We start from the raw sequence: 55667 nt of genomic DNA on the forward strand, positions 1-55667 counted from the left end.
GGCGATCCCGGTGATCCCGGCCAGCGCCATTGCCGCCTACCTGAAAGAAGGTCTGGTGGTGAGCCGCCAGGAAATCCAGGAAGCCCCCTACATTATCGGTGGCCGTGACCGTCGCGTGGTATTTGGCGAAGGTGACACGGTGTATGTCCGTGATACCCGCACCCAGTGGGAAGAGCTGGAACGGGGCTACGGGGTATACCGCACCGGTGAGCAGTATGTGGACCCTGAAACCAACGAAGTACTGGGCTATGAAGCCCGCCAGGTGGGCCTGGGCCGGGTGTCCAACCAGGAAGGCGAAATTGTCAGCCTGCGCCTGAGTGATTCCACGGAAGATGTTCGCATTGATGACCGTATCTTCTCCACCGAAGACCGTCGCGTGCGCGGGGTGCTGTATCCCAGTGCCCCGGATACCAAGATCGAAGCCCAGGTGATGCGCTTCTTTGATCGCCTCAACAGTGTGGCCCGCAACGATGTGGTGGTGCTCAACAAGGGTATCCGTGACGGCCTCAAGGAAGGCAACGTGCTGGATATCTTCGGCAAGGGTGAAGTGGTCCGCGATCGCCAGCTGGGCGACAACGTGGAGCTGCCTTCGGAAAAAACCGGCTCCCTTGTGGTGTTCCGGGTTTTCGACAAGGTCAGTTATGGCTTGATTATGGAGTCCACCCGGCCTATTTATATGAACGATATTGCCAAGAGTCCGGCGGGCAGCTACTGATCTGAACATGCGGTAGCGCTCACCGCCGGCGCTCAGGCGCCCCATTCACCGTCAACGCACACAAGGAGGTGGGCGATGGACGGACAATTCAAACGCCTGTTGTTACAGGCGTTGTTTTCTCCCTCATCAGCGGCCCTGGGCCGCGCCTTGCAGCATCACCGGATCAACGCCGACCCGGTATCCAATTTTCTGCCCATGTTGCCGGCGGGGCTGAAAGACCGTGCCCGGATGCTGGATAACACCGGTAATCTCACCGCCTATTACGAGCAGCTGCAAGAGCAGGGCTGGCGCTGGATCGCCCTGGGCGACAAGGACTATCCGGAACTACTGTCACGCATCAGCGATCCGCCGGGGGTGTTGGCGGTGCGCGGGGACGCGACCGTACTGAATGCGCCTTCCATTGCCATCGTGGGGGCCCGCAATGCCTCCGCCGATGGCCTGGATAACAGCCGCCGCTTTTCCCGGCAGCTGGCGGCGGCCGGGTTTGTGGTCACCAGTGGTTTGGCGCTGGGGGTAGATGCCGCTGCCCACCGCGGTGCTCTAACAGCAGGGCGGACCGTGGCGGTACTGGGAAGCGGCCCGGACCGGTTATACCCGCCCCGCAATGCCACCCTGGCCAATCAGATTGCCGACCAGGGGGGCGCGCTGGTGTCCGAGTTTGCACCGGGTTCACCGCCGTTACCGTCCCAGTTCCCACAGCGTAACCGGATCATCAGCGGGCTCAGCCTGGGCACCGTGGTGGTGGAAGCCGCCATTCGCAGTGGCTCGCTGATCACTGCCCGTACCGCGCTGTCCCAGGGGCGCGAGGTGTTCGCGATTCCCGGCAGTATCCACAATCCGCTCAGCAAGGGCTGTCACCATCTGCTTCGGGACGGGGCCACCTGGCTGGAGTCCATGGAGGATATCTTCGATGCGTTCGGGGATTTCCGCCGCACCGTGGAAAGCTGCAAGCTGAATGGGGAAGGGGGCCGGCCCGCGCTGTTGCAGCACCTTACCAGCGGTATCAATTCCCTGGACATGCTGCACACCCGAACTGGCCTGCCCATGAGTGATCTGGCCGGCCAGCTGGCCGATCTGGAGATGGAGGGCTGGGTGGAGCGAGTGGCCGGTGGCTACCTGAAACGCAGCCGAACATCGCGGGCGTCGTGAGTTGACGCCGCAAGCCCGACGCTAAAACCCAATGAGGATGGCTGCCTCTGGCTTTGAGTGCATGACAAGCCGTGATGGAGGGTTGAGCAACATCCCGGCCCGCGGGTTTCACTCTGTTGGCTGAGGGGCCTACCATGAAGGTGTGACTTGCCAACCGGCTTGATCTGGGAGGGCTGTCGACATGTTTGAGATCCTGGTGCCTTATCGTGAGGACCCGTCCCGCTGGTTTGCGGTGGATGCGGTCTCTCTGGGCGGTGACCTGTACCGTATTGCTGGTGTGGGGGAGGACGCTCCGCCGCTGCGCTTTGGTGAGGGAGACCGGGTGGAGTGTGAGCAACAAGCCGACCATGACGGGCATGTTCGCCTGTTGGCCCGCCGGGTTGCAGCACCGGACTGGTAGCGCTCACTTGTCGGGCATCAGAAGGCAGGGTATGTTCCCCGTTTTTGTGGCCGGGCAGCCTTCATGAAACAGCATCTTCAATCTGCAGCAGAGATTATTCAGGCCGGCGGTGTGGTGGCCTATCCCACCGAGTCCGTTTACGGGCTGGGGTGTGATCCGTTCAATCAGCAGGCGGTCATGCGTCTGCTGGCCATCAAACAGCGCCCGGTGGAGAAGGGGCTGATCCTGATCGGGGCCGATCTTGAACAGCTGCTGCCCTATGTGCAGCTGACCCAGGCCCAGCAGCAACAGCTGGCCGCAGGCTGGCCGGCGCCGCTGACCTGGCTGGTGCCGGTCACCGGGGCGGTCCCCGCCTGGGTGCGCGGTAGCCATCCCAAGGTGGCTATCCGGGTGCCGGACCACCCACTGGCCCGGGAGCTCTGCCGCCGGGTAGGCCATCCGATCATTTCCACCAGTGCCAACCTGTCCGGCCGCCCTTCGGCCCGAAACACCTTTCAGGTCGCCCGTCAGCTGGGTGAGCAGCTCGATTTTATCGTGACCGGAGCCTGTGACCGGGCCAGCAAACCCTCTACCATTATCGATCTGGAAAGCGGGCGCACCGTGCGCGCCTGAAAAGACGCCGCCAATAGAACGCGGCAACACGCATTCCCCGGGGAGAGAACCATGTCAGACGTTTCACTGCAGGCGGTAAAAGACTACCTGCTGGGCCTGCAGGATCGTATCTGTGAACAACTGGCCGCAGAAGATGGCAGTGCCGACTTCCGCGAAGACAGCTGGGAGCGTGAACAGGGTGGCGGTGGGCGCAGCCGGGTGCTGGAAAACGGTGCCGTGATCGAAAAGGGCGGGGTGAACTTCTCCCATGTGTTTGGTGCCCAGCTGCCGCCGTCGGCCACCGCCGCCCGCCCTGAACTGGCCGGACGCAGTTTTCAGGCCATGGGCGTGTCCCTGGTGATTCACCCGAAGAATCCCTATGTGCCCACCAGCCATGCCAATGTGCGTTTCTTCGTGGCAGAAAAAGAAGGCGAAGACCCGGTGTGGTGGTTCGGCGGAGGCTTTGACCTGACCCCCTACTACGGTTTTGAAGAGGATGTGGTGAGCTGGCACCGCACCGCCAAGGCGGCCTGTGATCCCTTCGGTGATGACATCTATCCCGAGTTCAAGAACTGGTGCGATGACTACTTCCACCTCAAGCATCGCGATGAACCCCGTGGGGTCGGCGGGCTGTTCTTCGATGATCTCAACCGCTTTGACTTTGATACCAGCTTTGCGCTGATGCGCAGTATCGGTGATGCCTACATCGAGGCCTATCGGCCCATTATCGCCCGCCGCAAGGATCACGACTACGGTGAGCGCGAGCGCAATTTCCAGCTCTATCGCCGTGGCCGTTACGTGGAGTTCAATCTGGTTTACGACCGCGGCACCATTTTTGGCCTGCAATCCGGTGGGCGTACCGAATCCATCCTCATGTCCCTGCCGCCCCTGGTGCGCTGGGATTATGACTGGCAGCCGGAGCCGGGTAGCCCCGAGAGCGAGTTGTATGACAAGTTCCTGATCAAGCGGGAGTGGGTATGAGTGCCTTGTATTGTGTGTTCGGCAACCCGGTAGCGCATTCCCGCTCGCCGGATATCCATCACGCCTTTGCCAAACAGAAAGGCGATGAAGTCCAGTATGAAAAGCGCGAGGCGCCGCTGGACGATTTCGCCGGTGCCCTGCAGGCGTTTCACGCTGATGGGGGACTGGGTGCCAATGTGACCGTGCCCTTCAAGGAGCAGGCGTTTGCCCTTTGCAGCGCGGTCACCGAGCGGGCCAATCAGGCGGGGGCTGTGAATACCCTGTGGTGGGAAGGCGATCAGCTCAACGGAGACAATACCGACGGGGCCGGTATGGTCACTGACATTCGCGACAACCTTGGCTGGCAGATTCAGGGCAAACGGGTGTTGGTGCTGGGCGCCGGTGGCGCTGTGCGTGGTGTCATGGGGCCGCTGCTGGCGGAAAAACCGACCCTGGTGCGGGTGGCCAACCGCACCGCGGAAAAAGCCGAAATTCTTGCGCGCCGCTTCATGGATGGCAGCAATTCGCCGGTACTGGGCAGTGGGCTTGAGGGCCTGGCGGGCCAATTCGATGTGGTGATCAATGCCATCTCTGCCGGTTTGCATGGCGAGATGCCGACGCTGCCGGATGGCCTGCTGGCGGACGGTGCCGTGGCCTATGACATGGTCTATGGCAAGGAGCCCACGCCCTTCATGCGCTGGGCCGGGGAACAGGGTGCCCATGCGGTGTCGGATGGTCTGGGTATGCTGGTGGAGCAGGCGGCGGAAGCCTTTGAAATCTGGCGCGGCTGGCGACCGGATACGGCTCCGGTCATGGCCATGCTGAGGTAGCGGTGGAAAACGAAATGGTCCTGTATGAGGTCGTTTATGCCTCACTGGTGAGTCTGGGCATGGTGCTGGTCACCGTGACGCTGCACTACTGGACCCTCTACGGCCTGTCGGAATTTCTCAAGCGTTACAAGCAGCGTGTGCGGGGCGAAATCCTGTTGGTTGTCATCGCCATGTTTGCCGCCCACATGATCGAGATTACCCTTTATGGCTGGGTGTACCTGTTGCTGGACAACAGTGATACCGCCATGAACATTGGTGGCGCCGTGGATGGCAGCTTCCTTGATCATCTTTATTTTTCTGCAGCTTGTTACACCTCATTGGGACTGGGCGACCTTTTCCCCATGGGCACCCTGCGATTGATTGCCGGGGTAGAAGCACTCAATGGACTGATATTGATTACCTGGTCTGCGTCGTTTGCCTTCCTGGTGATGCAGCGTCGCTGGCGGTTTTAGTTGAAAGTTCAAAGTTTAAAGTTGAAAAGGCGCGAGATAGGTATTCGTATTTTCTGATTCGTGCCCGCGCCATTACCAGGGAGCGCGGGCAGGGCATGGAAAACCCCTCCTGGCTGATTCGCGTTTCAACTTTAAACTTTGAACTTTCAACTGCTTTTAGGGGGCAACCGATTTTTTTACAGGATTATCCAATGCGTGCTGTTGTTGTTCTCTTATTGCTTGCCGGTACCAGCTCTTTTGCCTCCGCCTCCACCCTGGGTTTTGCCTGGGACAATGATCTGTTCGTTGGTGAGGATGGTGGTTACACCAATGGCGTTCGCTTCAGTTGGGTGGGTAATGCCCATGATGAATGTGATGGGCAAAGCGATCACGGCCTGACCTGCGGCCTGGCCCGTGTGATCAATCCACTGCCGGGCGTACGGCTGGAAGGGCAGAATCATGCCCTGGCGGTGGGGCTGGAACAGACCATGGTCACGCCTTCGGACATTACCCGCACGACACCGGATTATGATGATGTGCCCTATGTGGGCTACAGCAATATCGAGCTGGGCATGTTCAGCTGGAGTGAAGAATATCTGGTGGGGTACGGCGTGCGCCTGGGTGTTACCGGTCCGGACTCCGGTGCCGAACAGAGCCAGAAAGTGATTCACAAAATCACCGGTTCCGAAGCGCCGAAAGGCTGGGATAACCAGCTGGGGCCGGATGTGATTGGCGGTTTGATTGCGGTGTTTGCGGACCGGATTTTCCGGCTCGATCACAGCAATGGGTTGCAAACGGACATGGGCTACAGCGCGATGCTGGACGCGAATAATTTCCTGGGTACCGCCGGGATCAGCAGCTTCGTGCGTTTCGGCAGAAACCTGCCAGGCAACTTCACGCCGGATTATGCCGGGGTGGGTTCCTCCAGTTCCCAGGTGGGCCTGTTTGATCACGATGGCACGGGCTGGGAAATCTTCCTTGGCGCGTCGGCGGAATACATCGGCTACTTTTACCTGGAAGAGAAAACCGATCGCTACAACCTGGAAACCCGTGACGGCACCCTGGGTGTAGTGGTGGGCAGCGGCGTGCACCTGGATAACTTCTCTTTCACCCTCACCCTGCAGGGCTCCCAGTCTCCGCTACGCAACAGCGACGACCTGCTGAGCTTCGGCAACATGTCGTTCATGTGGAAAATATAAATCGCTACGAGCTACGAGCTACGCTCGATTGATAGAGAAACCTCGAAAAGTTCCCGGGTTTTTCAGCTTTTCTACGAAGCCGCTGTAGGAGTTCCCTTCCAGGGGACGAACCGAGCGACAGCGAGGAACTGAGATGCAGCTGGCACATGTCCTTGTTAGAACCCGTAGGAGCGAGCCTGCTCGCGATCCGAGCCTAAGCGAGGTAAGGATTCCAGAAACCTGACTGAAACTGTAGGCGCGGCGTTTGCTATGCCCTCCAGGAGCGATCGGGAACCGTGCGCAGACGGAATCGGCCGCAGGGCGATCAGGCCTTTCGGGGCTCGACAGGTCCTTGAAGAATGATCTGCCCGGGGGCAGCCTCGCTACGCTCGATTCGCCCAGGCGAGCTGGGTTCCTACAAATAACCATCCCCCTTCGTTCCAGTCTGGGGCTGTTATCTCCGTTGCACTCCGAGATCCCGCCACAGCTCCCCGGTAAGTGCAGAGAGGGCGTTAGGTGTGCCCCCCATCCGCCATATAGCGATCCTTCAACCGCACATAGTTTCCTGCCACATAGGTGAGAAACTGCCGTTCCTCATCGGTGAGCGGGCGTGCCTGCCGTGCCGGCTGGCCCCGGTACAGGTAACCGCTTTCCAGTCGTTTTCCCGGGCCCACCAGAGAGCCCGCGGCCACGATCACCTCGTCTTCCACTACGGCGCCATCCATGATGATGGCCTGCATGCCCACCATCACCCGGCTGCCCAGGGTGCAGCCATGGAGCATGGCCTGATGGGCAATGGTCACGTCGTCGCCAATCTCCAGACCATAGCCGCCCGGGTTGAAGGTAGAGTCATGGGTGATATGCAGCACCGCATTGTCCTGGATGCTGACCCGGGCACCGATACGGATGGAGTGCATGTCACCGCGGATCACTGCCTTGGGCCACACTGAGCAGTCATCGCCCAGGGTGACCTCACCCAGCACGGTGGCATCCCGGTCCACAAATACCCGTTCCCCCAACTGCGGGGCCTTGTCTTCAAAGCGGCGAATCCCCATCACTGATACACTCGATAGATGAATTTCATGCCCAGGCAGGGCCTGGTGCACTCTCTGGCCATTATACTGAGGCAAAGGCGCCGTCGGGTGCCAGTCTTCAGGTGGAGATGAGTTTAAAGTTCAAAGTTTAAAGTTGAAAAGGCGCGAGATGGTCTTTCGTGTTTTACCCCTTGCTGCCCGCGCCGTTACCGGGGAGCGCGGGCAGGGCATGGCAAACCCCACTGATCTGGTTCGCGTTTCAACTTTAAACTTTGAACTTTCAACTGATTACGACGCCGTACCAGAACAGGACCGATACCGAATGAGCAACGACAATCCGCTGATTGATTACCCCGATCTGCCGCCGTTTTCGGCGATCAAACCCGAACATGTCCTGCCCGCCGTGGAGCAGCTGGTGGCCGACGGCCGTGCCCGTATCGAGCAGGTGCTAGCGGCTGGCAAGTTTGATTATGCTCACCTGGTGCAAGCCCTGGACGAAGAAGACGATCGCTTGGGCAAGGCCTTCGGCCCGGCCGGGCACCTGAATGCGGTGGCCCAGAACGAGGAATTGCGTAACGCCTATAACAGCTGCCTGCCACTGCTCAGCGAGTACGGCACCGAAGTGGGCCAGAATGCGGCCCTGTGCGCGGCCTTTCAGGCGGTGCGCGACAGTGCCGAGTGGGACACGCTCAGCGAAGCCCAGCAGAAAGATCTGGAAAACACCCTGCGTGATTTCCGTCTCTCCGGTGTCGACCTGCCGGACGACAAGAAGGCAGAGTACATGGCCAATTCCAAGCGCCTGTCTGAACTCACCAGCAAATTTTCCGATAACGTGCTGGATGCCACCCAGGCCTGGACCAAGCACATCACCGATGAAGCGGAGCTGGATGGCCTGCCGGACAGTGCCAAGGCCGGTGCGGCTGATCGGGCAAAAGCCGATGGCAAGGATGGCTGGGTGCTGACCCTGGATGCGCCGGTGTTTATCGCCGTGATGAGCCACTGCAAGAACGCCGAGCTGCGCAAGGAGATGTACACGGCCTGGACCACCAAGGCGTCCGATCAGGGCCCGAATGCCGGCGAATTCGATAACGCCGAGATCATGAACGAAATCCTCGCCATCCGGCACCAACAGTCAGCCTTGCTGGGCTTTGAAAATTACGGCGAGAAATCCCTGGCCACCAAAATGGCCCGTGATGTTCAGGAAGTGATGGTCTTTCTGGAAGATCTCGCCAAACGTGCCAAGCCCCAGGCGGAGGAAGAGCTGGCGGCACTCAAGGCCTTTGCGGCCGAACAGGGTGCCGGGGATCTGCAGCCCTGGGACATTGGTTTCTGGAGCGAGCGTCTGCGCGAAGAGCGCTACAGCATCTCCGAGGAAGAACTGCGCCCCTGGTTCCCGGCGGACACGGTGATCAACGGCATGTTCGGCATTGTCGGCAAGCTGTTCGGCATCAAGTTCGAGAAGCGGGACGACGTGGATGTCTGGCACGACGACGTTCGCTTTTACGAACTGGTGGACGATGACGGTTCCGTGCGTGCTGCCTTCTACCTGGACATGTATGCCCGCACCGGCAAGCGTGGTGGCGCCTGGATGGACGACGCCCGCATTCGCCGTCGTCGCGCCGATGGCAGCCTGCAGACACCGGTGGCCTACCTGACCTGCAACTTCGCCCCGCCGGCCGGCGGCAAGCCCGGCCTGCTCACCCACGATGAAGTGGTTACCCTGTTCCACGAGTTTGGTCATGGCCTGCATCACATGCTCACCGAGCAGGATGTGCCCGGCATTTCCGGTATCAACGGTGTGGCCTGGGATGCCGTAGAGCTGCCCAGCCAGTTCCTGGAAAACTGGTGCTGGACCGAAGAAGGTATCGCGCTGATTTCCGGCCATTACGAAACCGGTGAACCCTTGCCGAAAGACAAGCTGGAAAAAATGCTGGCAGCGAAGAATTTCCAGAGCGCCATGCAGATGGTTCGGCAGATCGAATTCTCCCTGTTCGACATGCGTATTCATGCCGAGTACCAGGATGGCCTGAGCATTCAGGCGGTGCTGGATGAAGTGCGTGAGCAGGTGTCGGTGATTCAGCCGCCGGCGTTCAATCGTTTCCCCAACAGCTTTGGTCATATCTTCGCTGGCGGGTATGCGGCGGGTTACTACAGCTACAAGTGGGCGGAGGTGCTGTCCTCCGATGCGTTCTCCCGCTTCGAGGAAGAAGGCGAGTTCAACGAGTCCACCGGCCGTGAATTCCGCAGCGCCATCCTCGCCATGGGCGGCAGCCGCGAACCCATGGACCTGTTCAAGGCCTTCCGCGGCCGCGAACCCAGCGTGGAACCGCTGCTGCGCCATTCGGGAATCAACGGCTAAAACGCTGGACGCATGATGCCTGATGCCCGACGCCAAACCGCGTCAGGCATCGGGCGTCCAGCGTCAGGCATGGAGTACTCATGAAACGTCAGTTTATTGCCGGGGCCACTTGTCCGGAGTGCGGGCAGATGGACAAGATCCAGCGCATCATCGACGGTGATCGTCAGTGGATGCAATGTGTCAGTTGCGGAGCCACAAAGGATCTCGACGAAAAGCCACCAGAAACCACCGACGCCCTGGCCCAGCCGGTCAGCCTGCAACCGCCGAAGAAATAGATAATAGCTACAAGCTACAAGCTACAAGCTACAAGCTACAAGCTACAAGCTACAAGCTACAAGCTACAAGCTACAAGCTACAAGCTACAAGCTACAAGCTAGCGCTTGGATAAGAAAAACCCGAAAAGTTCCCGGCGCTTCGGCCTTTCTACGAAGCCGCTGTAGGAGCACCGCTTGAGGTGCGAACCGAGCGACAGCGAGGAACTGAGATGCTGCTGGCACAGGTCTTTGTTAGAACCTGTAGGAACGTAGCGAATAACGGTCGTTCGACCGCGATCCGAGCCTAAGCGAGGTAAGGGTTCCAGAAACGCTTTTCGATCTGTCGACGAACCTTGCGAAGAACGAAATCGAAAGCAGATCTGTCAGGCGTTTTAGGCTAGACAGGACTTAAAGAATGGGGTCCCTTCGGCCAACAAGATGGCTCTCCTACGGAAAGGGCTCTCGTACCTAAGCCGCCTTCCCCTCAACAAAATCCTTCCACACCCCAAACGGTGTCCAGATCTTTTCCATGTCCCGGCGGGCGATGTCTTCGTCCACGCCCAGCTTTTCCACGCGGTAGCGGTACACGAACGCGGATACCCGCATGTTGGCCGCACAGTGAACCCATACCGGGGTGTTGCCGGCCTCTTTCATGGAGTGGCAGAAGCGTTTGTAGTCCCAGTCCGTGGGCTGCTTGAAGTCCACCGGGATGTGCATGTAATGCAGCCCCAGTTCCTTGAGCACCAGCGCCTCATCCTCCAGGGCGTTTTCGGCGCCGTGAGGCGCCAGGTTGATCACGGTGCAGAATCCGGCCTTGGCAATGCGCTTGAACTGCTCTTCGGTGGGCTGGCCGGAGCAGGCCAGGGTAGGGGTGAGCAGCTGGAAATTGAAGATCTGGTCCAAGTTGTCTGCAGCGCGCCTGGGCATGAACAGGCTGCGGGTAAAGCCCATGCTGCTGCGAATACTGTTCCAGCCATTCAGGTAGCGCAGGTCAAAAAGCTGGATAAGGGTTTTCAGTTTTCCGGGGCGTGCCATGGGTCGGGTCTCTGCCGTAACCGGGGGAGACCTAGTGTTGTCCCGGAGGCCGTGGGGTTCAATGGCTGAGTTGGCATGGGGTATACCGAAAGCACCACGGTCTGACATTTCAGACCAGTGATGGGCTCAACCCTGCTGCCAGTGGAACGACAGTGTCTGCTCTTTGGCAAAACGCTGCAGATGGTCCGCCACCACTTTTTGAAGCGGCTCCAGTCGGGATGCATCCGGCGTGTGAATCTGGACAGCGAGGGCGTGGGGCTGCACCGCCATGGTGGCGAGGGTGTCAGCGTCAAACGGGACGGTGAGGTGGTTGTCTTCCAGGTCTACGGCAAACTTGTGGCCCCAGTGGCGTCCCAGGCGGGTAATCAGGCGTTGGCCATGTTCGGTGGTGATGCTGGCTGAAGAGGTGAACATGATGTCTGCTCCTGCAGGGGTTGCTGTTTAACTGGGCATATTGTCTGTGCCCGGCAGCAGAGAAACGAGCGCAGTCAGTGGCAGCAAACCATCAGTTTTATGGATCGGTCTCTCCGGGCGTCACTGTGCTGACATAAAAACGCATGAAATGGTCGCTGGATTGTTGCCATTGTGAGGTGGGGGCTTTCCCGGGCTCGACCAAAACCGCTTCGCTTGCAAACAAGCTCCCACAGTGTGGTTTTCCGGGTTTGCGTGATGCGGCCGCGGAGCGGCATAAAAAGGGCCGCAAAAGCGGCCCTTGTCTGCAAAGCGTGTTGCATGAAGCGTGCAGCATGTTGCGTCTACTTCTCCACAAACGCTCGTTCGATCACATACTCACCCAGCACCCCGCCGCGGGTTTCCTTGAAACCCCAGTTGTCGAGGATCTCGGTGGTGTCCTTGAGCATGGCCGGGCTACCGCACAGCATGAAGCGGTCGTTTTCCAGGCTGGGCTTGTGCAGGCCCAGGTCCTCGAAGATCTTGCCGCTGGTCATCAGGTCGGTGAGTCGGCCCTGGTTGCGGAACGGCTCGCGGGTCACTGTCGGGTAATAGAGCAACTTTCCTTTCACGAATTCACCAAAGAATTCATTGTTGGGCAGCTCATTCTCGATGGTGTCCTGATAAGCCAGTTCCGACACATGGCGTACCCCATGGGTCAGGATCACGTGGTCGTACTGGTCGTACACTTCCGGATCCTTGATGATGCTCATGAACGGCGCCAGGCCAGTGCCGGTGGAGAGCAGCCACAGGTTTTTGCCCGGCAGCAGGTGGTCGGCCACTAGGGTGCCGGTGGGCTTGCGGCTCACATAGATCTTGTCACCCGGCTGGATCTTCTGCAGCTGGGAGGTAAGCGGGCCGTCCGGCACCTTGATGCTGAAGAACTCCAGTTCTTCCTCATAGTTGGCGCTGGCAATGGAGTAGGCCCGCAGCAGCGGCCGGCCGCCATCCTGCTCCAGACCAATCATGGTGAAATGGCCATTCTTGAAACGGAAACCCGGGTCCCGGCTGGTGGTAAAGCTGAACAGGGTGTCGTTCCAGTGGCGAACGCTCGTGACGGTTTCGGTATTCAGATTAGACATAGTTAAATCAGCGCTTATTCCAAAATTCCAGTTGGTGGAAATTTAATCGAAGCCTTGTTATCGGTAAAATGGGTAATTACGATTTATTATATCGGCATTACCGATATAGCGGCACGCATCACGCTGCACGCAACAACGCGGAGCGACCTTGATAGCGGCAGAGAGGAGGGGCTTCGCGCTGAAAGGTGGGTGCGCGGCGTCAGGGTTTACTGAATAATCAAGCGGTTATCGCGTTGTTGCGTGTTGCGTGAAGCGTGATGCCGCTCCCGGAGGGAGCATGAAATTCACTCTGCGCCAGCTTCAGGTCTTCCTGGCCACGGCGCACCACGAAAATATCAGCAAGGCGGCGGAAAGCCTGAGCATGAGCCAGTCGGCGGCGTCCGGGGCCCTGAAGGAACTGGAGGGGCTTTACGATGTGAAGTTCTTCGAGCGGGCCGGCAAGCGCCTCAAACTCAATGAGCTGGGCCGTCAGTTCTGGCCCCGGGCAGAGGCCCTTCTGGCCCAGGCTCGGGAGCTGGAAGCCGATTTGCAGACTCACAAGGATCTGGGTCAGCTGAATGTGGGCGCCACCCTCACCATCGGCAACTATCTGGCGGTGGCGATCATGGCGGACTACATGGCCCAGCAGCCCGGTGCGCGGGTGCACCTGGAAGTGGCCAATACCCGTTCCATTGTGGATCGGGTGCTGGGGTTCGAGCTGGATCTGGGTCTGATTGAGGGCGAATTGAATCACCCGGACCTGGAGTTGCTGCCCTGGCGGGAAGATGAGCTGGTGGTGTTCTGCAGCCCGGAGCATGGGCTGGCGGGTAAGTCAGCACTCACTGATGATGATCTGCGTGAGGCGCCCTGGATTGTGCGGGAGTCCGGCTCTGGTACCCGGCAGACGTTCGAACGTGCCCTGCATGGGCTGGTGCCGGAGCTGAATCTGGCCCTGGAACTGGAGCACACCGAGGCCATCAAGCGGGCAGTGGAGGCGGGGCTGGGCATCAGTTGTCTGTCGCGGGTGTGTCTGCGTGAGGCCTTCCGAAGGGGGTCGCTGGTGGAGTTGCCGGTACCCCAGCGGGATTTCAGTCGGGACTTTTATTTTGTGCTGCATCGTCAGAAGTATCGCAGCCCGGGGATTGAGAGGTGGCTGGAGTTATGTCGCGCGTCCGCACTGTAGTACGTCGTTCGTTGTTGTTGGTGGCAGCCCTGCTGGTGGCAGGCCTGTTTTTGCCGGAATCGGGAAGGATGCCGGTGGTGGGGGCCAGCAAGGGAGACTGGCACCCGGATACCTTCTGGTCTCACCCCTGGGGACGCTCCGGGGTGCACAAGGGAGTGGATATCTTTGCAATCAAGGGCACGCCGGTGGTGGCCAGCAGCGCGGGGATAGTGCTGTTCCGTGGTGAGTTGGCCCGCGGAGGGAAGGTGGTCCTGATGCTGGGGCCAAAGTGGCGACTGCATTATTACGCGCATCTGGATCAGACCGTAGGAAACAGCCTGTGGCTCGACGCCGGTGAACAGCTGGGGGCAGTGGGGGATACCGGCAATGCGGCCGGCAAGCCTCCCCATCTTCATTATTCCCTGGTCAGCTTGCTGCCGTTGATCTGGAAAGCGGACGGGGCTCCGCAAGGCTGGAAGAAAATGTTCTATCTGGATCCGCTGGCCCATTTTGGTGGTGCTGACCAGTGAGAGAGGAAACCGTAACGCTGCGCCGGGAGTGGCAGGCTTTCTGGTTGGCGGTGGGGTTTGTTAGCCGCATCCCGATGCTGGTGAAGGTGGATTATTCACAACGGCTGATGAACCAGAGCAGTGTCTATTTTCCGCTGGTGGGTTTGTTGCTGGGGGGGCTGTACGTCGGGCTCTACAGTCTGCTGGAGCTGTGGTGGACACCGCTGATCGCAGTATTGCTGGTGGTGGGTTTTCACCTCTGGATTACCGGCGCTTTTCATGAGGATGGCCTGGCCGACAGCGCGGATGGGTTGGGCGGTGGCTATACCGTGGCACGGCGTCTGGAAATCATGAAGGACAGCCGCATAGGCACCTACGGCACGGCCGCATTGGTGATGGTGTTGCTGTTGAAGGTGGCGTTGCTGACCACGGTATCGCCGGTGTGGTTGGGGCTGTTGCTGGCACCGGCAGTGAGCCGCCTCACGCCACTCTGTCTGATGCGCTGGTTGCCCTATGTGACGGACCCGGACACCAGCAAGAGCAAGCCGGTGGCAGAAGGGTTTAGCCGTCAGCGGCTGATGGTGGCGGCGGTGGGCGTCGCGGTCCTCGCCCTCGCTTTCCAGGTAGCGTTGGCGGCGCTGATATCGATCGCGCTGGTGGCCCTGGTCTGGGGCACTATGCTGAAGAAAAGTCTGGGTGGCTACACCGGCGATACCTTGGGAGCCAGTGTGGTTCTGTCGGAGCTGGTGTTCCTGTTGTTGCTGGCGGTGTGAGGGGCGCAAGTTTCAAGTGACAAGTTACAACGCAGGATAGGCCTGTATGCTTGTTTGATGGTGGTGTTTTGCACACAGACAATAGTGCGCGGGCAAAGAGGTAAACCCGGCAAGGCGTTTATCCGCGCCTTGCAACTTGTCACTTGGAACTTGCAGTTCTCAGCCCGCTGGCAAATATGTCTCCCGCACAATCCCCTCCAGTTTGTCATACGGCAGCACCAGCGTCGGCTGCCCCATGGCGTAGGGGGCAATGTGGTAGACGTTGTACTGCAGCACCATGCCCTGGTCATTGAAGAAGGCGTCGTCGGTTTTTTCGAAGGGCCAGCTTTCCCGAAAGGTCTCGTCCAGTGCCTGGCTATCCAGCCACTGAGTATGCGCCTGTTCTGCCAGTGACCAGAACGCGGCCTGTTGGCCCGGCACCAGCAGGTCTTCCAGCGCCAGCCATTGCTGTTGCTTCAGGTCCCAGTGGTAATAGCCCACATTGGGTTGGCCATGGGCGCCGCCGGTGTATTCGTAACTTTCCATGCTCAGGGTCAGCAAGCCATTGGCATTGCGTTGCTGTTTGACGGTGGCGTTCAGTTCCCAGCCCTGTTCGGGGGACATGGCCATGTCCGAGGCATCAGCCAGAAACGCATCGGCCAGCCCTTCGATACTGCCATCGTGGGTGGCGTCCCCTTGCAGTCTTACCAACATGGATGCCAGGCGGTTCTCGATGGCCTTGTTGAGGACCGGTTGCTCCTCATAGTTGAGCCAGTTCACTTGCACCCGGGGGCAGTGCTCCCCGTCGCACTGGGGCGCGGTCTTCTTCAGTTCAAAGCGGATCCGGGTCAGTGTGGGCAGGGGGCGTTCCGACGTGCTGTGGGCGGACGTTTCCGGTTGCGGTTGTTCGTTATCGTTTGTGTTGTCACAACCACTCAGCAGCAACAGGCCGAGCAGAAGCGCCAGTGTCATACGCATGACGTCGCCTTCCCTCAATATCGAACAATGGTGCAGGCATTAAAAGTCAGCCGTATCACGGGTGCAAGTTGCCTTTTGCAACCCGCAGCGGCAGCCTCTATCCTGCCACCGCCAGCAAGGGCCAGGGGCCCCTGAATAACTGCAATTGGGAGAGAGCGATGAGTTTTTGGACTGTATATCTGTCCGGTGAGATCCACACCGATTGGCGCGAGCGAATCATTCAGGGGTGTGCCGAACTGGAGCTGGATATCGAATTCACCAGCCCGGTCACCGACCATGAAGCCAGCGACAAGGTGGGCGTCAATATCCTGGGTGCAGAAGAAAAACGCTTCTGGGAAGACCGTCTGGGCGCGGGGATCAATGGTATCCGTACCCGCAAACTGATCGACGAAGCCGACCTGGTCGTGGTCCGTTTTGGTCCCCAGTACAAGCAGTGGAATGCGGCGTTTGATGCGGGCTACACCGCTGCCCTGGGCACGCCCATGATCATCCTCCATGAGGAAGAGCATGATCATCCGCTCAAGGAAGTGGATGCAGCGGCCGATGCCGTGGCACGTACCCCCGAACAGGTGGTCGAGATGCTGAAATATATTCTGACAGCCTGATTCAGCACGCCGGCGCCCGCCCGGGCGCCACTGCTGTCCCACCGTTTCCTGAAGGTCCTGAGGAAGCGGAGGCGCTTTCTCTTGTGGGAACTTGATTGCGCGAATAGCCCTTGCCGCACCAACATTCGCCTGCAGGCAGTCTCCCGCGAGACAGGAATTGCGAGCGTCAAAATACGGCGGTTAAATCCTGTTCACCAAACAGTGAAACCCGCCGGCTTGCCAGCCTGGCCGGTTTCGGACTTCGCTAAGTTAAACTGTGGGATAGCAGTGGCCCGGGCACGCCTTTACAGATTTTTTCATCCTCCCCGGGAGCTATCTGCCTTGATTGCTTGTCACAGTGTAGTGACAAGTAAGGCCAAGGAGATGCCCCATGACACACAAGTTACTCGCCGCCGCCACCCTGATGATGGTCACCACTGCCGCGGCCTGGGCGGACAGTACCGAAGGCATGCCCAACGTGAAGACACCTGAGCCCGAGAAGGTGGAAGTGCAGGTGGAATCAACGCTGGACGATATCCGTCAATTCAGTGTGGAGCAGAAGAACGAGGCCATGCGTGCTGCTCGCCATGCCCTGGATGATCTGGAACAGCAGATGACCCTGTTGCAGTCAGAAATGGACAGCCAGTGGCGTGATCTTTCCCAGGATGCCAGACTCGGGAAGCAGGAAGCCATGTCTGCATTGAAACAGGAGCAGAAGGAACTGGAGGCACATTACCGGTCCATGCAGGATGCCGGCGAGGATAACTGGCAGGCCGTGCAGGAGCGTTTCCAGCAAAGCTGGGGTGCCGCAAAGGCCAACTGGCAAGCGTTGGTGGGTGACGCAGAATCCTGAGCGGCCACCAACCCGACAGGCGGGGAGGAACCCATGCTGACATTGATACCCTTCGATGATAGCCGTGTGGTGGGCGCGCGGATTTCCGGGAAGATCACCCGGCCAGAATTCGACAAGATGGTGGAAAAGCTGGAAGCGGCCCTGAACAGCCATGGCAAGGTGCGTGTTTATGTGGAGCTGGAGCGGTTCGGTGGCGTCGCCATGGACACCTTGCTGGAAGACCTGAAATTCGGCATTCGCCACTGGAATGATGTGGATCGCAAGGTGGTGGTGTCCGACGCGGACTGGGTTCACCGTTTGGCGCGCCTGGCTTCCCGCCTGTTCAGCAATATTCAGGTCAAGGTGTTTGACCGTGACCAGGAACAAGCGGCGAAAGCCTGGATCTGTGAGGAATAAAAGGGTTTTCCGTTTGTAAGCGTGCAGAGCCAACGAGCCTGACGATGGGTGTAGCGAGTCACGAGTTTCGAGTTGCAAAGATCAAATTCGACGTTACCACGTTGTGGGAAATCATCCCGATTTGAGTATTCGCCTTTCGAAACTCGAAACTCGTACCCCGCAACTGCCATTAACCCAGCAACCGCGCCAGATTCTCAAGACACTGCGCGTACATCTTTTCTGCCCCTTGCCGTGCCATTTCCACTTTCGCCTCGGGCGCATTGCCGCCGTTGAACTGGGCCTGCCAGATCACCGTGCAGCCGCTGTCGGTGGGCTGCACTTCCATCGTCGCCTGGTAATGGGTCTCTTCACGCACGCCGGGGGCCCTGATGATGCGGTAACCGAAGGTGCGTGCCTGCTCATCCATGGCGGTCAGCGCCTCTACCACTTGGCCGCCATCGGCGGTGGTGACCGTGCGCACCGCACCCACCCCTTCGCCCTCCACACTGCAACCGGCGACGCCGGGCAACCAGCTCAGATCGGAAAAATCCCGGATGCGCTGCCATACGGTGTCCGCGTTTTGTTTGAATGGATGTTCCACATAAATAACCGGCACGGCGTTCTCCCTGATTAGTGGTTTTTGTTATCCCGGGCGGCAAGGCGCTGGCGCAGGAAAGTTTCGAATGAGGTGAGGAACGGGAAGTCCTTGCGGACGGCGTCCACATCAAAACGCCAGCGCACGGTGTTGTTCCACACATACTGCCGGGCGGCTTCCGCGTTACTCAGGCGCAGGGCCCAGAGCGGAATGCGGAAGGGCAGCGGACGCTTGCCAGTCACCTTGCGGTAGATGTGTTTCATTTGTGCCACGGTCAGCACATCGCTGGCCAGGTCCGGGCGGGTGCCGATGAACTTGTCCGGGTTGGCAAAGATCTCGGCGCTGGCCCGGGCGATATCGTCCACGGTAACCATGTGGAAAGGGACGTCCTTGTCCAGACACCCGTCCAGCGTCGCCAGCACCAGGGCCGGATTGATGGCCTTCTTGCCTTTGTTGCCCATCACCGGTTCAAAGAAATTTTCCATGAAGAACACTTCGCGCAACATGGTGAAGGGCAGGCCAAGCTTTTCGATGTGTTGCTCGATCTGCCATTTGCTGGCGAAGTGCAACACATTGCCGGCTTCTTCGCAGCCGGCCACGGACGTCTGCAGGAAATGCTGCACGCCTGCGGCAGCGGCGGCATCCGCCAGGCGAATGCCCTGATCAATCTCGCGTTGGTAGCCGACGTCCTTTTCCCAGAAATTCTGCAGCGCAAAGACGCCGTAACACTCCTTGCAGGCCAGCTGCAGGGACACACTGTCATCCAGATCGCCGGCGACTACCTCCACCCCCTCACGGGCCAGCGCTTTGGCGGCAGGTTTGTCGGGATTACGGGTCAGGGCGCGCACGCTAAAGCCCTTTTCAAGCAACAGGGGAATCAGGGCGCCGCCCTGGGCACCGGTGGCACCGGTAACAAGAATGCGTTGGTCAGTCATGGTTAATCCGCTCAGAACTGGCTGGTTCTGAACAGGATGCCTTCAGGAACGACAGCCAACAATGACGAAATCCGTCAGGGAAATGGTGGATGCGGTGGAGTGAGGATCGGCATTCTGTCGCGAGTAACGAGAGACGAGTTTAGAAACTCAAAGTACCGGAACTCAGAAGTGTTGGCGTGAAGGGCTCTCCACGGGTGTCTCAGCCGCAGAGCCGCGAATAAGAGAGAGCATTGCGGGTTAAAAGGAAACAGAGGAAGGTCGGGATTGGGCGAGTGCGATATCCTGTCCTGGTGGGGAGATTCAGCTTGCTGAACGAAGCTTCTGATAGCACGCCTTGGTCAAAACCCTTTCGCTTGCAAGCAAGCTCCCACGGGGGGGGCCGCCAGCTGGATTTCTGCGTGTAGCTTGGTGCGTGAAGCGTGGAGCAGCCGCAGAGCGACCAAAAAAAAGGGGGCTTCTGCCCCCTCGTTGTCGCCCGTTACATTGTCGCCGGATGCTTCATCTTGCCAGTCTTCGAAATCATCCAGCGCGTCGCGCCAATCCAGTTTCGGGCGGGTCTGTTTTTTCGGTGCCTGATGGGCTCCACCCTTGCGCATCAACGGGTCGATGGCCGCCCAGTTACGCAGGGGTTTGGGGGCTGCAGCCATGGGGCTTGCTCCTGTACATGAAAGGTTACCCCCGCCAGCCAGTCTGGCGAGGGCGCGCGATCATACGCCCGGGCAGGGTGCCTTGCTACAGTTTTAATGCGTCCAGGAAAGATAAAGATGGGCTCCGCTCAGCCGGTTGTCATAGCGGAACTTGTATTTGGAGGTGGTCTCGGTCACGTTCAGGTTGTTGGTGGCCAGCCCGGCCCCCACGCCCAGCCCTTTCCAGAGGCGGTACTCGGCCCCGACTTCCAGATCGGTGAACAGCCCTTTCCACTCGTCGAACTCAAGATAGAAGCCATCACCTCGCAGGAACCAGTGGAACCGGGGGGTGACCCGGTAATTGAGGCCGAAGCCCAGGGTGGGCAGTGGAAGGGTGGTGGCGGCGCTTTCTGCCTGTTGCGTGCTGCTTGCCCCGGGCGGCGTGCTGAGCACATCGATATCAATGGCAAAGCGGGACACGTGCAAGCCGCCGCCCACCATCAGTTCGACTTTTTCATTGTGATAGAAGGAGTAGAAGTAGCTGGCCTTGCTGATTTCGTAATCCATGCTGCTGTCTACCCGACTGCCGGCGGCCAGGGTGATGTCGTCTCCGTTTGGCGCAACCCATTCCACATCGGATTGAAGATCTCGCCGTGCGTCAGTGTCCACCTTGAACCAGGACACCGAGACCTGCGACCTGGGGGTGAAGCGATAGCGGCCGTTCACCTTGAGGACGGTGTTCTCCAGATCCAGCCCGAGCGTGTCGGCGGGACGGATTGCTGCCCCGGCCCCGGCATTCCGGCTGACCAGCGACAGCGTGGTGTCGGCCCTGAATACATGATAACTGCCAGCGGAAATGGAGAAGGTTTCATCCATTGCCAGGGAGTCTGCGTTAGCCACTGATTGCCAGGCCAGAGCTGACAGGGTGCCAACAAGAATGAGTGGTGAGCGGTGAAACGTCCGTGTATTCGGCATGATCAATCCCTTCCAGCTGAGTCGTGGTCACCAAGATAAGGGAAAGGAGGTGTGCTTTCCATGCGCGGCTGATGCGTTGATAAAAGTTTGCGCTTGAGCCAGTGGCAGTGGAGGCTCAGACTTTGTTTCGGCTTTTGCTGCGCTGCGGTTAACAGGGCCGCGTCTTGAAGGCGGGATTGTGGCAGGATGGCTGTGCCTTTCAGGCTCGGCGCTTGTGTCGGGCGGTTTACGATTCATGGACAAGGAAGCATCAATGCGGTTTTTATCGGTTATGGTTCTGTTGCTGGTGTCACTGCTGGCCGGTTGTGCCAGCCAGGGTGGCAGCAGCGGGGACACGCTGCGCGTGGGCGTGATGGCAGATTATCCGCCGATCGTTTTCGAGGATGAGAACGGTGAGCTGGCTGGTCTGGAAGTGGACTTTGCCCATGGGTTGGGCGAGGCTCTGGATCGCCCGGTGCAGTTTCAGCGCTACTCACTGCCGGCATTGTTTGCGGCACTGCAGGCAGGGGATATCGACATCATCATGTCCGGTATTTCAATCACGCCTGAGCGCCAGCAACATTTCCTGTTCAGCCTCCCCTATACCACCATCGGGCAGATGGCAGTGATTCGCCTGGAAGATGCGGGCCTGCTGGCGGCGCCGGGGGTGTTGCTACGCAGCGACTTCCGTATTGGTTACAAGAACGGCACCACCGGTGAAGCTCTGGTGATGAAGCGAATCAGCAATGGTGTGGGCTTTGACAGTAATGCCTCCGCCATGGAGGCGTTGATCGCCGGCCAAGTGGACGCCTACGTCCATGATGCGCCCACGGTCTGGAATCTGGCCAACAATCCCAAATACCAGTCCGGACTGCTCGGTCTCTACAAGCCACTGACCAGCGAGCAGCTGGCCTGGGTCATGGCTCCGGAAAACCGCTTGTTGAAAGAGCAGGTGGATGCGGTGCTGAAGGACTGGATGAACAGTGGCGAGCTCATGCGTCTGAAGCACAAGTGGATCCCGGTGAAGATTCTGGCTGGGGAGTGAATGCAGGCAGGATGCTGGACGCCAGAGGCCAGACGCCAGACGCTAACCTCGGCGCTCTTCATGCCGTAGGAGCCTGCCTGCAGGCGATAGAGCGTCGATCAAGGCCGAATCGCCAGCAGGCTGGCTCCTACGGTGATAGATAGCCATGGCCTGGTTTTACCGTCAGGCCTCAGGCGTCCAGCATCCGGCGTCCCCTAAATATCCGCATAATCCTGGCCGCCTTTAAGCCAGCGGCGTAACAACGGGTCCACCAGCGTCGGGCACTCGTCCAGCAGCCGGTCGGCCACCTCTCGGGCCGGTTCCATCAGGGCTTCATCCCTTACCAGATCAGCAATCCGGAAGGCCAGGTCGCCGGTCTGCCGGGTGCCCAGCCATTCACCGGGGCCGCGCAGTTTCAGGTCTTCCTCGGCAATCACAAAGCCGTCGGTGGTTTCACGCATCACCGCGAGCCGCTTCTTGCCGGTGTGAGACAGTGGGCTCTTGTAAAGCAGCAGGCAGTAACTCTGTTCACCACCCCGACCCACCCGGCCGCGCAGCTGATGCAGCTGGGCCAGGCCCAGCCGTTCGGCATTTTCCATCACCATCAGGGTAGCGTTGGGCACATCCACCCCCACCTCGATCACGGTGGTGGCGATCAACAGTTGTGCCTCGCCGCTGGCAAAGCGTGCCATGCGCTCAGCCTTTTCCTTTGCCTTCATGCGCCCGTGCACCAGTTCCACGGTGAGGTCCGGCAGGGCCGCCTGCAGTTCTTCAAAGGTGGCTTCCGCCGCCTGGGCCTGCAGTTCCTCGGATTCTTCAATCAGGGTACAGACCCAGTAGGCCTGGGTGCCCGCGCGGCAGGCATCGTTGATGCGCTCGATCACCTGGGGGCGACGCCCCTCGGGCAGTACCAGGGTGTCGATGGGTTTACGCCCCGGTGGCATTTCGTCGATCACCGAGGTGTCCAGATCGCCGTACACGCTCATGGCCAGAGTGCGGGGTATGGGCGTGGCGGTGAGTACCAGTTGATGGGGCACCTGCACACCATGGCGGGTCTCGAAGCGGCCCTTTTCGCGCAGGGCCAGGCGTTGCTGCACCCCGAAGCGATGCTGTTCGTCAATGATGGTCAGGCCCAGGCGATGGAACTGCACCGCCTCCTGGAACAGGGCGTGTGTACCCACCACAATCTGTGCCGAGCCATCGGCCAGAGCGGCGTTGGTTTCTCGCCGGGCCTTCATTCCCAGGCTGCCGGCCAGCCACGCCACCTCGATGCCCAGTGGCGCGAGCCAGTGACGGAAGTTGTCGCGATGCTGTTCGGCTAGCAGTTCCGTGGGCGCCATCAGTGCCACCTGGTAGCCCGCTTCAATGGCGGCCAGGGCGGCGGCGGCGGCCACCAGGGTCTTGCCCGAGCCCACATCCCCCTGCACCAGCCGCAACATGGGGTGCGGCTGGCGCATATCGGTCATCAGTTCACCGATCACTCGTTGCTGGGCGCCGGTGAGGGCAAACGGCAGGCTCTCCTGCAGTCGATCGAACAGGGTGGTGCCGGCCAGGCTCGGGGCATGGAAGGCTTTTTGCCCGGCACGCTTCTGCAACATGCCCAGCTGGTGCGCCACCATCTCTTCCATCACCAGTCGTTTCACTGCCGGGTGCTTGCCGTCCAGCAACAGGTTCACCGGATCATCCGGGCGTGGGTTATGCAGCTTGTGTAGTGCTTCGGTGAGGCTGGGTAGCCCGCTCTGATCGAGCAGGGCGTGGGGGATCAGTTCCTCGGGAGGATGCGCCTGCAGGTAATCCAGTGCCTGGGTGGTGAGCTTGCGCAGGGTTTTCTGGTGGACGCCATCGGTGGTGGGATACACCGGGGTGAGGGCTTTTTCCAGTGGCGGCAGCGGCTGGTTGCCGTGGGCGATCTGGTATTCCGGGTGATAGAACTCCAGCCCGGCCGCACCGGGGCGGGGCTCGCCGTACACCCGGATCGGACGTCCCCGCTCCAGGTTGTTTTTCTGGGCTGCAGTGAAATGAAAAAAACGCAGCGCCACCATGCCGGTGCCATCAGCTACCTTGCAGAGCAGGGCCCGGCGGCGCCCGAAGACCACATCCGCGGCCATGACCTCCCCTTCGATTACCACCCCGGTTTCCGGGCGCAGGCTGCCGATGGGGGTGATACGGGTGCGGTCTTCGTAACGAAAGGGCAGGTGGAACAGCAGGTCTTCCAGATTATGCAGACCCAGCTTGGTCAGTTTCTCGGCCGCAGCCGGTCCCACGCCCTTGAGGCGGTGAAGCGGGAGACTGGAGAGGGAATCACTGGCCATCAACCCCTTCCTGTGGGCGCTAGGCATGCATGGCGATTGTGGGCAGGCGGTACGAAGATGCAAGTTTCAAGTTTCAAGTTGCAAGGCGCGACAGGGGCTGGATATACCTGTCCGGGTTTGTTGCCCGCGAAGCAACCCGGGTGCTGGCGCGAAAGAGCAGACTCGAATCCCGCTGTGGCCTGATCCGCGTTGCGACGTGCAACGTGAAACTTGCTTCTGCCCATCGTTAACCCGACAACCCTTCCTTGGGCACTGCCTGGCGCAGTACCTCGATGGCCTTGGGTCGCGGGAAGCTGTCTCGCCACACCAGCGCAATGGTCCGCGAGGGCACCGGTTCTTCAAACGGTCTAACAGTGAAGGTGTCCTTGTCGTAGCCATGCTGGTAGAGCGCAGAGTTGGGCAGCACGGTGACACCCAGCCCACCGGCCACCATGTGGCGCAGGGTTTCCAGGGAGCCGCCTTCGATCTGCACCAGGTTTTTCTGGGTCTGCGAATCGATGGCCGGACACAGCTCCAGGACCTGATCACGGAAACAGTGGCCTTCGCCCAGCAGCAACAGGGTTTCGTTGAGCAGTTGTTCCGGCGCGATCTTTTCCTGATCGGACCAGTCGTGATCCTTGGGTAGCAGCACCGAAAACGATTCCTCATACATGCGTGCCCGCACCAGGCCGCCACCGGAAAACGGTAGCGCTACGATGATGGCATCCAACTCGCCGTGTTCCAGTTTGCGGCGCAGCACATGGGTGTAGTTTTCTTCAATGAACAGGGGCATGTCCGGTGCGGCCTTGCGCACCTGCGGCACCATGGTAGGGAACAGATACGGTGCCACGGTAAAGATGGCGCCCACCCGTAGCGGCGAGCCCAGCTGGTCACGCTGGCTCATGGCCATCTGTGACAACAGGTCGGCCTGTTCCAGCACCCGTTGCGCCTGGGCCACAATCGGTTCAGCCTGAGGCGTGACGACCACCTCCCGTGGGCGACGCTCGAACAGGGGCATGCCCAGCTGCTCCTCAAGCTTCTTGATGGCCGCACTGAGGGTGGGCTGGCTCACATTGCAGGCCTGGGCGGCATGGCCAAAATGGCGCTCACGGGCCAGGGCGACTAGATAGCGTAGTTCTGTTAGTGTCATGGTGTCGATACGTTAAACCGATGGTCTCTGCATTGTGCACCTGTGTAGGGGGCGATGCCAGAGGGGCTATTAATTAATAATGAATAATTAATAGTTAATAACTCGCGGCTGAGGTGGGTAGTATTTTCACCGTTCGGGGTCGCGCTTTCGCGTGGGTAGTGCCGGCGGGTTTTCGTTATTCATTATTCATTATTCACTATTAATTGGTTTTCAAATGTCTCACATCTTGATTGCTGGTCTGGGGGATCTGGGTTCCGGGCTGGCGGAAACATTGCTGGCGGAGGGGCACCGCGTCAGTGCGATTCGTCGCGGTGACAGCTGTCCGGCTGGCGTGGAGTTGTACAGCCAGGATCTTACCGAGGGCGCGGCCATGTTGCCGCCGGATCAGGTGGATCTGCTGGTGATCATCATGACGCCCTCTGAATACAATGAAGAGGGCTACCTGAAAGCCTACGTGCGCGCGCCCCTGACCCTGCTGGATGCGCTGGCGCAGCAGCAGCCCCTGCCGCCGGTGGTGTTTGTTTCCAGCAGCGCCGTGTTCGGTGAACTCAGCGGCGAAGTGGACGAAGCCACGCCGCCGAAGCCGGAGCGTTATAACGGCAAGGTGGTGTTGGCCGCGGAAGAGGAAATCAGCATCCGCGCCATGGGCACGGCGGTGCGGTTTACCGGCATCTATGGTCCAGGGCGTTACCGGATGATCGACAAGGCCGCCCGTCTCGCCCGCGGAGAGGAAGCCCTGCCGGACGCCAGGTGGACCAACCGCATTCATCGTGACGACTGTGTAGGCTTGCTGCACAGCGTGGTGGACGGCTGGCTGGCAGGTCGTGACATGCCACCGCTGGTGGTGGGCACCGACAACGTGGGCGGCCGCAATCTGGATGTACTGCAGTGGTTGGCCGAACAGCAGGGCCTCACTCTCGAAGTGCCCGATGACACACTCAACAACACGCCCGCCGGCAAGCAGGTGAAAAGCCTGTATATCTCCCAGGGGCACTACACCCTCAAATATCCTGGTTATCATGAAGGGTATACCCAGGTGCTGGCGGAGAGGAGCAGTTGAAAGTTTAAAGTTGAAAAGTTCAAACGCGGGCCCGGCCTGCTGGTATCAGGCCCGCCTTCGCCGCGTCCAAGGCCTGATTGCCCATCCTGTGGGAGCTTGCCTGCAAGCGATTCAGGCCTGGAAAAGCTCACAATCGCCAGCAGGCTGGCTCCCACAGGTGGAACATAACCACCCGCGCCTTTTGAACTTTGAACTGGCCTTCCGAGCGCATTTCCGGCGTTTTCACGCTAAAATCCCCCTCCTGTCGGAGAATGCCCCGGGAATTGGTGATTTTTTCGCCGATAGACTTGCCTCCGGCGCAGGCATTAGTAAAGTGTGCGCCTCAATTTCGTGTCTGTGGCGGTGCCGGTATGCCGATGCGCCGCAAATGCCCGTGGTGGGCGCAATGGAGTGAAGTGAATGAGCACACCGGTTGCCGTGGTAATGGGGTCCCAGTCCGATTGGGAAACCATGAAAGAAGCCTGTGACGCCCTGACCCAGTTTGGTGTTGGCTGGAAAGCGGAAGTGGTCTCTGCCCACCGCACCCCCCAGCGCATGTACGACTTCGCCAAAACCGCCCACGACAACGGCTACAAGGTGATCATCGCCGGGGCCGGCGGCGCCGCCCACTTGCCCGGCATGATTGCTTCGCTGACCCCGCTGCCGGTACTCGGCGTGCCGGTGAAAAGCCGCACCCTGTCCGGCTGGGACAGCCTGCTGTCCATCGTGCAAATGCCCAAGGGCGTGGCGGTGGGCACCCTGGCTATCGGTACCGCCGGTGCCTGGAATGCGGGGCTGCTGGCCTCCCAGATGCTGGCCACGGAAAACCCGGCGCTGCTCAAGAAGATCGCCGACTGGAAAGCCTCCCGCGCTGACGAGGTGCTGGCCAACGCGGAGCTGGGTCAGGGGTAATCCCCGACACGGCACCTGCCCCCTGATTTGCTCTAACGGACCTGCTATGAATCGTGTACTCGTTCTTGGTGGTGGCCAGCTTGGCCTGATGATGGCGGAAGCCGCTGCCCGCTTGGGCCTGGTGGTAGACCGTTATGACCCGGAGCGCGCCCTGCTGCTGCCGGGTACCTCCGATCTGGCGGTGCCGATCAGCTGGGAAGAGTGTCAGGAACGTTACCCGGTGATCACCGTGGAGCGCGAAGCCTTCCCGGAAGAAGGGCTGTCTGCGGATCTGGCCAAAAGCGATCGCTGTGTGGCCCGCGGTGCCCTGCAGGTGATTCCGGACCGCTTCACCCAGAAATTCATGCTCGACAAGCTGGGCATTCCCACCGCTCCCTGGGTGCTGCTGGACAAAGAGGCAGACCTGCAGGCCGCCGTGGACCAGTTCGGCGGGGTGGTAGTGAAGGCCCGCTCTGGCGGTTATGACGGTCGCGGGACCTGGATTGTGGGCGAGGGCGGTGACCTCTCCTCCGTCCCGGCTGCGGAGCTGGCCGGCAAGGCCATCGTCGAGAAGAAGATTCCCTTCCGTCGTGAGCTGTCAATCGTCGGCGCACGCAGCATCAGCGGGGAAACCCTGTTCTACCCGCTCACCCGCAACTGGCACGTGGATGGCATCCTGCGCCTGAGCCTGGCCCCGGCCAACGCCTGTGCGGATCTGCAGAAGCCTGCGGAACAGATGCTCAAGGGCATCATGGAAGAGCTCGATTACGCCGGCGTCATGGCGGTGGAGTTCTTCGAAGTGGATGGCCAGCTGATGGTCAACGAGATTGCCCCGCGGGTACATAACTCCGGCCACTGGACCCATGAAGGGGCCGACTGGTCCCAGTTCGATCTGCACGTTCACGCCCTCGCCGGCGTTCCCCTGCACGCCCTCAACGTCCACGGCCCCTCCGCCATGGTTAACCTGATCGGCACCCCGTTCGAAAACGCCTGGCTGCAACATCCGGGTGTGGTGCACTGGTACGGCAAGAGTGTGCGCCCCGGTCGCAAGGTGGGCCATGCCAATCTGGTGGCCGATACTCTGGAAGGGCTGCGCGAAGGGCTGGATGCCTGGGCCGATGTGTTGCCTGAGGGCTATCAGGCCGTGCTTGAGTCCGAACTCAAGCTGGGCTGAAGTAAGCTGCAAGCCACAAGCTTCAAGCTGCAACGCGGGTAAGGCTTTCCCAGTTTGAGAGGCCGTGCCCGCGAACCCTCAAGCGGTGAGAGGTTGTGGCGCGGCCCTGTGGGAAATTCAGCTTGCTGAATGAATGGCACTGGCTGGCCAGCGAGGTTCCCGTAACAGGCAGGCGCTTGAGCGTGATGAAAGCGCTAATTCGCTCAGCAAGCTGAGTCTCCCACGGTGTTATCACCCCTCCTCCAGGTTTCACGGGTTACGCCTGGCGCGCGCCATCTGCTGTAGGAGCGCCACTTGAGGCGCGAACCAAACCGTTTCAAGTTGCGAGAAGCGAGCTTCGAAAGGCAAAATCCCGGAGCCGGCTCGTCTTCCCAGCTCTCGGCTCTCGACACTGGTAACTCACAAACCGGGACTATTCGCGCCTCAAGTGGCGCTCCTACAGCACGATTCAGGCGTGGCCCGGTTGCTGGAAGGCATACCCTTGCTAACTTGAAGCTAGCGGCGCCCCTTCACATTCTTTCCCGGTGCAAATGGTCTAGACTTCCCCCTTTGGTTGTTTTCAGGATCTTTTACCGTGTCACTTGCCCTGTCCCTCACTCGCTATCGCCGGCTGATCATGTTGCTCATGGTTATCGCGCTGGTCTTGATCGCCGTGGAAATGACCGGTTTGCGCGAGCAGTTGTCGGTGTCGTTCCTGCGTGAGCAGCTTGAGGCAAACCCGGTGAGTGGGGCGATCGTCTTCATCGTGGTGTTTGTGGTGGGTAATCTGATCCAGTTGCCGGGCTGGATCTTTTTGGTGGCAGCGATTCTGGCATTGGGCACGGTCATGGGCGGCATGGTGACATATATGGCGGCGGTGACCTCGTGCCTGGTGACCTTCGCCCTGGTGCGCGGCCTGGGTGGCAATGCCCTGCGGGAAATCAACAACCCCTGGGCGAAGAAGATTCTCGCCCGGCTCGATACCCATCCGGTGCGCAGTGTGACCGTGCTGCGGATGCTCTTTCAGACCATGCCGGCGCTCAACTACACCCTGGCGCTCAGCGGCGTCCCGCTGCGCCCCTACGTGATAGGCACCCTGCTTGGTCTGCCGTTCCCGATCACGCTCTACTGTCTGTTCTTCGACCGGATTCTGTTGCTGCTGCCGATCGGGTAGATACAAGCTGTTAGCTGCAACGCGGATTAAGGGCGTGTCATCCGAAAGCCGCTCCGGCCCGCTCCCTGGCCCCTCGGGGCTACCCTTGTGGGAGCTTGCCTGCAAGCGATCCGAGCCCAAGCGAGGTAATCAGTTTCGAGTTGCGAGTACCGAGTTTCGAAGGGCAAAACCTTATGCCTGGCCGCTGGTTGTAGATTTTCGAAACTCGGTACTCGTCACTCGCTTCTGGAATCTTTACCTCGCTTAGGCTCGGATCGCTTGCAGGCAAGCTCCTACGGAGTAGTCTTCCGGAGCCCGGAGCCCGGAGCCCGGAGCCCGGAGCCCGGAGCCCGGAGCCCGGAGCCCGGAGCCCGGAGCCCGGAGCCCGGAGCTCGCCGCTGCCTTAATGCCGCAACAGCGCACTCAACGAATCCACCACTTCCGCCCAGTCCGCATCCTCGCGGACCGATTCCGCCAGGAACTTCGCCTGGGATTCAGACCAGAACGGCGCTTGATGGAGGTTCATGCTGGTGTCGAGTTTGCCGGCATGGGCCTGAATGAAATCTTCGATGCCGGCGTCGCTGTCGTCCAGTCCGAGCTGGGCAAACAGGGTGTTGAGGTTGTGGGTGGCGGTATCCATATCGCTCTCCCTCTGCGGTTTGTAGATGAATAAAGGTGCTTCCTTTTACCTGTGTTTGATCCTGCGCCTTTTCAACCCGTCTGTCTCCCATCCTTTGGGAGGGTTTAGAGGAACGCGCCGGATGCCTGAGGCCAGATGCTCGATGCCAAAAACAACAACGCCCGCTGAAAGCGGGCGCGTGTTGCATGCTGCGTGTTGCGTGAAGCGGCTTTCAGGCAATATCCATGATGCCGTCCATTTCCACGCTGGCGCCCTTGGGCAGGGCGGCCACGCCGATGGCGGCACGGGCCGGGTAGGGCTGCTGGAAGTGACGTGCCATTACCTCGTTGACCAGTGCAAAGTGGCTCAGGTCGGTGAGGAAGATGTTCAATTTGACGATGTCCTGCAGAGAGCCGCCGGCCGCTTCGCACACCGCGGTCAGGTTGCTGAATACCTGCTCGATCTGGGCTTCCATATCGCCGTCCACCAGCTCCATGGTGGCAGGGACCAGTGGAATCTGACCAGACAGATACACAGTGGAGCCGGCCTTGATCGCCTGGGAGTAAGTGCCAATGGCCTGCGGGGCCTTGTCGGTGCTGATTACAGAATGGTTGGACATGATCGGTTCTTCGTCAGTTGTGCCCCCGGCCACAGGCCAGCAGGCGAAATCAGGAACCGGCTATGCTGGCACGCCACCGGGCTGCACGCAATAGCGGTGGCTGTCGGTTGTTGTTTCCCTGTGGGAGCTTGCCTGCAAGCGATTCGTGGCTGGAAAAGTATGACATCGCTTGCAGGCAAGCTCCCACATCAAACAGTGCTTCTGGCTTACTTTTGCACCGGCTGGGAGGCGGTAGCCTTGCTGGATATGAGCCAACTACCTGACAGTAAAAGCCTGAGAAGGGGCCGCTACAGTGAATCACAGAGGGTTTACCTGATTACCTCCGTCACCGATGGGCGACAGCCTTATTTTGAATCCTTGTTACCTGCAAGGACGCTGGTTCAGCAGCTTATGGAGTGTGAGCAGGCAGGTTATGCCGTCACTCTGGCTTATGTGGTCATGCCGGACCATTTCCACTGGCTGATGCAGCTGGGAGATCGGGGCTCACTGTCGTCGGTGGTGCAGCGGGTCAAATCCTGTGCTACACGCAAGCTCAGGTCCGCGGGTCATGGATGTGAGTGGCAGCAGGGCTTTCATGATCACGCCGTGAGGCGGGAAGAGGATCTAAAGGGGCTGGCAAGGTATGTGGTGGCAAACCCGTTGCGGGCAGGGTTGGTGAAGAGTGTACGAGATTACCCGCATTGGGACTGTATCTGGTTGCCTTAAACCCGCTCGCAATGTTCTGGCCTGCTGTGGGAGCTTGCCTGCAAGCGATGGTGCAGTTTAATCGCAGGAAATCGCTTGCAGGCAAGCCCCCACAGGGTAAAGAATGCGGCTGGACCTTAAAGCCTGTGAATCCGCACAATACTGTCCAGCGTGCGCAGCTTCTTGATGATGCGGGCCAGGTGGATGCGGTCTTTGACGGTCATGGTCACGTTCAGGATGGTGAGGGTGGGGTCCTTCTCGGCCATGTCGATGGTGTCGATGTTGGAACCCAGCTCGGACACGCTGTTGGCCAGGGTGGCCAGCACGCCGCGTTTGTTGATCAGTTCGATACGCAGGGCGGCGGTGTATTCCTGCTCCACGTCCTTGTCCCAGCTCAGCGCGATGCATTTTTCCGGCGCGTTGCGCATTTCCGCCAGCAGGTTCTTGCAGGTATCGCGGTGAACCACGATGCCGCGGCCGGCACTGAGATGGCCGATGATGGTATCGCCGGGCAGCGGGTAGCAGCACTTGGCATAGCTTACCATCAGCCCTTCACTGCCGCGAATGGCCAGCGGCTTGCGGTCATCTTCCTGGCGTTCGTCATCGTCCCGGGCGCCGGCCAGCTTCCTGGCCACCAGCGGGGCCAGGCGGTTGCCGATGCCGATATCTTCCAGCAGGTCGTCCAGCTCGAAGTAACCGTTACCGGCCAGCTCGCTGACCACCCGCTCGATGGGCAGGTCGTCCAGGCCCATGTCGTAACTGTGCAGGGCTTTCTCCAGCAGACGCTGACCCAACTCCACCGCATCTTCCCGCTGCTGGTGTTTAAGGAAGTGGCGGATGTTGGTGCGCGCCTTGCCGGTGACCACGAAGTTGAGCCAGGCCGGGTTGGGGGTGGCATTGGGGGCGGTGATGATCTTCACCGTCTGCCCGGATTCCAGCGGCGTGGAGAGTGCGGCCAGCTTGCCGTCGATACGCGCGGCCACGCACTTGTTGCCCACCTTGGTGTGTACCGCGTAGGCAAAATCCACCGCGGTGGCGCCGCCGGGCAGTTCCTTGATGTCCCCCTTCGGCGTAAAGATGTAGGCCTCGTCCGGAAACAGGTCCACCTTCACGTTCTCGATAAACTCCATGGAGTTACCGGTCTTCTGCTGCAGTTCCAGCAGGCGCTGCATCCAGCTCTGGGTGCGGCTGTGGGTGGGCGTGCCGGGCTCGCCATCGGACTTGTACAGCCAGTGGGCGGCGATGCCGTTGTTGGCCATGGCCTCCATTTCCTCGGTGCGGATCTGCATTTCCAGGGGAATGCCGGAGCGCGCCTTGAGGGTGGTGTGCAGGCTCTGGTAGCCGTTGGCCTTGGGGATGGCGATGTAATCCTTGAAGCGGCCGGGGATTGGGGTGAAGTAGTTGTGTACAGCGCCCAGTACCCGGTAACAAGTGTCGACCCGGTCGACGATGATGCGGAAACCAAACACGTCCATGATGTCGGCGAACGGTTTGTGCTGTTCCTTCATCTTGTTATAGATGCTGTAGAGATGCTTCTCGCGGCCCAGCACCCGCGCCTCGATGCCTTCTTCTTCCAGGCAGTGTTCCAGGCTGGTCTTGATGGTAGTAAGAATTTCCTTGCGGTTACCGCGGGCCTTCTTCACCGCCTGGCCAATCAGCTTGGCGCGCATGGGGTAGATGGCGTGGAAGGCCAGGTCTTCGTATTCCACCCGCATGTTGTACATGCCCAGCCGGAAGGCGATGGGGGCGTACAGTTCCAGGGTTTCGGTGGCGATACGGCGGCGCTTTTCTGCGCGCATCACATGCAGGGTGCGCATGTTGTGCAGGCGATCCGCCAGCTTGATCAGGATGACGCGGATATCCCGGGTCATGGCCAGCATCATCTTGCGCAGGTTTTCCGCCTGCTGCTCGGCCTTGGACTCGAACTTGATCTGGGCGATTTTGGAGACGCCATCCACCAGCTCAGCCACTTCCTCGCTGAACTCGTCGGCCAGTTGTTCCTTGCTGACGCCGGTGTCTTCGATCACATCATGAAGCATGGCCGCCATCAGGGAGGCATGGTCCATGTGCATGTCGGTGAGGATATTGGCGACCGCCAGCGGGTGGGTGATGTAAGGATCGCCGGTACGGCGGTACTGCCCTTCATGTGCCTTCTCGGCAAAATGATAAGCGCGTACGACCTGGCCGATCTGTTCGTCGTCCAGGTAACTGCGTAGCCGTTTTTCCAGGTTATGGATGGTGGGCAAAAGTCCTCGTCACGCCCTTGGCGAGTAGCTGGTTAGATTCACTCTTAGCTTAGATTTGAGGACGGGCTTTGTCTATGACAAGGAGACAGGTTGTGCCTATCGGCAAACCGGAGGGAGGCTATTGCGCTGTCAGGCGGAAATACCGGGGTATTTCCGCCGTCGCAGGGGCGAATTACTCGCCGAAAGACTGGGTCAGCAGGGCCAGCTCGTCCACGTCGGCGTTGCGGTCAGCCAGCGGGCTGTCCACGGAATCCGCAGTCACGTGACCTTCGGCGATTTCACGCAGGGCAACCACGGTGGGCTTGTCGTTTTCCCAGGCCACACGCGGCTCCTTGCCACCAGTCTGCAATTGACGGGCGCGCTTGCCTGCCACCAGTACCAGCTCGAAGCGGTTATCCAGTTGTTCCAGGCAATCTTCTACGGTTACACGTGCCATGCTGTTCTCCTACAGGCGGGTGCGGCCAGCGGGCAACACCAACATAAATTCGCAAGGCGGGGATTTTAATGGCGAAAAGCTGATCAGTCCAGTGCCGGCGGGCCACAGACTTCGCAGGAGCCCATGCTTGCATGGCGCTCCGAGCGACAGCGAGGCTGTGGGAGTCTGCCTGCAGACGATGGTGCGGTTGGATATGCCCTATCGCGTGCAGGCACGCTCCCACATACAAACCAGAGCCGCCGCCTTTTGTAGGAGCCCCTCTCGAGGGGCGAACACCACGGCCCGAAATCACAAGAGCCTTCGTCCCTCAAGAGGAACTCCTACAGCAGACGGCCCGGTAGGAGCCTGCCTGCAGGCGATTCTTACCGCTTCGCCAGCAGATTCGCCAGCACCGGCTCCAGCCGGACGCTCTGGCGGCGGGTATCCAGGCGGCGGGCCTCGACGATGGCTTCCAGCTCGTAAAGGGCCCGGTTGAAGTCATCGTTCACGATCAGGTAGTCGAACTCGCCGTAATGGCTCATTTCTTCCTGGGCGCCGTCCAGACGACGCTGGATCACGTCCTCGCCATCGGTATCCCGGCCACGCAGCCGCTCGGCCAGTACTTCCAGTGACGGCGGCAGGATAAAGATGCTCACCGATTCCGGCATCTGCTTGCGGATCTGGGTGGCACCCTGCCAGTCGATCTCCAGCACCACATCTTCACCGCCATTGAGGGTCTGTTTCACCCAGTCGGAGCTGGTGCCATACAGGTTGCCAAACACCTCGGCATGCTCCAGGAAGCGACCCTGTTCCACCTGACGGACAAAGGCATCGCGGTCGGTGAAGTGGTAGTTCACCCCGTCCTGCTCACCGGGGCGTATCGGCCGGGTGGTATGGGAAATGGAAGGACGCAGCTGGGCCAGCTTGTCGACCAGCGCCGCCACCAGGCTGGTCTTGCCGGCGCCGGACGGGGCGGAAACGATATAGAGCGTGCCTTTGTCGGCCATACGAGCTGGTCCCTGTGATCCCGGTTAAAAGGCGCATTATAGGGGGAAGGTTGCGGCCCGTCATTTATCGACAGTCGGGGAATGGATATGCGGGTGCTGGCGACGCTATGTGGTCATTAAGGAATTATTCAGAGACTCCTTAACGATTCAGGGCGACCGGCTTGCCCATGAAGCGCGCCAGCCGGACCAGGTCCACATACATGGCGTCGTCACCTGCGTGATTCATCAAAGACAGGCATTCCCCGTTATTAAGGTTCAGCTGGATCTGGCTGTTGGGATAGGTGCGCTCACCGGTAGCGAGTATCTGATTCAATTGCAGTGATTCCACGTCCCGGAACGGCAGGGTGCGGTCACCCAGATAAATTACCTGTTCGCGGCGGTCAATCCGCACGTCGTGGCTGGTGTTGAACAGCAAATACAAACCCACGATGGCAAAGGGGATGGATACCATCAGGCTGTTGCTCAGGGTGTTCCAGGGAAGCTCGAAGAACGAGGTGTTCGTGTGAAGCAAGGTGTCGGTCAGGGTAAACAGGTCAAACAGCAGCCCTCCCTGGGGCGCGAGCAGGAAAGCCAGGCCCATGGCGGTCAGCGTGCGGCTGCGCACAATGCCAAGTTGATGAGCATTGCGCGGTTTCAGGCGGGCGGTGATGAAATTGCTGGCCGAGCCGGGTGGGGCGAGCTGGTGACGGTGAGCGCCCGGATCCACATACAGGTCGGGTATCTCATGCAGTGGCCGTTGTAACCAGTCCTGCTCTTCTTTGCTCAGGCGCCCCGGTTTGCCCAGCAGAGCCATGGCCGCGGTGAGGGCAAAAATGACCAGCATGAAGCCATTGCCAAACCAGCTGCGGTACAGCGGAAGGAAAAACTGTTGTGACTGTGCTTGCAGGCCATGGAGCAGTTTTACCTGCCCGTCCCGAACCTTGCCCAGATGTGCAATCAACCAGCGATCATGATCCGACAGCACCGCTTTTGATTCGGTAGCATCAATACGCGCCTGAAGTTCATCCACGCTCGCTTGTTGTTTGACGATGTTCTCCAGAAGGCCCGCGTACAGGCGTTGCTGGGTGTCCCAGGTGGTCTTCAGCTGAAGGCCAATCTTGCTGATGCCGATCAGCACAAAGCTGCCAATCAGGAGAACGAAAATGCCTTTTTTCATGATGCATCCATGCGGGTAAAGATGGAGAGATATGCAAATAACAGCTTTTGAATGGGAGCTCATGTTACTGCCGGGCAGCCAGGATGGAAGAGCAGGGAAGCAAAAATGGGGCATCGCAGATTAACGGGAACGTGGCCGGTCAGAATTGGCCGAAGGCGGTTTTCGATTTTGATGTGACAGTTTTCCTGCAAACGAAGTCTCTCCCGCCCTCCACCAACATGCCTTCGCGAGCAAGCGCACTCTCACCGTACGGCTTTCCCGGGTTAGCGTGTCGCGTGTTGCATGAAGCGTGATGCAGCCGCAGAGCGGCAACAAAAAAGCCCGCCAAAGGCGGGCTGAAAGGACCGGGATAACAACGGTTCAGGCAGTCTGTTGACGTCTGGTGCCGGCTACCAGCAGCGGGCGGCCGTAGACCAGCTTGTTGGTCATGCGGGTGATGAAATCGGTGCGCTTGCCCTTGAGGCGACGACGGGCCTCGATCTGGGAGGGAATCCAGCGCAGGTGCACCGGTACCAGCTTCATCACGTTGCGAATCAGGTTGATGTCGAAATCGAACTTGGCCTGGATCTCCGGCGTCACCGCGGGCATACCGAAAGGCGCGCGCAGGGATTCCGGCAGCAGCACGGACGTATGAATACGATGGCGGTTGAGTAGCGGTACCAGCCAGCTGCGCATGGTGAACAGGTAATCCACCAGCTCACGGCCCACCTTGCCCACGGCCAGCAGATCGGAATCCACCACGGCATTGAACCAGGCCACATAGGCATCCCAGTTTTCCGGCATGGCTTCCTCGGGAATACCGAACAGGTAAGCGAACAGCTTGGAGTCCTGGTAATACTGCTCACGCTCTTGCGGTGTGACTTCACCGTAGAACAGCTCATGCACCCGCAGGGCAATGATCCACAGGGTAGCGTGCACCCACAGCAGCGCTTCCACCTGGTTGGCGAAGTACTCGGTCTGCTCCCTGGTGCGACCGGTGGACTCGGACACCTGGCCGGTAATCTTGGCGTGGATGTTGTGCACCCGCACCGCGGATTCCAGTACCTGATCCAGATTGCCAAACACCATGGAGTGCACATTCAGGAAGGTGCGCTGCAGACGGCCCATGGGGTCGGTCTGGGTCTGGGAGTGCTGGTCGATGGCCTGGGATACCCAGGGGTGCGCCAGCTGCAGCAAGTTGGCGGCACCGGCACCGAACATCACCGAGATATTGCCGTGGACTTTCCAGGCCATGGAGCCCGGGCCATACAGGCCCACGTTCGGATCCAGCACCCGGCGGGTCATGATCTCAAGCTGCTTGTGCAGGGCCTCCTTGCTGACGGCCTGGCTCAGGGTCTGGCTACTTTCATAGTTGTTGTTGGTTTGAGTCTGCATGAGCTGTCCTCCTTTATTGGGGTCAGCCTAGAGGCCCGGAACCAATGAGTTTTGATACAGATCAATTTTTCTGTCTCATTCCGGTTTTCGGAAACAAAAAGTGCATTGGTGGTGACCGGGAAACCCGGTGCAAGTAAAGAGACAAAGGCGCAGTATGGCGGCAATGTGATTTAAGTGAGTGTTGCCCTGTATGAGCGAAAGCCCGATCATCGCCAGCGTGGATTATGACCGCGACGGCATTCAGCACGGTTTTCTCAAGCTGCCCCATTCCCATGATGGTTCTGCCTGGGGGCACGTGATGACGCCCATCACCGTAGTGCGTAACGGTGACGGCCCCACCGTGCTGCTCACCGGTGGCAATCACGGTGATGAGTACGAGGGCATCACCGCCTTGCTGAAGCTAGCCAACCGGTTACAGCCGGAGCAGATCTCCGGCCGGGTGATCATCGTGCCCATGCTCAATTATCCGGCAGTGCTGAATGGCTCACGCACCTCGCCGCTGGATGGTGGCAACCTGAATCGCTGCTTCCCCGGCAACCCGGCCGGCACCCTCACGGAAAAACTGGCGGACTATCTCACCCGTTATCTGGTGCCCATCAGTGACGTGGTGCTGGACATCCATTCCGGCGGCAAGACCCTGGACCTGCTTCCCTTTGCTGCTACCCATCGTATGGACGACAAGGCATTCGAAGCCCGTTGCCTGGCCGGTGCCGCCGCCTTCGGCGCGCCCTACACCTTGTACATGGCGGAGCTGGAAGGGGATGTGCTGTTCGACAGCGCGGTGGAAGGGCAGGGCAAAGTCTTTATCAGCACCGAACTGCGCGGTGGCGGCACCACCACCCCGGAGACTGTTGCCATTGCCGAACGTGGCATCGACAATGTGCTGCGCCATGCCGGTGTGCTCCCCGGCGCAGTGGAAACCCTGCCATCACAGGCGCTGGAAATTCCTGATGGCGATGCCTACCGGGTCAGTGAGCATGCCGGGATTCTGGAATTTGCAGTGGCGCTGGGGGACTGGGTAAGGGAAGGGGAAGTCATCGCGCGCATCCATGACATGCATCGCACCGGCACCACCCCACAGGAATACCGCGCCCCCTACAACGCCCTGCTAATCGGCCGCCGCCACCCGGCACTGGTCAATGTAGGCGACACCTTCGCGGTGCTGGCGGTGCCACGCTAGCGTCTGCTTTTGAACCTGTGGGAGTCTGCCTGCAAACGATGCGGCGGTTGGAAATGCCCCATCGCTTGCAGGCAAGCTCCCACAGGTGCTCAGAGGTAGATGTGTTGTAGGAGCGGTCGTTCGACCGCGATCCCAAAGGCCAGATCAACACCTTCGCGGTGGAACCACCGCTCCCACAGGGTGGAGATTGAGATTAATTCCGTAGGAGCCAGCCTGCTGGCGAAAGCGCCTGATCACCACAACATCGCCAACAGGCTGGCTCCTACGGCGGCTGGGGCCCATGTCTTCTGTGGGAACGTAGCGTAGCGAAGTAACGCACGGAGTGCGGCCCGAAGGGTGAGCGAAGCGAATAACTTGCCTGCAAACGATGGTGCAGTTGGCGATGCCTTATCGCTTGCAGGCAAGCTCCCACAGGTGCTTAGAGGTAAGTGTGTTGTAGGAGCGGTCGTTTGCTATGCCCTCCGGGTGCGACCGCGATCCCAAAGGCCAGATCAAAACCTTCACGGTGGAACCACCGCTCCCACAGGGTGGAGATTGAGATTAATTCCATAGGAGCCAGCCTGCTGGCGAAAGGCGCCTGATCACCACAACATCGCCAGCAGGCTAGCTCCTACGGCGGCTGGGCTGCGATGTGTCCTCTGTGGGAGTTTGCCTGCAAACGATGGTGCAGTTGGCGATTCCATATCGCTTGCAGGCAAGCTCCCACAGGAGAGGCCGCACCACAGCCGCGTGTTGCCTGATGCGTGCTGCGTGAAGCGTCTCCCTTACCCCTCAATCTCGATCAACACCTCACCCGGCGTCACCCTATCCCCTTTCTCCACATACACCGCTTTCACGGTGCCGGCGATGTTGGCCTGGATTTCGTTCTCCATCTTCATGGCTTCGGTCACCATCACACCCTGGCCGGCTTTCACCACGTCGCCTTCTTTCACCAGCACGTCCACCACATTACCCGGCATGGCCGTGGTGACGTGCCCCGGATCGGTGGCAGGGCGGCGTTTGCTGCCGCCGCCTTCGGCGGCGTATTCGTTGAGCGGCTCGAACACGGTCTCTTCCGGCATGCCATCCAGCGACAGGTACAGCTTGCGCTTGCCGCTGCCTGCTTCACCAACACCGGTGATGGCCACTTCATAGGTTTCGCCGTGCACATCGATGATGAACTCGGTGGGTGTGCCTTCGCTGCCTTTTTGCTTGCCGGGCACCGGCTCGGGCAACAGGGCTTCCGGCTTCAGGGTGCCGTCGGCACGCTGCTGCAGGAACTCGCGGCCCAGCTCCGGGAACATGGCAAAGGTCAGTACGTCTTCCTCGTTACCGGCCAGCTCACCGATCTCGCTGCGGAGCTTGTTCAGCTCCGGTGACAGCAGGTCCGCCGGACGACCTTCCATGGGACTCTCGTTGCCGATGGCCTTCTTCTGCACATCCGAATTCACCGGCGCCGGTGCCTGACCGTAGCCGCCCTGGAAGTAACGCTTCACTTCATTGGTGATGGTCTTATAGCGCTCACCGGAGAGCACGTTGTACACCGCCTGGGTGCCGACGATCTGAGAAGAGGGCGTCACCAGCGGTGGGTAGCCAAGATCGGCACGCACACGGGGAATCTCGTCGAACACCTCGCGGATGCGGTCCAGCGCGTTCTGCTCTTTCAGCTGGTTGGCCAGGTTGGACATCATGCCGCCCGGTACCTGGTTGATCTGCACGGACACGTCTTCGCGAGTGAATTCGCTTTCGAACTGGTGATACTTCTTGCGCACTTCGCGGAAGTAATCGGCGATCTCGCTGAGCAGGGTCAGGTCCAGGCCGGTGTCATGTTCGGTACCCGCCAGTGCAGCCACCATGGCTTCGGTGGCCGGGTGGCTGGTGCCACTGGCGAAGGCGGAGATGGCGGTGTCGATACGATCCACACCGGCTTCGATGGCCTTCATCTGACACAGCGGCGCGAGACCGGCCGTGGAGTGGCTGTGCAGCACCAGCGGCAGATCCACTTCTTCCTTCAGTGCTTTCACCAGATCGTAGGTGGCGTAGGGCGTCAGCAGGCCGGCCATGTCCTTGATGGCGATGGAGTGCGCGCCCATGTCACGCAGCTGCTTGGCCATGGTCACGAACAGTTCCGGGGTGTGCACCGGGCTGGTGGTGTAGCACAGGGTGCCCTGGGCATGCTTGCCGGATTTATTCACTGCCTTCATGGCGGTTTCCAGGTTGCGCACATCGTTCAGCGCATCGAACACCCGGAATACGTCCATGCCGTTGTCGGCAGATTTCTGAACGAAGGCTTCCACCACATCGTCGGCGTAATGGCGATAGCCCAGCAGGTTCTGGCCGCGCAGCAGCATTTGCAGGCGGGTGTTGGGCAGGGCTTCGCGCAGCTTGCGCAGACGCTCCCAGGGATCTTCTTTGAGGAAGCGCACGCAGGCATCAAAGGTGGCGCCGCCCCAGGCTTCCAGTGACCAGTAGCCGACCTTGTCCAGCTTCTCGCAGATCGGCAGCATGTCTTCGGTGCGCATGCGGGTGGCGATCAGCGACTGGTGGGCGTCGCGCAGGATCACATCAGTAATTTCGACTTTCTTGGCGTTGCTGTTGCTCATGATCAATTCCTGTTTTCGGCGACGGATTACCAGCCGGCGTGGGCGGCCAGGGCGGTGGCGATGGCAAGCGCCATTTCCGTGGGATGTTTCTTTTCCGAGTACTGCAGCAGTTCCGGATGCTCGGGCACAAAACTGGTGTTGAAATCCGCGGCGCGGAAATCCGGGTGCTGGAGAATCTGCTTGTAGTAGCTGGCGGTGGTGCGAATGCCGTGCAGGCGCATGTCATCCAGGGCGCGCTCACCGCGGGCAATCACGTCGTCCCACTGCAGCGCCCACACCACCAGCTTCAGGCACATGGAATCGTAGTAGGGCGGAATCTCGTAACCGGTGTAGATGGCGGTATCCACCCGCACCCCCGGGCCGCCCGGCGCGTAGTAATGACTGACGCGGCCAAAGCTGGGCAGGAAATCGTTCTTCGGGTCTTCCGCATTGATACGGAACTGCAGGGCGAAACCGCGGTAGCTGATGTCCTGCTGGCGATAGCTCAGCGGCAGGCCGGCGGCAATGCGCAGCTGCTCGCGAACGATGTCCACCCCGGTGATCTGCTCGGTGATGGTGTGCTCCACCTGCACCCGGGTGTTCATTTCCATGAAGTAGACTTCGTTGCCGGTGAGCAGGAATTCCACCGTGCCGGCATTCTCGTAGCCCACCGCCTCGGCGGCAGTTACCGCCAGGCCGCCAATATAGTTGCGCTGCTCGGGGGTGAGCTGCGGGCTGGGGGCAATCTCGATCAGCTTTTGATTGCGACGCTGGATGGAGCAGTCGCGCTCGTACAGATGAATCACATTGCCGTCGCTGTCGGCGAGAATCTGCACCTCGATATGACGGGGATTGACGATGCACTTTTCCAGGAACACTTCCGCGCTGCCGAAGGCCTTGGTGGCTTCACTGATCACCCGCGGATACTGGGTGCGCAACTCGTCGGCGCTGTCGCAACGGCGGATGCCGCGGCCGCCACCGCCAGAGGTGGCTTTCAGCATCACCGGGTAGCCGATCTCATCGGCCAGCGCCAGGGCATCGTCCAGATCCTTCAGGTTGCCTTCCGAGCCCGGCGTCACCGGCACCCCGGCGGCGCGCATGCTGTCGCGGGCCTGGGTCTTGTCGCCCATCTTGTGGATCACTTCGGATTTCGGGCCGATAAAACGCACGCCCTGTTCTTCACACAGGCGGGCAAATTCAGCGTTCTCCGACAGGAATCCGTACCCCGGGTGGATCGCATCGCAGCCCACCTGCTTGGCCAGGCTGACAATCTTCTGCGGGTCCAGATACCCGGCAATGGGGTCATCGCCCAGGGAGTAGGCCTCGTCCGCACGCTTCACGTGCAGGCCGTAGCGGTCGGGCTCGGTGTAGATCGCCACCGAGCGGATACCCATCTCGGCACAGGCACGAATGATCCGCACCGCGATCTCGCCCCGGTTGGCAATCAGGACTTTCTTCAGCATGTAAAGCTCCTCCATCGAGGGTCTGGAGGCTATTCCGGTCAATCCATAAGTAGAAATCAGAATCTGGTTAGGTGAGTATAAGGTATTGCTTATGGGTGGGGCGAAACGTCAGGTTTAATCTGGGCTCCAGGGCGGTCGGACGTCTGAGGTCGGACGGCGGACGCTAAACATAAAAGACGGCAGTGTTGCTTCTGTCGTCAGACATCCGACATCCGACGTCCGACGTCAGACCAAAAAACCACAGAGACACCATGCCGCACACCCTTCACCAGCTCCTCAGTCGCCTCACCTTCCGCCAGTTACAGGTGTTTCTGGCGGTGCATGAATGCCGCAGCTACAGCCGCGCCGGCGAGCAGCTGGGCCTCACCCAGCCCGCCGTCAGCAGCCAGATCCGCCAATTGGAAGCCGCGCTGGACATGCCGGTGTTCGAATATGTGGGCCGCAAGCTCTACACCACCGCCGCCGGTGAGCGTCTGGCCGAGACCGCCGCCGGCATCTTCGAATCCCTGAAAAACCTGCAAACCGATCTGGCCGCCCAGCAGGGCCGGGTGGCCGGGGAATTGAAACTGGTGGCGGTGAACACCGCCCAGTACGTGGTGCCGTATTTGCTGAAAGGATTCGTCGCCGCCCATCCGGACGTGACCGTGAACCTGCGCGTGGTGAACCGCGCCGAAGCCCTGCGCCGCCTGGATGACAATGAAGATCACCTGATGATTCTCGGCATCGTCCCGGAAGACAAACCGCTTAACGTGCTGCCGTTTCTGGATAACGATTTCATCGCCGTGGCCGCCCCGGATCACCCGCTGGCGAATGCAGAGAGCATCACCCCGGAGCGTTTTCTGAAGGAAAAACTGCTGGTGAGAGAGTCAGGCTCCGGCAGCCGCCTGACCCTGGAGCTGTTCTGTCAGGAGCGCCGCCTGAGTCTGGCCCCCTTCATGGAACTGGGTGCCAACGACGCCATCAAACACGCCGCCATGGCCGGCCTCGGCGTCGCCGTCCTGCCCCGCCTGAGCCTGCGCGCCGAACTGCAACTGGGCCAGCTCAAAGCGCTACCGGTAAAAGGCTTCCCCTTACGCCGCTCCTGGTGCGTGGTCTACCCCAAAACCAAATACCCCACCCCCGCCATGTCCGCCTTCGTGGACTACGTCCAGCAAAACCTGAAACAAATCGCCGCCCGCTTCCGCGAACAAACCTGACGATACCTGTAGGAGCACCACTCGAGGTGCGAACTTTTTGTGGGAGAGCCAACTTGTTGGCCGAATGGGGGAGAAGCCTGTAACCAGTCCGCCAACGACAGGGCTGGTCTTGGATGTAAGAGCGGTCGTCCGACCGCGATAGCCGCGACGCGGCGCCTTCATCGCGGTGGAACCACCGCTCCCACAAAAGAAATTTTCGCCGTAGGAGCCTGCCTGCAGGCGATCTTTTCTCAGGGTATGCCTGCAAGCGAATGCTTTTTGTAGGAGCCCAGCTTGCCTGGGCGAACCTCGCGCAGCGAGGCGACCGAAGGGAGAAACCAATGCATCGAAATATCGATATGAAGAGCCGTGCTTGCACGGTTCGCCCAGGCAAGCTGGGCTCCTACAGGGCGGCCGGAGAGCTACCGATTCAAATCCTTCCAGCGTTTCTCCTCTGCCTTCCTCAAGGTGCGCTCCTGATCCAGAATGTCCTTCCAATGCGCAACTAATGCTTCTTCGCCGACTGCCGAAGGCAACGCCTCATACAACCCGATCAATTCCTGCTTCAACGCAGTAATCTCCGCCGAATCATTCCCCGTCACCGTCGTATTATTCTCCGGGTGATACATGGTCCCGAACGCCACAACATTCGCCCGCGCCTGTGTCAGCGAATAGGCTCCATTCGGCCCACCACCCCAGTCTTGGGTATTGGCGTCATCCTCCCCATCATCTTCCCAGATGCACAGACAGCAGATCTCATAAGCATCCCGCCGCGCCAGCGTCGGATACCCACAACAAGGACAAGGCACCCGCTCCAGCACCTTGTGCTTCTTCAGCCGAACACCACGACACAACGTCGGCCCAAACAACGCACGCCGCTGATCCAGTGCCGCCTGATTCTCGTCAGTCCAGGGAGGAGTCCGCATACCCACCAACACAGCCAATCAAAAAGAGATCACCATTAAACACCAACCCCGCAAATCAAACACGGGCCTGGCATCCCGCTGTAGGAGCGCCTCTCGAGGCGCGAACCCGAGCCCAAGCGAGGGAGAGCTTCCAACCGTTAAACCTGAAATGAGCCCTGCCACTATTTCAATTTGGCTCCCAACCCAAAATAAACACGAGCGCCCAGTCAGCCCATGAATCCCCACCCCAAGACGTATAGTATGGATCAGATAACCCGAAAGGATTCGGGCCCGTCCCCACAGAGCAAGGATGCCAGGAGACCCTATGAGTACAGAAAAGCAGATCGAGATCTATCAAACCGCCGATGGCGAGACGCAAATCGAGGTGCGGCTGGATGCCGATACCTTGTGGGTTAGTCAGGCTCAGATGGCAGAGTTGTTTGCTACTTCTGCTGATAACATCAGCCTTCACTTGAAAAATATCTATAAGGACAGGGAGTTAGATGAGCTATCAACTACCGAGGATTTCTCGGTAGTTCGTCAGGAAGGCAAACGGCGGGTACGCAGGAACCTGAAGCACTACAATCTGGATGCGATAATTTCAGTGGGGTATCGGGTCAACTCGACCCAGGCGACCCAATTTCGGCAATGGTCCACGCGTATACTCCGGGCATACCTGAATCAAGGGTATGTCATGGATCGCCACCGCTTCGAGCGCAACGCCGCCGAACTCCAGCAGGCCCTCGCCCAGGTCCAGAAAGCCGCCCAAAGCCCGGAACTCACCGACCAGGCCGGCCGTGGTCTGGTCGATGTCGTTTCCCGCTACACCCAAACCTTCCTCTGGCTACAACGCTACGACGAAGGCCTGCTCGATGAACCCGAAGGTGAAAAAGGCGGAAAACTGCCCAGCGAAAGAGAAGCGATGAGCGCACTGGGGGAACTCAAATCCCAGCTAATGGCACGAGGCGAGGCTACAGATCTGTTCGCCCGGGTAAGAGAGGCCGGTCTGGCCGGTATCTTTGGTAACCTGGATCAGTCCGTCTTCGGCGAACCCGCTTACCCCTCCATAGAAAGCAAAGCGGCACATCTGCTGTATTTTGTGGTGAAGAACCACCCGTTCTCCGACGGCAACAAACGCAGTGGTGCCTTCCTGTTCGTAGACTTCCTGCACCGCAACGGTCGCCTGCTCGATGCAAACGGTAACCCCATCATCAACGACACCGGCCTGGCAGCCCTCACCCTGCTGGTAGCAGAATCCGACCCGAAACAGAAAGAGGTCCTGATCCGTCTGATCATGAACATGCTGAGTAGCACTCAAACCCCATGATAGAAATCCATTGCACGAAAAAACTGCTGGCCAGATTGCCGGTCGATGAACAGGGCAATCTGCCGGTCTCAAAAACGCACGGTGCCCTGCCAACAGTGCCGGGCCAACTCAGCCCGCTCAGCGGCTGGCATGCCAACCTGCTCACCATCCAGCGCCGTAATTGCGTGATGTTCGTACACGACACCACACGCTTTCCGCTATTTATTGCTTCCCTGAAAAAGCCCGACTTCGCCAACCTGGAATACTGGTTCGAAGATGCCCTGATGAATACATTGATGAAGTGCGGAGCAACGGCCTTGCAGCTGAAGAAAGTCGGCCATGCCCTGCAGCGCTTGAAAATGGATAGCCAAACAGACCGCTCAGTTCAGGGAAGCCTAAACCAGATGGGGCAGGATGCAGGCTTTATGCTGGAAGATTGCAAAGTGGATGAAATTCTCGGCTATGGATTGGCTGCCAATCTTGCCCAGCGGCCTTGCATGATAAAAAGTGGAAAGGACGCCCTATGGCCTGAGCGCGACTTTCTGGCCCTGCTGGAATCCCTGCCGGAGCAAGGTGCAGCACCCAACCCGAGAACCGTGCAGCCCACACTTCCGGAAAATGTCACCTCCATGGCGGGTTTCCGATACAGGAAAGACCGTTATCACTGATCAGTAGAAACTGAGGGTAGGGTAGGCCACAAACCAGCAACCTGGTTTTCCGCTGTTGTAGGAGCGGTGGTTCCACCGCGAAAAGCTGGCTGGTAGCAAGGCGCACAGATCGCGGTCGCACCCGCAGGGCATCGCAAACGACCGCTCCCGCAGTGATGCTTCTGCCGAAGTGTCATTCGCGGCGCGAACACCCTACCCATAACCGCTTCTAAATCGCATCATAATTCCCCAGCACCAAGCGGTGAGTAACGGCTCGCCAACGAGGCGGTCACAGTTTTCAGGGAGGATCCCGGTAGCTGTTCCGTTAAACAGGGTGTTGAACTGTCGTCGCAGGGGTCAGTCAGTGCTCTCACTGCTGGTGCTCACCGCCACCGGCTCACGCGAAAAAATGCCGATAATCGGGGTGCCCTGGGCCTGCAGAATCGGTTCGATATCCCGGTGCAGGGCGTGGTACTGATAAAACGGCACGCGCGGAAAAAGATGATGAATGGAATGCAGATTCTGACCCAGCCAGAACCATTCCACCGGTTTCATCCAGCGCGGCATGATCAGGCTGTTGGTATTGCGGTAACGCTCGCTCACCTTGTACGGGTGGTGCGGGCGGTAGGCAAACCAGTAGGCAGTGAACAGCCCACCCGTGTAGTAGCCCAGCAGCAACACCACCGCCGTCCCCGGTTGATCCACCATCACCAGAAAGGCAATCCGCCATCCCAGCGACACGGTCAGCTCGCTGCAGTAAATCAGTTTTTCTTTCAGCGAGGCGCTGCCCCAGCTGTGCTGTACAAAGAAGGTATTCTGAATCCACTGAAAACGCAGCCCGGCGATGATCATCGCCAAGGGGTTTTTCTGCATCCCGCTGACCACAAAGTCCGGGTCCTTGTCCGGCTGATTGGTATAGCGGTGATGGGTAAAGTGCTCGATGCGATGCGAGGCATAAGGAATCGCGATGATGGGGGCCACCAAGTAGCCACACAGATCGTTGATCCACTTGCGGCTATCGTTCTGGCCATGGATATTGCCGTGGGCGGCTTCATGTAGCGGCGTATACGACATGTAGGTAAGCGCCGCCACCAGGAAGTAGGCCTGCCAGGGGCCAAGGGTGCCATTGGCAAACAGTAACAGCGTGGCAACAAAGGCCACCACCACGGCCAACGTGAGCGCAATTGTCGGCCACGCGGTTTTGCCCATATAGTGTTTGGCGCAGGCAATGGCCTGCTTGTTCAAGGTTGCCGGGTCCATGGTGCTGCCTCTGGTGGTTATCATGGTTCCAGACTAGGCCGGCACCCTCACAATCAGAATAGCCGCCGTGGCCAATCACCCTGCAGAAGTGGCCAGCGCTAACGGCGGATCAGCGGAACGGGCAATGCAACACAGCGACGACACCCTCCACCCGGTAGCCATCAGCCAGGTGATGCTCAACTTTGCCCAGCGCCATGGCATCGACAGGCAGACCTGCCTGCTCGGCACCGGCATTGCCGATGACGCCCTTTCCAGCGGAGAGGGATTGGTCACTCGCACCCAGGAAATGCGCCTGATCGAAAACCTGATGCTGGCCCTGCCGGACGACGGCGCCTGGGGCTTCGAATTGGGTCTGCAATACCACCTGGCCACCTTCGGGGTGTGGGGCTTCGCCCTGCGCACCTGCAAGACCCTGCGTGAAGCGGCCATCCTGGGGGTGCGCTATCTTCCTCTCAGCACCGCCTACTGCCGCATCGAACTGGTGGAAGACGACGACACCTTTGGCATCACCTTCGACCCGGATCCCATCCCGCCGCACCTGCGCCAGTTTCTGCTCGAGCGGGACATGGCCACGGCCCTGAATCTGGTGCGGGAAATCACCCTGCAAGGCGTGGACTTTCGCGCCATCGACCTGGCCGGCCAGCCCGATGTCAGTGCCGAGGCCATTCAGGAAGAATGTGGCGTGAAACCCACCTTCGCCGCCCGCAGCAACCGCATCCTGGTGAACCGCGCCGGCGCCAGCCAGCCCTTCCCCGGCTACGATCCGGTGCTCACCCGCATGCTCGAACAGCAATGCCAGCAGCGCATGGACACCGTAGAAAACAGCGGCATTGCCGGCAAAGTACGCCAGCAACTACTGGGCGAACTGGGCCTCGGCGCCACCCTCAACGACATGGCCAGCGCCCTGGCCCTGTCCTCGCGCAGCCTGCGCCGAAAACTGGAACAGGAAGGCACCAGCTACCGCGATCTGGTAGAAGAAGAGCGCCGCCAACTGGCCCTGCAACTGCTCACCAGCACCACCATGAAAATCGAAGAAGTCGCCGCCCACCTGGCCTACACCGACGCCGGCGGCTTCGTCCGCGCCTTCCGCCGCTGGCAAGGCTGCTCCCCCAGCGAATATCGGGACAAGCACTAACCTCAAATCTGCATGGCACCCCCAGCCGCCGCGAGGATGCCATACCATGACAGCTTCTCGCGCTGTTACAGAAAGCCGCTCAGAGCCCTGGGTTATCGAGTCGCTGTGGGAGTCTGCCTGCAGACGATTCTGGCTTAAGGGAAACCAGAGGCGTGCCTGTACGCGCCCCCCCTCCCTCGTAGGAGCCAGCCTGCTGGCGATTTTTTAGCGATGCTGCTATCGCGAAGAGGGCAGCACAGGCAGCCCTCCATGATTGCAGTCGAGCAACAGACCAACAGAATGAATGGATGCGGCATACCCAGAAGCGTTCACTTCCACAACCATTTCTTAACCACATCAAAATTCCCCAGCACCACCTGCTGGGCCTCTGGCCCACGATGATCCTGATCATCCAGCCGCAATAACTGCACGATGTAATTTGCCATCGCAGCGCGGCAGGGGATCGACAAGACGCCTCGCGTCATCCCGTAATCCCGGGCAATCACTTTCTGTTGCGCATCGGACAGGCGTGGATCTGGCACCACCTTCAAGGTTAGTGACTTCTGCCAGGCTTTATCCTGGTCTGCGCCCTGTTCGCCGGGCAGGGTGATCTCAGGCTTGTCCATGATTCGACTCAGCACAAAATCCCGGTAATCGCTGTTCTTTTCACACCAGGCTCGTACGTGCCAGCGCATGCCGTTATGCACCACGGTATGAGGCTGAATTACCCTGTATTCCGGCTCGGGGTTGTTCAGGGAGGTGTATTCAATCTCCACCCGCAATCCTTCCCGGCACGCCTGCAGGATGGGCCGTAACACCGCTGGGCGAAGATCCCGTGAGGGTGGCAGCAATACCTCGGTATTCAGCTCCCGTACATCCAGTGCTTCGAAGGCGCAGCTCAGATCTTCCCGGGCATGCATCATCTGCAGATACTCATCCGCCTGACCGCGAGTGAATACCGGCTTGAAACCGGTGGCTGGCTTATAGCCTTTGAGTGACAGGTCATACTCCAGATTGCCTGGCGCATACTCATTCAGATAGAGATTAATGTCCTTGCTGGCCTGCTGGCGCCCAATGCCGAAGGCGCGCACCAGATGATTGGTCGTCAGTCGTCCTTCCCACAGGGCAATCACCTCGATCAACCGGTACCGCAATAACAAATCCCAGCGTAGCGGCCAATCCGCCGCATTCTTCCCTGCTGTACGCGCCATGTTGTGCTCCAAAAAGCGACACATGCCGAAAGGCGACATGTTCATGTAGTCAGTATTGGCATGACGATAGTAAATGCATAATGTGGGGCTGTCATCAAGGGTTCGATGAGACCGCGGCAGGGATGCTGCACAATCAGGAACAAAGGAAGTCACAAGTTATGGTGAGTTGTTCTCGTTGCGGGAAGACAGGCGGTAAAGAACAGGGCTCAGGCAAGGGGCTCAGTCTGGTCACAATCCCCCATGAAGCAGGGCAGGGGAGTGGCCGTGTTTTGGTGTATTGCCAGGAATGCTGGACCGAAATGGCCGAGTGCATCGCCGAAGTGATACCGCTGGAGATGGTCAGCCCCGGCGTTCTGTTGGATCTCTATCGCACCGGCAAAACCACTTCTGATCCGTTCACTGCCTGCCAGCTGGTGTTTGGCCATGCGGAGCCGGAGTTGGTGCGAGAGGCGCAGGCGTTAATCAATTCTCACTGCGGCTAGCTGGAGGCGACAATGAAAGATCTGAACTCTTATCTCCCCCTGGTCGTCCTGTGGGCCAAAAAACACCACGACCTGATCCAGGAGCAGGGCGCCGAGCTCAACGAAGAAGGTATGGAAATGGCCAGAAGCGTGGGCGTGGCAGAGCCCGAACGCATTCGCATCATGCTGGTAGACGAGATTCCCTTCCAGGAAGATCCGGTGGTCTACAGCCTGGCAAAGAGCGTCGGCATGCTCAGCGGCCAGGTCACGGGCATCACTTTTGGCCACTCTATCTACATCGTCAAAGGCTGCCAGTCCGCCCGGCTCTACAGTCACGAATTCCGCCACGTACACCAATACGAAGTGCTCGGCTCCATTGGCTCTTTCATGGATGTGTACCTCGAACAGGTTATGACATTCGGCTACCACCAGGCGCCCCTGGAAAAGGACGCCCGCCAGTTCGAGACAGGGCCCTGACAGGTAGGAGCCCCTCTCGAGGTGCGAACCGCCGGGATCAGGCAAAAAAGGATTGACAGAATGTAGTGTGTACTAAACACTACACGAATGAGCTTTGGTGATTACATACGACAAGCGCGGCTTGCCCGCCAGCAAACAGACAAAGGCTACTCGCTGCGCCGGGTGGCAGGCAGGGTGGGCGTCGAGCCCGCGTACTTGTCGAAAATCGAACGCGATGTCTTTCCGCCGCCGTCGGAGCAAATGATCGTGAACCTGGCGGCGGATCTCGGCGAAGACCCGGATGTGCTGCTGGCACTGGCCGGCAAACTCTCCTCTGAGCTGAGAGAGATTATCGTGCGGCGCCCGCAGTTGTTTGCCGAGCTCATACGGCAACTCAAGGACGCGCCCGACCATGCCATCCTGCGCATGGTCCGGGAAGTGACGGATGGGGACTGGTAAAAGGGATGAACCGACATGATTGAACTGAACGCTAACGAACTGGTTTTCCGGTTTCCGGAAGTGCACCCCCAGGCGGCATGCCGGGTGAACTTCCAGCGCACCCTGCGCATCCCGGATGACAATCGCGAATACGCCTTGCCGCCCGGCCTGGGGCGTTTTCCGATGGAGCATGTGGAAGATCATGCCAAGACGCTGCCCGCCGAATACCAGAAGCGTGGCGGGGTGATGCTGCCCATGTACCAGGCAGAAGCGCTGTGGATCAGCTTTACGGGTGCAGGCGACTATCCCTTCCTCCTGAAAATCGCGGCGGGCAAGATCAACGCCGTCACCGGTGAATCCTGGAAAGATGCCGTATCCGACACCCCGCAAGACTACATCGTCACCCCGGATCAGCCCTGGCTCGATGGCTTCTGTATCCAGAAAGGCCTGATCCGTCAGTTCGTGGCCATGCCCCTTGGCAGTGGCTACACCGCCGAAGAGCAGTTAACCGGCGCGGCTGAGTTTGGTGGTCTGCAGATCATCGCCTACCCCATGAAGCGGGAGTGTTATGAGGCCATCAAGGCGCGTGAAATCAGCGCCTGCCGGTCAATGAGCGCGGATTCGTTCATGTGTGCGGATATGGCCATGGCACCAAGCATGGGAATGGCGCCTGGCGGGCTGATGAAGCAGACGATCCATAAGGACAAGCACGGCCTCGATGCTTGGGATCTATCACAGTCAAGCCGCTGCTTTGTGCACTTGCTCAACAGCAAGCAATGGCAGCAGGTCACCGGCAATCAGCCGCCATGCAAGCCGCCTACCGCCAGCGATTACAGCGCCGCAGGCCTGCCTTGGTTCGAGCATTACGCAGAAGGCGAACAGGCACTGGGCGGCTCTGAAGTTCTGGCCGGACTGGACAGCGTCGCCGCCAAAGGCATTAAACAGGGCGAAACCCCGCTGCCAGACAACGACCCGGTACAGATCGGCAAGGTCATCAACCAGGGACCAGCCAAGCCGTCGGTCAGCGAAGGAGACTGGTAACCCGCCTGCGGGCGAGCCTCTAACCTGACGGACCCGCTCATGAAAAAGTACCAAGGGGCACTAGACCTCACGCCCAAATGTGATACTGTCCACAAAAATAATGAACGCGCTTCACTGTGGGCCAGGAAGGCTCAAATGCCATCATTTTGATGTCATTCAGGGGAAAGGAAGAATCATGGGGATCGACTACAACACGCTCAAGAACCGTCAGCGCCAGGAACGGGACAGCTACCCAGACAACCTGGGCCTGCGCGTCCACCGCGCCCTCAGCTGGCTGAATCGCGCCGAACAGGAAGACGACCCGGACAGCCGCTTCATCTTCCTGTGGATCGCTTTCAACGCCGCCTACGCCACAGAAATCGACGACCGCGAAGGTCTTAGTGAACAGGGCGCATTTAACGCCTTCCTCGGCAAGCTCAATGACCTGGACACCAGCAAGCGCCTGAGTCAGTTGGTCTGGACAGCCTATTCCGGCGCCATCCGCGTGTTGCTGGATAACCCCTATGTCTTTCCTTCGTTCTGGGATTACCAGAAAGGCAACAAGACAGAAGCCCAGTGGCAGCAAAGCTTTGACGCCGCCAAAAAGGCAGCCAACCACGCCCTCGCCAGGCAAGATACCACACGAGTACTGGCCATCGTCCTGACCCGCATCTACACCCTGCGTAACCAGCTGGTCCACGGCGGCGCCACCTGGAACAGCAGCGTCAACCGCGACCAGATCCGCGACTGCGTAAATCTCATGGCTGAACTGGTGCCGGCAGTAATCGAGATCATGATGGATAGCCCGAACACCCTGTGGGGGGAAGCGAGCTACCCGGTGGTTCGGAGTTAATGATGGAGGTGCTGTTGCGTGCCCAAACCCTGTTCAGGGGTGGCAGTCTTGAACAGGCTGCAGAGTTGCTGGAAGCCCATATGGCTGCCCAGCCACGGGACATGAGGGTTGCAGCAGCCCTTGGCCGTCTTTACCGGGGTCTTAAACAGCCTGAAAAAGCCGCTTATTGGCTGCGTTACTCCTTGCAACACCACGAGGTTGCTGCTGATTTTGATGAGGAGGATGCGGCTTACCTGGTGAGCTCCTCTGAAGAAGAGCCCGCTCTGGAACTGGATTACGAGTATGGCGTCCCGGTCGTTCAGCCACAGGCCGCCAATGATGACGACTCCCGGCAGCAAGGACAGGGTTCGCAAGTATTCAGCAGTGAATCTACAGAGGAGCCAGAAGTTGCTGACATTCTGGAAGACATCTCACCCTTCATAGACAGTGAGTTGCCAGAAGCGACATTGGCAGAGCCTGAGGGGGATGCAGAGGAAAGCGAACCGTTCAAGGCGGTAGAAAGTGGTCAACCTGCTGAGGATCTCATCGGGAATATTGAAGATGATGAGGTGCTGGATGCGGCCGATGAGCTGGCTGACATCCCTGATTTTGAAGCTGAAGAGCCCGCTGACATTGCCGTTGTGGATGACCTGGAAGATGAAGAGGTAATCACAACGGACGACGATGAGGAGTTTGGCCAGGGCATCGTTGATCTGTTTGAAGAGGCGGATGAAGCAGACGAGGACGACCTCGAAAGCTTCTATATCGAATTGGACCCGGAAGATCTGGGCCAGGATGATGAGCCGGAAGAGCTCCCCGAGCGCCTGACACACAGGGAAAAAGCGGAAGGCATCGCAGCAGGGCTTGCCGTCGAGGGTGAATGGCTGAAGAAAGACATGGGAATCCTGGTGGATGTGCTCGCGCATCATCGCAGCCACGGCAAGACCCAGTCTGCGCTTCGGGAACTACTGGTTAAAAAGCAGGCAACCCCCGAAGAGCTGCATGTACTGCATGAGCTGAGAAAGATCTGGGGTACAGGCGGGTATAACCGGACATACCGGAAAGAAGAGGCCGTAGATGGCTGGCCCAATATATCGTGGCGTCTGGCGCTGGATCTCACCAGAGCGCTAAAAGCAGACGATGCGGCCGAGGTGCTGCTGTTTGTCGAAGACTGCTTCCAGGACTGGAATGCATCTGCTGAAAAGATCGCTGCATTCCCGATCTTTTCGTATTACCTGCAGCATATTCTTGACCATATGGAAAACATGGCGCTGTGCTGTGGGCAGCCGCCGCCGGCCTATATCGAATACGAATTTTTTGAGCAGGACGACGATGGATGGGAACAATGGCACAGGCCAGAGCCTTTTAATTTCAACATCTATCGAGAGTCAGAGGACAGCCAATGGTAATCCCGATAGTGGAAGGGGCAATTGTTCGCCATAAGGATAGTCAGGATGTCAGGGACATTGGTGTCGTCAAGAAAGTGTCTGCAGAAGTGCCGGCAAGGGTCAAGGTGTTCTGGGTGCAACGAAAGGTGGATGTCATGCATCCTGAGAGCGATCTTGTCTCGGGTTTCATGCGTGGGGCAGAGGTCGAGCACCGGCCTGTGAGGGCGACCCAGGATTCACTGGGCACAGGTGTTGTTTGTACGACCCGGGAAGTTGCCGGACATACCCAGCTGCTGGTCGAATTCCAGGAAAACAACCTTCGAGTCTGGCTGCCTTGGCAGCGGCTACGGCAAGTTCGTGGGCCCTTGCATGGTTTTACCTTGGGGAAGTTTAACGTAACCGGTGATGAAGAGCGCCAGCGTCTCCGCCTGCTTTCCTGGGCCATTCAGCTATGGAACGAAAATACCGGAGCATTGGCGACGTTCGATGTAGATCCGCTGCCGCACCAGATTCATCTTGTTCAGAGCATCATGGCTTCTGGTCACTACAATTGGTTGATCGCAGATGATGTGGGGCTAGGCAAAACCATTGAGGTAGGACTTCTGCTTCATGCTGCTATGGCAAAGGGGCATGCAAGGCGAGTACTAATTATTACCCCG

Annotated in this window: 57 protein-coding genes (2 of these 57 only partly in view); 34 read left to right on the forward strand and 23 right to left on the reverse strand. The window is 59.4% G+C overall.

What is annotated here, in order from left to right; all coding sequences use genetic code 11:
* The 8 genes from HF945_RS16325 to HF945_RS16360 form a co-directional block, all read left to right on the forward strand.
* Positions 1-715, forward strand: the 3' portion of a protein-coding gene (locus tag HF945_RS16325; protein WP_290523618.1) for a LysM domain-containing protein. Its footprint begins 356 nt before the window's first position; only the last 715 of its 1071 coding nucleotides appear in the window; its start codon lies beyond the left edge, outside the window; the stop codon is at positions 713-715.
* A 75-nt stretch (positions 716-790) separates the two neighbouring features.
* Positions 791-1864: a DNA-processing protein DprA gene (gene dprA, locus HF945_RS16330; protein WP_290523619.1), complete on the forward strand. Its 1074-nt coding sequence runs from the start codon at positions 791-793 to the stop codon at positions 1862-1864.
* Between the two features lie 181 nt (positions 1865-2045).
* A complete protein-coding gene (locus tag HF945_RS16335) occupies positions 2046-2264 on the forward strand; it encodes a hypothetical protein (RefSeq protein ID WP_290523620.1) in 219 nt (72 codons plus the stop codon).
* Between the two features lie 63 nt (positions 2265-2327).
* Entirely contained in the window at positions 2328-2876 is a 549-nt protein-coding gene (locus HF945_RS16340) for an L-threonylcarbamoyladenylate synthase (RefSeq protein WP_290523621.1), read from the forward strand.
* Between the two features lie 51 nt (positions 2877-2927).
* A complete protein-coding gene (gene hemF, locus HF945_RS16345) occupies positions 2928-3836 on the forward strand; it encodes an oxygen-dependent coproporphyrinogen oxidase (protein ID WP_290523622.1) in 909 nt (302 codons plus the stop codon).
* Entirely contained in the window at positions 3833-4645 is an 813-nt protein-coding gene (gene aroE, locus HF945_RS16350) for a shikimate dehydrogenase (protein ID WP_290523623.1), read from the forward strand. Before hemF ends, aroE begins: the two co-directional genes overlap by 4 nt.
* 14 nt (positions 4646-4659) lie before the next feature.
* Entirely contained in the window at positions 4660-5097 is a 438-nt protein-coding gene (locus HF945_RS16355) for an ion channel (protein WP_290523624.1), read from the forward strand.
* 191 nt (positions 5098-5288) lie between these two features.
* Complete coding sequence (locus HF945_RS16360; RefSeq protein WP_290523625.1) at positions 5289-6275, forward strand: lipid A deacylase LpxR family protein; 987 nt, start codon at positions 5289-5291, stop codon at positions 6273-6275.
* A gap of 491 nt (positions 6276-6766) precedes the next feature.
* Here the strand turns inward: HF945_RS16360 and HF945_RS16365 are convergent, their stop codons facing one another.
* Positions 6767-7309, reverse strand: coding sequence for a gamma carbonic anhydrase family protein (locus HF945_RS16365; protein ID WP_290525437.1), 543 nt, complete (start codon positions 7307-7309; stop codon positions 6767-6769).
* Between the two features lie 301 nt (positions 7310-7610).
* Between HF945_RS16365 and prlC the strand changes: the two genes are divergently transcribed.
* Both prlC and HF945_RS16375 read left to right on the forward strand, forming a co-directional pair.
* Positions 7611-9647, forward strand: coding sequence for an oligopeptidase A (gene prlC, locus HF945_RS16370; RefSeq protein WP_290523626.1), 2037 nt, complete (start codon positions 7611-7613; stop codon positions 9645-9647).
* Positions 9648-9727: 80 nt separating this feature from the next.
* Complete coding sequence (locus HF945_RS16375; RefSeq protein WP_290523627.1) at positions 9728-9922, forward strand: YheV family putative metal-binding protein; 195 nt, start codon at positions 9728-9730, stop codon at positions 9920-9922.
* A 447-nt stretch (positions 9923-10369) separates the two neighbouring features.
* On the opposite strand, the gene HF945_RS16380 is transcribed toward HF945_RS16375, so the two are convergent.
* The 3 genes from HF945_RS16380 to HF945_RS16390 all read right to left on the reverse strand — a co-directional run bounded on the left by HF945_RS16380 (position 10370) and on the right by HF945_RS16390 (position 12468).
* Positions 10370-10936, reverse strand: coding sequence for a protein tyrosine phosphatase family protein (locus tag HF945_RS16380; RefSeq protein WP_290523628.1), 567 nt, complete (start codon positions 10934-10936; stop codon positions 10370-10372).
* Between the two features lie 126 nt (positions 10937-11062).
* Positions 11063-11350: a DUF2218 domain-containing protein gene (locus HF945_RS16385; protein WP_290523629.1), complete on the reverse strand. Its 288-nt coding sequence runs from the start codon at positions 11348-11350 to the stop codon at positions 11063-11065.
* A 341-nt stretch (positions 11351-11691) separates the two neighbouring features.
* Positions 11692-12468 (reverse strand): ferredoxin--NADP reductase, encoded by a 777-nt coding sequence (locus HF945_RS16390; protein WP_290523630.1) that lies wholly within the window; start codon positions 12466-12468, stop codon positions 11692-11694.
* Between the two features lie 277 nt (positions 12469-12745).
* On the opposite strand from HF945_RS16390, the gene HF945_RS16395 reads away from it, so the two are divergent.
* From HF945_RS16395 to cobS, 3 genes are read left to right on the forward strand one after another with little or no spacing between them, the layout of a single operon-like run.
* Positions 12746-13630 carry a LysR family transcriptional regulator gene (locus HF945_RS16395; protein WP_290523631.1) on the forward strand — a complete coding sequence of 295 codons (885 nt, stop codon included), beginning with the start codon at positions 12746-12748 and terminating at the stop codon, positions 13628-13630.
* Positions 13609-14139 carry a M23 family metallopeptidase gene (locus HF945_RS16400; protein ID WP_290523632.1) on the forward strand — a complete coding sequence of 177 codons (531 nt, stop codon included), beginning with the start codon at positions 13609-13611 and terminating at the stop codon, positions 14137-14139. Before HF945_RS16395 ends, HF945_RS16400 begins: the two co-directional genes overlap by 22 nt.
* Complete coding sequence (gene cobS / locus HF945_RS16405) at positions 14136-14891, forward strand: adenosylcobinamide-GDP ribazoletransferase (protein WP_290523633.1); 756 nt, start codon at positions 14136-14138, stop codon at positions 14889-14891. Before HF945_RS16400 ends, cobS begins: the two co-directional genes overlap by 4 nt.
* Before the next feature lie 159 nt (positions 14892-15050).
* Here the strand turns inward: cobS and HF945_RS16410 are convergent, their stop codons facing one another.
* Positions 15051-15848 (reverse strand): DUF3298 and DUF4163 domain-containing protein, encoded by a 798-nt coding sequence (locus tag HF945_RS16410; protein WP_290523634.1) that lies wholly within the window; start codon positions 15846-15848, stop codon positions 15051-15053.
* Between the two features lie 158 nt (positions 15849-16006).
* Here HF945_RS16410 and HF945_RS16415 point away from each other — a divergent pair, with 158 nt between their 5' ends.
* The 3 genes from HF945_RS16415 (at position 16007) to HF945_RS16425 (ending at position 17681) form a co-directional block, all read left to right on the forward strand.
* Positions 16007-16453, forward strand: a complete 447-nt coding sequence (locus tag HF945_RS16415) for a YtoQ family protein (protein WP_290523635.1) — start codon at positions 16007-16009, stop codon at positions 16451-16453.
* Positions 16454-16823: 370 nt separating this feature from the next.
* A complete protein-coding gene (locus tag HF945_RS16420; protein ID WP_290523636.1) occupies positions 16824-17285 on the forward strand; it encodes a hypothetical protein in 462 nt (153 codons plus the stop codon).
* Positions 17286-17318: 33 nt separating this feature from the next.
* Positions 17319-17681, forward strand: coding sequence for an STAS/SEC14 domain-containing protein (locus HF945_RS16425; protein WP_290523637.1), 363 nt, complete (start codon positions 17319-17321; stop codon positions 17679-17681).
* 169 nt (positions 17682-17850) lie between these two features.
* On the opposite strand, the gene HF945_RS16430 is transcribed toward HF945_RS16425, so the two are convergent.
* From HF945_RS16430 to HF945_RS16445, 4 genes are all read right to left on the reverse strand, one after another.
* Positions 17851-18276 (reverse strand): SRPBCC family protein, encoded by a 426-nt coding sequence (locus HF945_RS16430; protein ID WP_290523638.1) that lies wholly within the window; start codon positions 18274-18276, stop codon positions 17851-17853.
* 14 nt (positions 18277-18290) lie between these two features.
* Positions 18291-19190 carry an NmrA/HSCARG family protein gene (locus HF945_RS16435; RefSeq protein WP_290523639.1) on the reverse strand — a complete coding sequence of 300 codons (900 nt, stop codon included), beginning with the start codon at positions 19188-19190 and terminating at the stop codon, positions 18291-18293.
* A 338-nt stretch (positions 19191-19528) separates the two neighbouring features.
* Positions 19529-19837: a hypothetical protein gene (locus HF945_RS16440; RefSeq protein ID WP_290523640.1), complete on the reverse strand. Its 309-nt coding sequence runs from the start codon at positions 19835-19837 to the stop codon at positions 19529-19531.
* A 93-nt stretch (positions 19838-19930) separates the two neighbouring features.
* Positions 19931-20791, reverse strand: coding sequence for a hypothetical protein (locus tag HF945_RS16445; RefSeq protein WP_290523641.1), 861 nt, complete (start codon positions 20789-20791; stop codon positions 19931-19933).
* A gap of 253 nt (positions 20792-21044) precedes the next feature.
* Between HF945_RS16445 and HF945_RS16450 the strand changes: the two genes are divergently transcribed.
* The gene (locus HF945_RS16450) at positions 21045-21815 is read left to right on the forward strand and encodes an ABC transporter substrate-binding protein (protein WP_290523642.1); all 771 of its coding nucleotides are present in this window, start codon (positions 21045-21047) and stop codon (positions 21813-21815) included.
* A gap of 194 nt (positions 21816-22009) precedes the next feature.
* On the opposite strand, the gene recG is transcribed toward HF945_RS16450, so the two are convergent.
* Complete coding sequence (recG, locus tag HF945_RS16455; protein ID WP_290523643.1) at positions 22010-24106, reverse strand: ATP-dependent DNA helicase RecG; 2097 nt, start codon at positions 24104-24106, stop codon at positions 22010-22012.
* A gap of 226 nt (positions 24107-24332) precedes the next feature.
* Positions 24333-25235, reverse strand: coding sequence for a hydrogen peroxide-inducible genes activator (locus HF945_RS16460; RefSeq protein WP_290523644.1), 903 nt, complete (start codon positions 25233-25235; stop codon positions 24333-24335).
* A 214-nt stretch (positions 25236-25449) separates the two neighbouring features.
* Here HF945_RS16460 and HF945_RS16465 point away from each other — a divergent pair, with 214 nt between their 5' ends.
* The 4 genes from HF945_RS16465 to HF945_RS16480 all read left to right on the forward strand — a co-directional run bounded on the left by HF945_RS16465 (position 25450) and on the right by HF945_RS16480 (position 29492).
* Positions 25450-26295, forward strand: coding sequence for an NAD-dependent epimerase/dehydratase family protein (locus tag HF945_RS16465; protein WP_290523645.1), 846 nt, complete (start codon positions 25450-25452; stop codon positions 26293-26295).
* Between the two features lie 399 nt (positions 26296-26694).
* Positions 26695-27186 carry a 5-(carboxyamino)imidazole ribonucleotide mutase gene (gene purE, locus HF945_RS16470; RefSeq protein ID WP_290523646.1) on the forward strand — a complete coding sequence of 164 codons (492 nt, stop codon included), beginning with the start codon at positions 26695-26697 and terminating at the stop codon, positions 27184-27186.
* A gap of 46 nt (positions 27187-27232) precedes the next feature.
* Complete coding sequence (locus HF945_RS16475; RefSeq protein WP_290523647.1) at positions 27233-28339, forward strand: 5-(carboxyamino)imidazole ribonucleotide synthase; 1107 nt, start codon at positions 27233-27235, stop codon at positions 28337-28339.
* 574 nt (positions 28340-28913) lie between these two features.
* Positions 28914-29492: a VTT domain-containing protein gene (locus HF945_RS16480; RefSeq protein WP_290523648.1), complete on the forward strand. Its 579-nt coding sequence runs from the start codon at positions 28914-28916 to the stop codon at positions 29490-29492.
* Positions 29493-29874: 382 nt separating this feature from the next.
* On the opposite strand, the gene HF945_RS16485 is transcribed toward HF945_RS16480, so the two are convergent.
* Positions 29875-30111, reverse strand: a complete 237-nt coding sequence (locus HF945_RS16485; RefSeq protein WP_290523649.1) for a DUF2789 domain-containing protein — start codon at positions 30109-30111, stop codon at positions 29875-29877.
* Positions 30112-30322: 211 nt separating this feature from the next.
* Positions 30323-30709 (reverse strand): RidA family protein, encoded by a 387-nt coding sequence (locus tag HF945_RS16490; protein ID WP_290523650.1) that lies wholly within the window; start codon positions 30707-30709, stop codon positions 30323-30325.
* Positions 30710-30955: 246 nt separating this feature from the next.
* Between HF945_RS16490 and HF945_RS16495 the strand changes: the two genes are divergently transcribed.
* Positions 30956-31414 (forward strand): transposase, encoded by a 459-nt coding sequence (locus HF945_RS16495; protein ID WP_290523651.1) that lies wholly within the window; start codon positions 30956-30958, stop codon positions 31412-31414.
* 116 nt (positions 31415-31530) lie between these two features.
* Here the strand turns inward: HF945_RS16495 and spoT are convergent, their stop codons facing one another.
* The 5 genes from spoT to HF945_RS16520 form a co-directional block, all read right to left on the reverse strand.
* Positions 31531-33639, reverse strand: a complete 2109-nt coding sequence (gene spoT / locus HF945_RS16500; protein WP_290523652.1) for a bifunctional GTP diphosphokinase/guanosine-3',5'-bis pyrophosphate 3'-pyrophosphohydrolase — start codon at positions 33637-33639, stop codon at positions 31531-31533.
* A 172-nt stretch (positions 33640-33811) separates the two neighbouring features.
* On the reverse strand, positions 33812-34075 hold the full coding sequence (gene rpoZ, locus HF945_RS16505) for a DNA-directed RNA polymerase subunit omega (RefSeq protein WP_035232669.1): 264 nt from the start codon (positions 34073-34075) through the stop codon (positions 33812-33814).
* 362 nt (positions 34076-34437) lie between these two features.
* Positions 34438-35061, reverse strand: a complete 624-nt coding sequence (gene gmk, locus HF945_RS16510; protein ID WP_290523653.1) for a guanylate kinase — start codon at positions 35059-35061, stop codon at positions 34438-34440.
* A gap of 139 nt (positions 35062-35200) precedes the next feature.
* Positions 35201-36217: a hypothetical protein gene (locus HF945_RS16515; protein WP_290523654.1), complete on the reverse strand. Its 1017-nt coding sequence runs from the start codon at positions 36215-36217 to the stop codon at positions 35201-35203.
* A gap of 360 nt (positions 36218-36577) precedes the next feature.
* Entirely contained in the window at positions 36578-37591 is a 1014-nt protein-coding gene (locus HF945_RS16520) for an oxygenase MpaB family protein (protein WP_290523655.1), read from the reverse strand.
* 190 nt (positions 37592-37781) lie between these two features.
* On the opposite strand from HF945_RS16520, the gene doeB reads away from it, so the two are divergent.
* Positions 37782-38771 carry a N(2)-acetyl-L-2,4-diaminobutanoate deacetylase DoeB gene (gene doeB / locus HF945_RS16525; RefSeq protein WP_290523656.1) on the forward strand — a complete coding sequence of 330 codons (990 nt, stop codon included), beginning with the start codon at positions 37782-37784 and terminating at the stop codon, positions 38769-38771.
* Positions 38772-39535: 764 nt separating this feature from the next.
* Here doeB and oadA read toward each other — a convergent pair.
* Positions 39536-41353 carry a sodium-extruding oxaloacetate decarboxylase subunit alpha gene (gene oadA / locus HF945_RS16530; RefSeq protein WP_290523657.1) on the reverse strand — a complete coding sequence of 606 codons (1818 nt, stop codon included), beginning with the start codon at positions 41351-41353 and terminating at the stop codon, positions 39536-39538.
* Between the two features lie 26 nt (positions 41354-41379).
* On the reverse strand, positions 41380-42795 hold the full coding sequence (locus HF945_RS16535; protein WP_290523658.1) for an acetyl-CoA carboxylase biotin carboxylase subunit: 1416 nt from the start codon (positions 42793-42795) through the stop codon (positions 41380-41382).
* Positions 42796-43046: 251 nt separating this feature from the next.
* On the opposite strand from HF945_RS16535, the gene HF945_RS16540 reads away from it, so the two are divergent.
* Complete coding sequence (locus tag HF945_RS16540) at positions 43047-43991, forward strand: LysR family transcriptional regulator (protein ID WP_290523659.1); 945 nt, start codon at positions 43047-43049, stop codon at positions 43989-43991.
* A gap of 401 nt (positions 43992-44392) precedes the next feature.
* On the opposite strand, the gene HF945_RS16545 is transcribed toward HF945_RS16540, so the two are convergent.
* Positions 44393-44908: a CPCC family cysteine-rich protein gene (locus tag HF945_RS16545; protein WP_290525438.1), complete on the reverse strand. Its 516-nt coding sequence runs from the start codon at positions 44906-44908 to the stop codon at positions 44393-44395.
* Between the two features lie 292 nt (positions 44909-45200).
* Here HF945_RS16545 and HF945_RS16550 point away from each other — a divergent pair, with 292 nt between their 5' ends.
* Together HF945_RS16550 and HF945_RS16555 are read left to right on the forward strand one after the other, a co-directional pair.
* Positions 45201-46202: a virulence protein RhuM/Fic/DOC family protein gene (locus HF945_RS16550; RefSeq protein ID WP_290523660.1), complete on the forward strand. Its 1002-nt coding sequence runs from the start codon at positions 45201-45203 to the stop codon at positions 46200-46202.
* The gene (locus tag HF945_RS16555) at positions 46199-46849 is read left to right on the forward strand and encodes a hypothetical protein (protein ID WP_290523661.1); all 651 of its coding nucleotides are present in this window, start codon (positions 46199-46201) and stop codon (positions 46847-46849) included. The genes HF945_RS16550 and HF945_RS16555 overlap by 4 nt, the downstream gene beginning before the upstream one ends.
* A gap of 336 nt (positions 46850-47185) precedes the next feature.
* Here HF945_RS16555 and HF945_RS16560 read toward each other — a convergent pair whose 3' ends face one another.
* On the reverse strand, positions 47186-48112 hold the full coding sequence (locus tag HF945_RS16560) for a fatty acid desaturase (RefSeq protein WP_290523662.1): 927 nt from the start codon (positions 48110-48112) through the stop codon (positions 47186-47188).
* A gap of 100 nt (positions 48113-48212) precedes the next feature.
* Between HF945_RS16560 and HF945_RS16565 the strand changes: the two genes are divergently transcribed.
* The gene (locus tag HF945_RS16565) at positions 48213-49223 is read left to right on the forward strand and encodes an AraC family transcriptional regulator (protein ID WP_290523663.1); all 1011 of its coding nucleotides are present in this window, start codon (positions 48213-48215) and stop codon (positions 49221-49223) included.
* A 308-nt stretch (positions 49224-49531) separates the two neighbouring features.
* On the opposite strand, the gene HF945_RS16570 is transcribed toward HF945_RS16565, so the two are convergent.
* Complete coding sequence (locus tag HF945_RS16570) at positions 49532-50413, reverse strand: WYL domain-containing protein (RefSeq protein ID WP_290523664.1); 882 nt, start codon at positions 50411-50413, stop codon at positions 49532-49534.
* A gap of 158 nt (positions 50414-50571) precedes the next feature.
* Between HF945_RS16570 and HF945_RS16575 the strand changes: the two genes are divergently transcribed.
* The 7 genes from HF945_RS16575 to HF945_RS16605 form a co-directional block, all read left to right on the forward strand.
* Positions 50572-50895, forward strand: coding sequence for a hypothetical protein (locus tag HF945_RS16575; protein WP_290523665.1), 324 nt, complete (start codon positions 50572-50574; stop codon positions 50893-50895).
* A gap of 12 nt (positions 50896-50907) precedes the next feature.
* Positions 50908-51351 (forward strand): hypothetical protein, encoded by a 444-nt coding sequence (locus tag HF945_RS16580; RefSeq protein ID WP_290523666.1) that lies wholly within the window; start codon positions 50908-50910, stop codon positions 51349-51351.
* An 87-nt stretch (positions 51352-51438) separates the two neighbouring features.
* The gene (locus tag HF945_RS16585; protein ID WP_290523667.1) at positions 51439-51789 is read left to right on the forward strand and encodes a helix-turn-helix transcriptional regulator; all 351 of its coding nucleotides are present in this window, start codon (positions 51439-51441) and stop codon (positions 51787-51789) included.
* A gap of 15 nt (positions 51790-51804) precedes the next feature.
* Positions 51805-52809 (forward strand): hypothetical protein, encoded by a 1005-nt coding sequence (locus HF945_RS16590; RefSeq protein ID WP_290523668.1) that lies wholly within the window; start codon positions 51805-51807, stop codon positions 52807-52809.
* Positions 52810-52984: 175 nt separating this feature from the next.
* Positions 52985-53641 carry a HEPN domain-containing protein gene (locus HF945_RS16595; RefSeq protein WP_290523669.1) on the forward strand — a complete coding sequence of 219 codons (657 nt, stop codon included), beginning with the start codon at positions 52985-52987 and terminating at the stop codon, positions 53639-53641.
* Positions 53641-55029: a hypothetical protein gene (locus HF945_RS16600; protein WP_290523670.1), complete on the forward strand. Its 1389-nt coding sequence runs from the start codon at positions 53641-53643 to the stop codon at positions 55027-55029. Before HF945_RS16595 ends, HF945_RS16600 begins: the two co-directional genes overlap by 1 nt.
* A protein-coding gene (locus HF945_RS16605) for a helicase-related protein (RefSeq protein WP_290523671.1) crosses the window boundary here: on the forward strand, positions 55023-55667 show its start. 2190 nt of this gene lie beyond the right edge of the window; 645 of the gene's 2835 nt are visible here — the first part of the coding sequence; its start codon is at positions 55023-55025; its stop codon lies off the right edge, out of view. Before HF945_RS16600 ends, HF945_RS16605 begins: the two co-directional genes overlap by 7 nt.

The organism is Alcanivorax sp. (assembly GCF_017794965.1).
Classification (GTDB): Bacteria; Pseudomonadota; Gammaproteobacteria; order Pseudomonadales; family Alcanivoracaceae; genus Alcanivorax.

Bases quoted from the DNA above. Each gene is read 5' to 3' on its own strand.
- prlC (WP_290523626.1), top strand. From the start codon at position 7,611: ATGAGCAACGACAATCCGCTGATTGATTACCCCGATCTGCCGCCGTTT.
- HF945_RS16570 (WP_290523664.1), bottom strand. From the start codon at position 50,413: ATGGCGCGTACAGCAGGGAAGAATGCGGCGGATTGGCCGCTACGCTGG.
- HF945_RS16360 (WP_290523625.1), top strand. From the start codon at position 5,289: ATGCGTGCTGTTGTTGTTCTCTTATTGCTTGCCGGTACCAGCTCTTTT.
- HF945_RS16450 (WP_290523642.1), top strand. From the start codon at position 21,045: ATGCGGTTTTTATCGGTTATGGTTCTGTTGCTGGTGTCACTGCTGGCC.
- purE (WP_290523646.1), top strand. From the start codon at position 26,695: ATGAGCACACCGGTTGCCGTGGTAATGGGGTCCCAGTCCGATTGGGAA.
- HF945_RS16590 (WP_290523668.1), top strand. From the start codon at position 51,805: ATGATTGAACTGAACGCTAACGAACTGGTTTTCCGGTTTCCGGAAGTG.
- oadA (WP_290523657.1), bottom strand. From the start codon at position 41,353: ATGAGCAACAGCAACGCCAAGAAAGTCGAAATTACTGATGTGATCCTG.
- rpoZ (WP_035232669.1), bottom strand. From the start codon at position 34,075: ATGGCACGTGTAACCGTAGAAGATTGCCTGGAACAACTGGATAACCGC.
- HF945_RS16535 (WP_290523658.1), bottom strand. From the start codon at position 42,795: ATGCTGAAGAAAGTCCTGATTGCCAACCGGGGCGAGATCGCGGTGCGG.
- HF945_RS16520 (WP_290523655.1), bottom strand. From the start codon at position 37,591: ATGCAGACTCAAACCAACAACAACTATGAAAGTAGCCAGACCCTGAGC.
- HF945_RS16420 (WP_290523636.1), top strand. From the start codon at position 16,824: ATGACACACAAGTTACTCGCCGCCGCCACCCTGATGATGGTCACCACT.
- recG (WP_290523643.1), bottom strand. From the start codon at position 24,106: ATGGCCAGTGATTCCCTCTCCAGTCTCCCGCTTCACCGCCTCAAGGGC.
- HF945_RS16560 (WP_290523662.1), bottom strand. From the start codon at position 48,112: ATGATAACCACCAGAGGCAGCACCATGGACCCGGCAACCTTGAACAAG.
- HF945_RS16495 (WP_290523651.1), top strand. From the start codon at position 30,956: ATGAGCCAACTACCTGACAGTAAAAGCCTGAGAAGGGGCCGCTACAGT.
- HF945_RS16485 (WP_290523649.1), bottom strand. From the start codon at position 30,111: ATGGATACCGCCACCCACAACCTCAACACCCTGTTTGCCCAGCTCGGA.
- HF945_RS16335 (WP_290523620.1), top strand. From the start codon at position 2,046: ATGTTTGAGATCCTGGTGCCTTATCGTGAGGACCCGTCCCGCTGGTTT.
- HF945_RS16425 (WP_290523637.1), top strand. From the start codon at position 17,319: ATGCTGACATTGATACCCTTCGATGATAGCCGTGTGGTGGGCGCGCGG.
- HF945_RS16440 (WP_290523640.1), bottom strand. From the start codon at position 19,837: ATGGCTGCAGCCCCCAAACCCCTGCGTAACTGGGCGGCCATCGACCCG.
- HF945_RS16465 (WP_290523645.1), top strand. From the start codon at position 25,450: ATGTCTCACATCTTGATTGCTGGTCTGGGGGATCTGGGTTCCGGGCTG.
- HF945_RS16385 (WP_290523629.1), bottom strand. From the start codon at position 11,350: ATGTTCACCTCTTCAGCCAGCATCACCACCGAACATGGCCAACGCCTG.
- HF945_RS16595 (WP_290523669.1), top strand. From the start codon at position 52,985: ATGGGGATCGACTACAACACGCTCAAGAACCGTCAGCGCCAGGAACGG.
- HF945_RS16515 (WP_290523654.1), bottom strand. From the start codon at position 36,217: ATGAAAAAAGGCATTTTCGTTCTCCTGATTGGCAGCTTTGTGCTGATC.
- dprA (WP_290523619.1), top strand. From the start codon at position 791: ATGGACGGACAATTCAAACGCCTGTTGTTACAGGCGTTGTTTTCTCCC.
- hemF (WP_290523622.1), top strand. From the start codon at position 2,928: ATGTCAGACGTTTCACTGCAGGCGGTAAAAGACTACCTGCTGGGCCTG.
- HF945_RS16555 (WP_290523661.1), top strand. From the start codon at position 46,199: ATGATAGAAATCCATTGCACGAAAAAACTGCTGGCCAGATTGCCGGTC.
- HF945_RS16395 (WP_290523631.1), top strand. From the start codon at position 12,746: ATGAAATTCACTCTGCGCCAGCTTCAGGTCTTCCTGGCCACGGCGCAC.
- aroE (WP_290523623.1), top strand. From the start codon at position 3,833: ATGAGTGCCTTGTATTGTGTGTTCGGCAACCCGGTAGCGCATTCCCGC.
- HF945_RS16400 (WP_290523632.1), top strand. From the start codon at position 13,609: ATGTCGCGCGTCCGCACTGTAGTACGTCGTTCGTTGTTGTTGGTGGCA.
- HF945_RS16340 (WP_290523621.1), top strand. From the start codon at position 2,328: ATGAAACAGCATCTTCAATCTGCAGCAGAGATTATTCAGGCCGGCGGT.
- HF945_RS16380 (WP_290523628.1), bottom strand. From the start codon at position 10,936: ATGGCACGCCCCGGAAAACTGAAAACCCTTATCCAGCTTTTTGACCTG.
- HF945_RS16415 (WP_290523635.1), top strand. From the start codon at position 16,007: ATGAGTTTTTGGACTGTATATCTGTCCGGTGAGATCCACACCGATTGG.
- HF945_RS16460 (WP_290523644.1), bottom strand. From the start codon at position 25,235: ATGACACTAACAGAACTACGCTATCTAGTCGCCCTGGCCCGTGAGCGC.
- HF945_RS16575 (WP_290523665.1), top strand. From the start codon at position 50,572: ATGGTGAGTTGTTCTCGTTGCGGGAAGACAGGCGGTAAAGAACAGGGC.
- HF945_RS16435 (WP_290523639.1), bottom strand. From the start codon at position 19,190: ATGACTGACCAACGCATTCTTGTTACCGGTGCCACCGGTGCCCAGGGC.
- HF945_RS16540 (WP_290523659.1), top strand. From the start codon at position 43,047: ATGCCGCACACCCTTCACCAGCTCCTCAGTCGCCTCACCTTCCGCCAG.
- HF945_RS16375 (WP_290523627.1), top strand. From the start codon at position 9,728: ATGAAACGTCAGTTTATTGCCGGGGCCACTTGTCCGGAGTGCGGGCAG.
- HF945_RS16580 (WP_290523666.1), top strand. From the start codon at position 50,908: ATGAAAGATCTGAACTCTTATCTCCCCCTGGTCGTCCTGTGGGCCAAA.
- HF945_RS16600 (WP_290523670.1), top strand. From the start codon at position 53,641: ATGATGGAGGTGCTGTTGCGTGCCCAAACCCTGTTCAGGGGTGGCAGT.
- doeB (WP_290523656.1), top strand. From the start codon at position 37,782: ATGAGCGAAAGCCCGATCATCGCCAGCGTGGATTATGACCGCGACGGC.
- HF945_RS16475 (WP_290523647.1), top strand. From the start codon at position 27,233: ATGAATCGTGTACTCGTTCTTGGTGGTGGCCAGCTTGGCCTGATGATG.
- gmk (WP_290523653.1), bottom strand. From the start codon at position 35,061: ATGGCCGACAAAGGCACGCTCTATATCGTTTCCGCCCCGTCCGGCGCC.
- HF945_RS16390 (WP_290523630.1), bottom strand. From the start codon at position 12,468: ATGTCTAATCTGAATACCGAAACCGTCACGAGCGTTCGCCACTGGAAC.
- HF945_RS16445 (WP_290523641.1), bottom strand. From the start codon at position 20,791: ATGCCGAATACACGGACGTTTCACCGCTCACCACTCATTCTTGTTGGC.
- HF945_RS16565 (WP_290523663.1), top strand. From the start codon at position 48,213: ATGCAACACAGCGACGACACCCTCCACCCGGTAGCCATCAGCCAGGTG.
- HF945_RS16355 (WP_290523624.1), top strand. From the start codon at position 4,660: ATGGTCCTGTATGAGGTCGTTTATGCCTCACTGGTGAGTCTGGGCATG.
- HF945_RS16585 (WP_290523667.1), top strand. From the start codon at position 51,439: ATGAGCTTTGGTGATTACATACGACAAGCGCGGCTTGCCCGCCAGCAA.
- HF945_RS16550 (WP_290523660.1), top strand. From the start codon at position 45,201: ATGAGTACAGAAAAGCAGATCGAGATCTATCAAACCGCCGATGGCGAG.
- HF945_RS16490 (WP_290523650.1), bottom strand. From the start codon at position 30,709: ATGTCCAACCATTCTGTAATCAGCACCGACAAGGCCCCGCAGGCCATT.
- HF945_RS16365 (WP_290525437.1), bottom strand. From the start codon at position 7,309: ATGGGGATTCGCCGCTTTGAAGACAAGGCCCCGCAGTTGGGGGAACGG.
- HF945_RS16410 (WP_290523634.1), bottom strand. From the start codon at position 15,848: ATGCGTATGACACTGGCGCTTCTGCTCGGCCTGTTGCTGCTGAGTGGT.